General features: G+C 59.6%; 59 protein-coding genes and 3 pseudogenes (2 of these 62 only partly in view). 27 read left to right on the top strand and 35 right to left on the bottom strand.

Annotated features, from left to right (window positions below):
- A protein-coding gene (gene emhB / locus PseAD21_RS02120) for an efflux RND transporter permease subunit EmhB (RefSeq protein ID WP_102354291.1) crosses the window boundary here: on the bottom strand, positions 1 to 537 show its 5' portion. 2613 nt of this gene lie to the left of the window's left edge; 537 of the gene's 3150 nt are visible here — the first part of the coding sequence; it begins with the start codon at positions 535 to 537; its stop codon lies beyond the left edge, outside the window.
- Positions 538 to 540: 3 nt separating this feature from the next.
- Positions 541 to 1698, bottom strand: coding sequence for an efflux RND transporter periplasmic adaptor subunit EmhA (gene emhA, locus PseAD21_RS02115; RefSeq protein ID WP_102354290.1), 1158 nt, complete (start codon positions 1696 to 1698; stop codon positions 541 to 543).
- A 267-nt stretch (positions 1699 to 1965) separates the two neighbouring features.
- On the opposite strand from emhA, the gene emhR reads away from it, so the two are divergent.
- Both emhR and PseAD21_RS29940 read left to right on the top strand, forming a co-directional pair.
- Entirely contained in the window at positions 1966 to 2598 is a 633-nt protein-coding gene (emhR, locus tag PseAD21_RS02110) for an efflux system transcriptional repressor EmhR (RefSeq protein WP_102354289.1), read from the top strand.
- A gap of 160 nt (positions 2599 to 2758) precedes the next feature.
- Positions 2759 to 3167: pseudogene (locus PseAD21_RS29940) on the top strand (EamA family transporter); the annotation flags it as partial.
- On the opposite strand, the gene PseAD21_RS02100 reads toward PseAD21_RS29940, so the two are convergent.
- The 4 genes from PseAD21_RS02100 to PseAD21_RS02085 all read right to left on the bottom strand — a co-directional run bounded on the left by PseAD21_RS02100 (position 3137) and on the right by PseAD21_RS02085 (position 6317).
- Complete coding sequence (locus PseAD21_RS02100; RefSeq protein ID WP_102354288.1) at positions 3137 to 3586, bottom strand: hypothetical protein; 450 nt, start codon at positions 3584 to 3586, stop codon at positions 3137 to 3139. The pseudogene PseAD21_RS29940 and the gene PseAD21_RS02100 sit on opposite strands and share 31 nt — an antisense overlap.
- A 158-nt stretch (positions 3587 to 3744) precedes the next feature.
- Complete coding sequence (locus tag PseAD21_RS02095) at positions 3745 to 4794, bottom strand: alkene reductase (protein ID WP_102354287.1); 1050 nt, start codon at positions 4792 to 4794, stop codon at positions 3745 to 3747.
- A gap of 30 nt (positions 4795 to 4824) precedes the next feature.
- Positions 4825 to 5991, bottom strand: a complete 1167-nt coding sequence (locus tag PseAD21_RS02090; RefSeq protein WP_102354286.1) for an MFS transporter — start codon at positions 5989 to 5991, stop codon at positions 4825 to 4827.
- A 5-nt stretch (positions 5992 to 5996) separates the two neighbouring features.
- Entirely contained in the window at positions 5997 to 6317 is a 321-nt protein-coding gene (locus PseAD21_RS02085) for a helix-turn-helix transcriptional regulator (protein WP_102354285.1), read from the bottom strand.
- 169 nt (positions 6318 to 6486) lie between these two features.
- On the opposite strand from PseAD21_RS02085, the gene PseAD21_RS02080 reads away from it, so the two are divergent.
- On the top strand, positions 6487 to 7065 hold the full coding sequence (locus tag PseAD21_RS02080) for an ACP phosphodiesterase (RefSeq protein ID WP_102354284.1): 579 nt from the start codon (positions 6487 to 6489) through the stop codon (positions 7063 to 7065).
- Between the two features lie 45 nt (positions 7066 to 7110).
- On the opposite strand, the gene PseAD21_RS02075 is transcribed toward PseAD21_RS02080, so the two are convergent.
- Together PseAD21_RS02075 and olsB are read right to left on the bottom strand one after the other, a co-directional pair.
- A complete protein-coding gene (locus PseAD21_RS02075; protein WP_102354283.1) occupies positions 7111 to 7902 on the bottom strand; it encodes a 1-acyl-sn-glycerol-3-phosphate acyltransferase in 792 nt (263 codons plus the stop codon).
- On the bottom strand, positions 7902 to 8657 hold the full coding sequence (olsB, locus tag PseAD21_RS02070) for an L-ornithine N(alpha)-acyltransferase (RefSeq protein ID WP_102354282.1): 756 nt from the start codon (positions 8655 to 8657) through the stop codon (positions 7902 to 7904). The genes PseAD21_RS02075 and olsB overlap by 1 nt, the downstream gene beginning before the upstream one ends.
- 153 nt (positions 8658 to 8810) lie before the next feature.
- On the opposite strand from olsB, the gene PseAD21_RS02065 reads away from it, so the two are divergent.
- The 5 genes from PseAD21_RS02065 (at position 8811) to PseAD21_RS02045 (ending at position 13137) form a co-directional block, all read left to right on the top strand.
- Positions 8811 to 9689, top strand: coding sequence for an acyl-CoA dehydrogenase family protein (locus PseAD21_RS02065; protein ID WP_102354281.1), 879 nt, complete (start codon positions 8811 to 8813; stop codon positions 9687 to 9689).
- A gap of 148 nt (positions 9690 to 9837) precedes the next feature.
- Positions 9838 to 10917 (top strand): serine hydrolase, encoded by a 1080-nt coding sequence (locus tag PseAD21_RS02060; RefSeq protein WP_102354280.1) that lies wholly within the window; start codon positions 9838 to 9840, stop codon positions 10915 to 10917.
- On the top strand, positions 10914 to 11219 hold the full coding sequence (locus PseAD21_RS02055; protein ID WP_102354279.1) for an amidase: 306 nt from the start codon (positions 10914 to 10916) through the stop codon (positions 11217 to 11219). The genes PseAD21_RS02060 and PseAD21_RS02055 overlap by 4 nt, the downstream gene beginning before the upstream one ends.
- A 168-nt stretch (positions 11220 to 11387) precedes the next feature.
- On the top strand, positions 11388 to 11978 hold the full coding sequence (locus PseAD21_RS02050) for a YceI family protein (RefSeq protein WP_102354278.1): 591 nt from the start codon (positions 11388 to 11390) through the stop codon (positions 11976 to 11978).
- A gap of 1 nt (position 11979) precedes the next feature.
- Positions 11980 to 13137 (top strand): phosphatidylserine/phosphatidylglycerophosphate/cardiolipin synthase family protein, encoded by a 1158-nt coding sequence (locus PseAD21_RS02045; protein WP_102354277.1) that lies wholly within the window; start codon positions 11980 to 11982, stop codon positions 13135 to 13137.
- A 56-nt stretch (positions 13138 to 13193) separates the two neighbouring features.
- Here PseAD21_RS02045 and bglX read toward each other — a convergent pair whose 3' ends face one another.
- The gene (gene bglX / locus PseAD21_RS02040; RefSeq protein WP_102354276.1) at positions 13194 to 15485 is read right to left on the bottom strand and encodes a beta-glucosidase BglX; all 2292 of its coding nucleotides are present in this window, start codon (positions 15483 to 15485) and stop codon (positions 13194 to 13196) included.
- Between the two features lie 259 nt (positions 15486 to 15744).
- Between bglX and PseAD21_RS02035 the strand changes: the two genes are divergently transcribed.
- The 4 genes from PseAD21_RS02035 to PseAD21_RS02015 all read left to right on the top strand — a co-directional run bounded on the left by PseAD21_RS02035 (position 15745) and on the right by PseAD21_RS02015 (position 19267).
- A complete protein-coding gene (locus tag PseAD21_RS02035; protein WP_025110719.1) occupies positions 15745 to 16353 on the top strand; it encodes a LemA family protein in 609 nt (202 codons plus the stop codon).
- Positions 16354 to 16378: 25 nt separating this feature from the next.
- The gene (locus PseAD21_RS02030) at positions 16379 to 17131 is read left to right on the top strand and encodes a YgcG family protein (protein WP_102354275.1); all 753 of its coding nucleotides are present in this window, start codon (positions 16379 to 16381) and stop codon (positions 17129 to 17131) included.
- 33 nt (positions 17132 to 17164) lie between these two features.
- Positions 17165 to 17782 carry a TPM domain-containing protein gene (locus PseAD21_RS02025; RefSeq protein ID WP_102354274.1) on the top strand — a complete coding sequence of 206 codons (618 nt, stop codon included), beginning with the start codon at positions 17165 to 17167 and terminating at the stop codon, positions 17780 to 17782.
- Positions 17783 to 18049: 267 nt separating this feature from the next.
- Positions 18050 to 19267, top strand: a complete 1218-nt coding sequence (locus PseAD21_RS02015) for an SAM-dependent methyltransferase (RefSeq protein ID WP_102354273.1) — start codon at positions 18050 to 18052, stop codon at positions 19265 to 19267.
- Positions 19268 to 19332: 65 nt separating this feature from the next.
- On the opposite strand, the gene PseAD21_RS02010 is transcribed toward PseAD21_RS02015, so the two are convergent.
- Entirely contained in the window at positions 19333 to 20238 is a 906-nt protein-coding gene (locus tag PseAD21_RS02010; RefSeq protein ID WP_102354272.1) for a DMT family transporter, read from the bottom strand.
- Between the two features lie 280 nt (positions 20239 to 20518).
- Here PseAD21_RS02010 and PseAD21_RS02000 point away from each other — a divergent pair, with 280 nt between their 5' ends.
- The 3 genes from PseAD21_RS02000 to PseAD21_RS01985 all read left to right on the top strand — a co-directional run bounded on the left by PseAD21_RS02000 (position 20519) and on the right by PseAD21_RS01985 (position 21957).
- Positions 20519 to 21100 carry a DJ-1/PfpI family protein gene (locus PseAD21_RS02000; RefSeq protein ID WP_102354270.1) on the top strand — a complete coding sequence of 194 codons (582 nt, stop codon included), beginning with the start codon at positions 20519 to 20521 and terminating at the stop codon, positions 21098 to 21100.
- A gap of 13 nt (positions 21101 to 21113) precedes the next feature.
- Positions 21114 to 21419 carry a ribbon-helix-helix domain-containing protein gene (locus PseAD21_RS01995; RefSeq protein ID WP_102354269.1) on the top strand — a complete coding sequence of 102 codons (306 nt, stop codon included), beginning with the start codon at positions 21114 to 21116 and terminating at the stop codon, positions 21417 to 21419.
- Between the two features lie 193 nt (positions 21420 to 21612).
- A complete protein-coding gene (locus PseAD21_RS01985; protein ID WP_102354267.1) occupies positions 21613 to 21957 on the top strand; it encodes a YegP family protein in 345 nt (114 codons plus the stop codon).
- Positions 21958 to 22092: 135 nt separating this feature from the next.
- Here PseAD21_RS01985 and PseAD21_RS01975 read toward each other — a convergent pair whose 3' ends face one another.
- Together PseAD21_RS01975 and PseAD21_RS01970 are read right to left on the bottom strand one after the other, a co-directional pair.
- Entirely contained in the window at positions 22093 to 22977 is an 885-nt protein-coding gene (locus PseAD21_RS01975) for a dihydrodipicolinate synthase family protein (RefSeq protein ID WP_178082081.1), read from the bottom strand.
- A 22-nt stretch (positions 22978 to 22999) separates the two neighbouring features.
- Positions 23000 to 23782, bottom strand: coding sequence for an aldolase (locus PseAD21_RS01970; RefSeq protein ID WP_102354265.1), 783 nt, complete (start codon positions 23780 to 23782; stop codon positions 23000 to 23002).
- 106 nt (positions 23783 to 23888) lie between these two features.
- On the opposite strand from PseAD21_RS01970, the gene PseAD21_RS01965 reads away from it, so the two are divergent.
- Entirely contained in the window at positions 23889 to 24431 is a 543-nt protein-coding gene (locus PseAD21_RS01965) for a helix-turn-helix domain-containing protein (protein ID WP_102354264.1), read from the top strand.
- 49 nt (positions 24432 to 24480) lie between these two features.
- On the opposite strand, the gene PseAD21_RS01960 is transcribed toward PseAD21_RS01965, so the two are convergent.
- Positions 24481 to 25335: a LysR family transcriptional regulator gene (locus tag PseAD21_RS01960; RefSeq protein WP_102354263.1), complete on the bottom strand. Its 855-nt coding sequence runs from the start codon at positions 25333 to 25335 to the stop codon at positions 24481 to 24483.
- Positions 25336 to 25424: 89 nt separating this feature from the next.
- On the opposite strand from PseAD21_RS01960, the gene PseAD21_RS01955 reads away from it, so the two are divergent.
- Complete coding sequence (locus PseAD21_RS01955) at positions 25425 to 25862, top strand: multidrug/biocide efflux PACE transporter (RefSeq protein WP_102354262.1); 438 nt, start codon at positions 25425 to 25427, stop codon at positions 25860 to 25862.
- 87 nt (positions 25863 to 25949) lie between these two features.
- On the opposite strand, the gene PseAD21_RS01950 is transcribed toward PseAD21_RS01955, so the two are convergent.
- On the bottom strand, positions 25950 to 26705 hold the full coding sequence (locus PseAD21_RS01950) for an SDR family NAD(P)-dependent oxidoreductase (protein WP_102354261.1): 756 nt from the start codon (positions 26703 to 26705) through the stop codon (positions 25950 to 25952).
- Between the two features lie 120 nt (positions 26706 to 26825).
- On the opposite strand from PseAD21_RS01950, the gene PseAD21_RS01945 reads away from it, so the two are divergent.
- Positions 26826 to 27722, top strand: a complete 897-nt coding sequence (locus PseAD21_RS01945; RefSeq protein WP_102354312.1) for a LysR family transcriptional regulator — start codon at positions 26826 to 26828, stop codon at positions 27720 to 27722.
- A 123-nt stretch (positions 27723 to 27845) separates the two neighbouring features.
- On the opposite strand, the gene PseAD21_RS01940 is transcribed toward PseAD21_RS01945, so the two are convergent.
- Entirely contained in the window at positions 27846 to 29459 is a 1614-nt protein-coding gene (locus PseAD21_RS01940) for an inorganic phosphate transporter (protein ID WP_102354260.1), read from the bottom strand.
- Between the two features lie 252 nt (positions 29460 to 29711).
- Positions 29712 to 30734, bottom strand: a complete 1023-nt coding sequence (locus PseAD21_RS01930) for a transporter (protein ID WP_102354259.1) — start codon at positions 30732 to 30734, stop codon at positions 29712 to 29714.
- A gap of 276 nt (positions 30735 to 31010) precedes the next feature.
- Here PseAD21_RS01930 and PseAD21_RS01925 point away from each other — a divergent pair, with 276 nt between their 5' ends.
- Complete coding sequence (locus tag PseAD21_RS01925; protein ID WP_102354258.1) at positions 31011 to 32633, top strand: methyl-accepting chemotaxis protein; 1623 nt, start codon at positions 31011 to 31013, stop codon at positions 32631 to 32633.
- 109 nt (positions 32634 to 32742) lie between these two features.
- On the top strand, positions 32743 to 33192 hold the full coding sequence (locus PseAD21_RS01920; protein WP_102354257.1) for a hypothetical protein: 450 nt from the start codon (positions 32743 to 32745) through the stop codon (positions 33190 to 33192).
- 135 nt (positions 33193 to 33327) lie between these two features.
- On the opposite strand, the pseudogene PseAD21_RS01915 reads toward PseAD21_RS01920, so the two are convergent.
- The 3 genes and pseudogenes from PseAD21_RS01915 to PseAD21_RS01905 all read right to left on the bottom strand — a co-directional run.
- A pseudogene (locus PseAD21_RS01915) lies at positions 33328 to 33489 on the bottom strand (sensor histidine kinase); the annotation flags it as partial.
- Between the two features lie 160 nt (positions 33490 to 33649).
- On the bottom strand, positions 33650 to 33955 hold the full coding sequence (locus PseAD21_RS01910) for a PepSY domain-containing protein (RefSeq protein ID WP_007963131.1): 306 nt from the start codon (positions 33953 to 33955) through the stop codon (positions 33650 to 33652).
- 151 nt (positions 33956 to 34106) lie between these two features.
- Entirely contained in the window at positions 34107 to 35234 is a 1128-nt protein-coding gene (locus PseAD21_RS01905; RefSeq protein WP_102354256.1) for a glycerophosphodiester phosphodiesterase, read from the bottom strand.
- A gap of 222 nt (positions 35235 to 35456) precedes the next feature.
- Here PseAD21_RS01905 and PseAD21_RS01900 point away from each other — a divergent pair, with 222 nt between their 5' ends.
- On the top strand, positions 35457 to 35783 hold the full coding sequence (locus PseAD21_RS01900) for a DUF2025 family protein (RefSeq protein ID WP_102354255.1): 327 nt from the start codon (positions 35457 to 35459) through the stop codon (positions 35781 to 35783).
- A gap of 180 nt (positions 35784 to 35963) precedes the next feature.
- On the opposite strand, the gene PseAD21_RS01895 is transcribed toward PseAD21_RS01900, so the two are convergent.
- Positions 35964 to 36278: an antibiotic biosynthesis monooxygenase gene (locus PseAD21_RS01895; protein WP_102354254.1), complete on the bottom strand. Its 315-nt coding sequence runs from the start codon at positions 36276 to 36278 to the stop codon at positions 35964 to 35966.
- Positions 36275 to 36976, bottom strand: a complete 702-nt coding sequence (locus tag PseAD21_RS01890; RefSeq protein ID WP_102354253.1) for a CTP synthase — start codon at positions 36974 to 36976, stop codon at positions 36275 to 36277. Before PseAD21_RS01890 ends, PseAD21_RS01895 begins: the two co-directional genes overlap by 4 nt.
- Positions 36977 to 37116: 140 nt before the next feature.
- Here PseAD21_RS01890 and PseAD21_RS01885 point away from each other — a divergent pair, with 140 nt between their 5' ends.
- On the top strand, positions 37117 to 38058 hold the full coding sequence (locus PseAD21_RS01885) for a LysR family transcriptional regulator (RefSeq protein WP_102354311.1): 942 nt from the start codon (positions 37117 to 37119) through the stop codon (positions 38056 to 38058).
- On the opposite strand, the gene PseAD21_RS01880 is transcribed toward PseAD21_RS01885, so the two are convergent.
- The 3 genes from PseAD21_RS01880 to PseAD21_RS01865 form a co-directional block, all read right to left on the bottom strand.
- Complete coding sequence (locus tag PseAD21_RS01880) at positions 38059 to 38592, bottom strand: DUF1003 domain-containing protein (protein ID WP_025112881.1); 534 nt, start codon at positions 38590 to 38592, stop codon at positions 38059 to 38061.
- Between the two features lie 326 nt (positions 38593 to 38918).
- The gene (locus tag PseAD21_RS01870; protein WP_371859046.1) at positions 38919 to 40013 is read right to left on the bottom strand and encodes a diguanylate cyclase; all 1095 of its coding nucleotides are present in this window, start codon (positions 40011 to 40013) and stop codon (positions 38919 to 38921) included.
- A 134-nt stretch (positions 40014 to 40147) separates the two neighbouring features.
- Positions 40148 to 40756 (bottom strand): TetR/AcrR family transcriptional regulator, encoded by a 609-nt coding sequence (locus tag PseAD21_RS01865; protein ID WP_102354251.1) that lies wholly within the window; start codon positions 40754 to 40756, stop codon positions 40148 to 40150.
- A gap of 216 nt (positions 40757 to 40972) precedes the next feature.
- On the opposite strand from PseAD21_RS01865, the gene PseAD21_RS01860 reads away from it, so the two are divergent.
- The gene (locus PseAD21_RS01860) at positions 40973 to 42028 is read left to right on the top strand and encodes an MBL fold metallo-hydrolase (protein WP_102354250.1); all 1056 of its coding nucleotides are present in this window, start codon (positions 40973 to 40975) and stop codon (positions 42026 to 42028) included.
- An 11-nt stretch (positions 42029 to 42039) separates the two neighbouring features.
- Here the strand turns inward: PseAD21_RS01860 and PseAD21_RS29710 are convergent.
- From PseAD21_RS29710 to PseAD21_RS01845, 3 genes and pseudogenes are all read right to left on the bottom strand, one after another.
- Positions 42040 to 42159 (bottom strand): annotated as a pseudogene (locus PseAD21_RS29710) (transcriptional regulator); the annotation flags it as partial.
- Positions 42149 to 42448 (bottom strand): hypothetical protein, encoded by a 300-nt coding sequence (locus tag PseAD21_RS01850; RefSeq protein WP_102354249.1) that lies wholly within the window; start codon positions 42446 to 42448, stop codon positions 42149 to 42151. The gene PseAD21_RS01850 and the pseudogene PseAD21_RS29710, both read right to left, overlap by 11 nt.
- A 93-nt stretch (positions 42449 to 42541) precedes the next feature.
- Entirely contained in the window at positions 42542 to 43309 is a 768-nt protein-coding gene (locus PseAD21_RS01845; protein ID WP_102354248.1) for a helix-turn-helix domain-containing protein, read from the bottom strand.
- 112 nt (positions 43310 to 43421) lie between these two features.
- Here PseAD21_RS01845 and PseAD21_RS01840 point away from each other — a divergent pair, with 112 nt between their 5' ends.
- From PseAD21_RS01840 to PseAD21_RS01825, 4 genes are all read left to right on the top strand, one after another.
- Complete coding sequence (locus PseAD21_RS01840) at positions 43422 to 44237, top strand: sulfite exporter TauE/SafE family protein (protein WP_102354247.1); 816 nt, start codon at positions 43422 to 43424, stop codon at positions 44235 to 44237.
- Between the two features lie 89 nt (positions 44238 to 44326).
- Positions 44327 to 45472, top strand: a complete 1146-nt coding sequence (locus PseAD21_RS01835; protein ID WP_102354246.1) for a hypothetical protein — start codon at positions 44327 to 44329, stop codon at positions 45470 to 45472.
- Between the two features lie 82 nt (positions 45473 to 45554).
- Complete coding sequence (locus tag PseAD21_RS01830) at positions 45555 to 46274, top strand: hypothetical protein (protein ID WP_102354245.1); 720 nt, start codon at positions 45555 to 45557, stop codon at positions 46272 to 46274.
- 86 nt (positions 46275 to 46360) lie between these two features.
- Complete coding sequence (locus PseAD21_RS01825) at positions 46361 to 47551, top strand: hypothetical protein (protein ID WP_102354244.1); 1191 nt, start codon at positions 46361 to 46363, stop codon at positions 47549 to 47551.
- 3 nt (positions 47552 to 47554) lie between these two features.
- Here PseAD21_RS01825 and PseAD21_RS01820 read toward each other — a convergent pair whose 3' ends face one another.
- The 8 genes from PseAD21_RS01820 to PseAD21_RS01785 all read right to left on the bottom strand — a co-directional run.
- On the bottom strand, positions 47555 to 48538 hold the full coding sequence (locus PseAD21_RS01820) for a hypothetical protein (RefSeq protein WP_102354243.1): 984 nt from the start codon (positions 48536 to 48538) through the stop codon (positions 47555 to 47557).
- Positions 48539 to 48828: 290 nt separating this feature from the next.
- Entirely contained in the window at positions 48829 to 49059 is a 231-nt protein-coding gene (locus PseAD21_RS01815; RefSeq protein WP_102354242.1) for a hypothetical protein, read from the bottom strand.
- Between the two features lie 42 nt (positions 49060 to 49101).
- A complete protein-coding gene (locus PseAD21_RS01810; protein ID WP_102354241.1) occupies positions 49102 to 49335 on the bottom strand; it encodes a hypothetical protein in 234 nt (77 codons plus the stop codon).
- On the bottom strand, positions 49332 to 50525 hold the full coding sequence (locus PseAD21_RS01805) for an S-type pyocin domain-containing protein (protein WP_102354240.1): 1194 nt from the start codon (positions 50523 to 50525) through the stop codon (positions 49332 to 49334). The genes PseAD21_RS01810 and PseAD21_RS01805 overlap by 4 nt, the downstream gene beginning before the upstream one ends.
- Before the next feature lie 282 nt (positions 50526 to 50807).
- A complete protein-coding gene (locus PseAD21_RS01800) occupies positions 50808 to 51317 on the bottom strand; it encodes a Bro-N domain-containing protein (protein WP_102354239.1) in 510 nt (169 codons plus the stop codon).
- Positions 51318 to 51501: 184 nt separating this feature from the next.
- Positions 51502 to 52293, bottom strand: a complete 792-nt coding sequence (locus PseAD21_RS01795) for a DUF6339 family protein (RefSeq protein ID WP_102354238.1) — start codon at positions 52291 to 52293, stop codon at positions 51502 to 51504.
- Positions 52293 to 53198 carry a hypothetical protein gene (locus PseAD21_RS01790; protein WP_102354237.1) on the bottom strand — a complete coding sequence of 302 codons (906 nt, stop codon included), beginning with the start codon at positions 53196 to 53198 and terminating at the stop codon, positions 52293 to 52295. The genes PseAD21_RS01795 and PseAD21_RS01790 overlap by 1 nt, the downstream gene beginning before the upstream one ends.
- Positions 53195 to 54117, bottom strand: partial view of a hypothetical protein gene (locus PseAD21_RS01785; RefSeq protein WP_146011253.1) — the 3' portion only. It continues 931 nt past the right edge of the window; only the last 923 of its 1854 coding nucleotides appear in the window; its start codon lies off the right edge, out of view; it ends in the stop codon at positions 53195 to 53197. Before PseAD21_RS01785 ends, PseAD21_RS01790 begins: the two co-directional genes overlap by 4 nt.

Here is a 54117-nt window from a genome sequence, read left to right as displayed (position 1 = left end):
ACCGAAGACCTGGAAGTCACCGACACCGGCGGTCCGCGAGATCGGATCCTGCATGTTCGACACGATGTAGTTGGACAGGTCGTCCTTGGTCATGCTGCCGTCACGCGACACCACGCCGATCACCAGCAGGAAGTTCTTCACTGCCTTGGTCACGCGGATACCCTGTTGCTGCACTTCCTGCGGCAGCAGCGGGGTGGCCAGGTTCAGCTTGTTCTGAACCTGGACCTGCGCGGTGTCGGAGTTGGTGCCTTGCTCGAAGGTCGCGGTGATGGTCATGCTGCCGTCGGAGTTACTTTCCGACGATACATAACGCAGGTTGTCGATACCGTTGAGCTGTTGCTCGATCACCTGGACCACAGTGTCCTGAACCGTTTGTGCCGAAGCACCCGGGTAGGTCACGGAGATCGCGATGGCCGGAGGCGCAATGCTCGGATACTGGTTGATCGGCAATTTCAGGATCGATAGAGCCCCGACCAACATGATCACCAAGGCAATTACCCAGGCGAAAATCGGACGGTCGATAAAGAATTTCGACATGAGTTACTCCCCTTTGCCGCCAGCGGCTTTGTCAGCTGCCTGAGCGGGGGCCGGGTTCTTCTTGGCTACGTTGGTCGCTTCGGTCGGGTTGACCTGAACGCCTGGGCGAACGAACTGCAGGCCTTCGGTGATCAGACGATCGCCGGCTTTCAGGCCATCTTCGATCAGCCACTGGCTGCCGACGGTGCGGCTGGCCTTGAGCTGGCGCAGTTCAACTTTGTTGTCCGGGCCGACAACCAGTGCGGTCGGCGTACCTTTGAGGTCACGGGTCACGCCTTGTTGCGGCGCCAGAATGGCAGCGGCGTTGACCCCGGCCTGCAACTGGGCGCGTACGAACATGCCTGGCAGCAGGGTGTGATCCGGGTTCGGGAACACGGCGCGCAGGGTCACGGAACCGGTAGTCGGATCAACCGACACTTCGGAGAATTCCAGCTTACCGTCGAGCTTGTACTGGCTGCCGTCTTCCAGGGTCAGCTTGACCGCTGCCGAGTTGTCACCGGCTTTCTGCAGGCGACCGCTTTCCAGCTCGCGACGCAGTTCCAGCAGTTCAACCGAGGACTGGGTGACGTCGACGTAGATCGGGTCCAGCTGCTGGATCGTCGCCATCGCGTCTGCCTGGCCATTGCTGACCAGAGCGCCTTCGGTCACCGAAGAGCGGCCGATACGACCGGAGATCGGCGCATAGACCTTGGTGTAACGCACGTTGATCTGCGCGCTCTGCAAGGACGCTTCCGATTCCATGCGGTTGGACACGGCGGTGTCGTATTCCTGACGGCTGACGGCCTGCTCATCGACCAGTTGCTTGTAGCGATCGGAGATCGACTTGGTCGAACGCAGGTTGGCTTCGGCGCTTTTCAGGGTCGCTTCATAGACCGACGGATCGATCTGATACAGCTGCTGGCCGGCCTTGACGTCGCCGCCTTCCTTGAACAGACGCTTGAGAATGATGCCGTTGACCTGCGGTCGAACTTCAGCGATGCGGTACGCACTGGTGCGGCCCGGCAGTTCGGACGTCAGGGTGAACGCTTGTGGTTGCAGGGTGACGACGCCGACCTGAGGGGGCGGAGCGGCCGGGGCCGCTTCTTCCTTTTTACATCCGCTGAGCAGCGATGCCAGGGCGACGGCAGTGACCAGAGCGGTAACAGCTGGCTTGAATTGCATGAAGATCCTCGGGTCAGGCGCGCAAAATGCGCACAAGAAGTGTGGAAGGGTAAAAAAATCGGGTCGAGTGGATAAGTAGCTTGCTAAGGAATATACTTACGTTCATGGTTGTTTGTAAATACCTTGGCGTCGTACCCACCCTGTTACAGAAATCGTCGCAAGGTTTGAAATTGTAGGCCGGGGAGCCGATTCGTGAGAGATCGGCCCCTTCTTTATTCAGCGGATATTCAGCCATCCCTGAAACATCCTGTTTGAGGTTTTACTGCCATGGTCCGTCGTACCAAAGAGGAAGCTCAGGAAACGCGAAGCCAGATTCTCGAAGCGGCCGAGAAAGCGTTTTATGAAAGGGGCGTGGCCCGCACGACCCTGGCGGATATCGCGACGATGGCCGGCGTCACGCGCGGTGCCATCTATTGGCATTTCAGCAACAAGGCTGATCTGGTACAGGCCATGCTCGACTCCTTGCGTGAGCCGCTCGATGAGCTGGCCAGAGCCAGTGAAAGTGAGGACGAGCTGGATCCGCTGGGTTGCATGCGCGAATTGCTGATTCATTTGTTTCATCAAGTTGCGATGGACCCGAAGACCCGGCGTATCAACGAAATTCTGTTTCATAAGTGCGAGTTCACCGATGAAATGTGCGATCTGCGCCAGCAGCGCCGGGAAGTCAGTCTCGATTGCAACACGCGCATCGCCCTGACCCTGCGTAATGCGGTAAATCGCGGCCAGTTGCCGGAAAATCTCGACACTGCCCGGGCGGCCATCAGCATTCATGCGTATATCGATGGCCTTCTGTATGGATGGCTATTGGCGCCGGACAGCTTTGAATTGCATGCCGAAGCCGAGCGCTGGGTCGATACAGGACTGGATATGCTGCGCCTGAGCCCCAGCCTGCGCAAATGAAACAAAATGCGTAATTGGATCCGTTCGTGTCAAGGCTTGAAGCGGGAAATGTCCCTGCTTCAAGCCATTTCTGTAATGGGGTGCTTTTATATACGTACGTTTGCCAGGTTGATAGGTAGCGAGCTACGTATTTTGTAGGGGTTTTGTGTCGAGTGTGTGAATGAATGTTAACAACCTGGGCTGCAAGGGCACCGAGCCGCCGATAAAGGGGGCGCGCTGATCTGCCTGGCGGTTGTTGTTCGCCTGTTACGACACGTTGTCCAGGTACCTGTCCGGGCTCCATCCTATTGTGATGATGGTTTGGGCGCGCTACGTGGTGCACACCTTGTTGATGCTGGTAATTTTCATTCGCGCACTGGTTTTTCAGCGGTGGTTTGCACCAACCGGCCCGGTTTGCAGTTTCTGTGTGCCCTGTGCCTGATCATCACCACCGGGCAGCGTTACATCCACTTGGCTGAAGCCACGGCCGTGAATGTACTTGCACCTTATTAGTGACAGCGTTGTCCGTACCGTTACTACATGAACGGGTAACCCTTTATCAGGCCGACGGCGTCATAAAGGCGATCATCTTATAGTTGTAAGGATAAACCGGATTTTCATTTTCCAGGGCCGCGCCGCAGGTGATGGGTTCGGCGCCAATAGAGAAAGCATTGCTTTCCCAGAAGAGTTCGACTTTTGGAACTCGGTGTCCCGCCGTTTGTCTGTGGCAATAACTGAGCGTGGTGTCGAACTGCACTTTTTGTTTGTAGTTGGTGTAGCAGATGTAAGTGCTGAATACCTCTTTTTTGATATCGTAATCAATATCGCTGTCCTGCTTCAGATGAGGATCGCCTTCAAACATCACAAAGACGGTCTGGTAAGGGAGGATCTTGTCGATACGAGTTGCGGGTGGCTGCTTTGGAGAGGAATCGTCAAGCCAGAAAGTAGAATCCGTGGCATTGGTGATTTGCAGGAGGAATGTAAGTTTGTTTGGGTCTGCAATATTCATGTTTATATATCCTTATTTAATTTTGGTTGTTGGTTTGCAACTAATTAGTTGCTGGATGAAGCTTAGGTTTATATTGTTCTGGTGGCGAATCTTTAAATGTATGCAAATAAAAAAGCCCTGACTCTTTCGAGGCAGGGCTTTCTGTTAGTTGATGTAGTTTACAGCGTTGGATAATCGATATAGCCGACCGCACCTTTGCCGTAGAACAGCTCAGGACGCGGATCGTTCAGCGGCGCATCGGCCTTCAAGCGCGCCGGCAGGTCCGGGTTGGCAATGAACGGTACGCCGAATGCCACCGCGTCAGCCTTGCCTTCAGCCAGCCACGCATTGGCGCTGTCCTTGGTGAAGCGTTCGTTGGCGATGTACGCGCCACCGAAGGCTTCTTTCAGTTGTGGGCCGAGGCTATCGGCGCCTTCTTTCTCGCGGGAGCAGATGAACGCGATGCCGCGTTTGCCCAGCTCGCGAGCGACGTAGGTGAAGGTCTCGGCGAGGTTGTCGTCGCCCATGTCGTGGGAGTCGGCGCGCGGTGCCAGGTGTACGCCGACACGGCCGGCGCCCCAGACTTCGATTGCCGCGTCAGTCACTTCCAGCAGCAGACGCGCACGGTTCTCCAGGGAACCGCCGTAGTTGTCGGTGCGCTGGTTGGTGCTGCTTTGCAGGAACTGGTCGAGCAGGTAGCCGTTGGCACCGTGGATTTCCACGCCGTCGAAACCGGCCGCCTTGGCGTTCTCGGCGCCGGTGCGATAGGCGTCGACGATCTCGGCGATTTCAGCGGTTTCCAGGGCGCGCGGGGTCGGGTAATCGGCCAGTGGGCGAACCAGGCTGACGTGACCTTTGGGCTGGATGGCGCTCGGGGCGACCGGTGCTTCACCGTTGAGGTACGACGGGTGCGAGATCCGGCCGACGTGCCACAGTTGCAGGACGATCTTGCCGCCAGCGGCGTGTACGGCTTTGGTCACGTTGGTCCAGCCGCGCACCTGGTCGTTGGACCAGATACCCGGGGTGTCCGGGTAGCCGACGCCCAGCGGGGTCACCGAAGTGGCTTCGCTGAGAATCAGGCCGGCGGAGGCACGTTGCACGTAGTACTCGGCCATCAGCGCGTTCGGCACGCGGCCTTCATCGGCGCGGCAGCGGGTCAGCGGGGCCATGATGATGCGGTTGGACAGCTCGAGGTCGCCCAGTTTGATCGGATCGAAAATAGTTGCCATGTGTACAACCCTCGTCAGTGAAGTGGTTAATCAGTGGGTAGCAGGGGCCAGGCCGGCAGCGCCGTTCTGACGGAAAGTGATCAGGGTCACCAGCAGCGCGAGGACCGCCAGAGCTGCTGCGGCCAGGGGCACGGTGGTCAGGCCGTAACCGTGGGCGATGACGCTGCCGCCGACCCAGGCGCCGAGGGCGTTACCGACGTTGAACGCGCCGATGTTCAGGGTCGAGACCAGGTTTGGTGCCGCTTTGCCGAAGGTCACCACGTTGACTTGCAGCGCCGGTACGGCGGCGAAACACGCCGTGGCCCAAAGAAACAGGGTGATTTCGGTCGGGATCAGCGCAACGCTGGTCCAGGTCAACACGGTGGAGACCACGGCCATGGCGATGAACACGCCGATCAGCGTGGCGGCCATGCCTTTGTCAGCCAGTTTGCCGCCGATGATGTTGCCGACGGTCAAGCCCAGGCCGATCAACATCAGCGTCCAGGTCACGCCACGCGGCGACACACCGGTGACTTCGCCGAGCAGGGGGGCGACGTAGGTGAACAGGGTGAATACGGACGCGGCGAACAGCGCGGTCATGCTCAGCGACAGCCAGATGCCGGCGCCTTTGAGGGCGGCGAGTTCGGCGCGCATGTCGAGTTTTTCCTCGTCACGCTTGGCCGGCAGGAAGCGGATCAGGCCAATCAGCGCAACCACACCGATCACGGTCACGGCCCAGAAGGTCGAACGCCAGCCGGCTTCCTGACCCAGCGCCGTACCCAGCGGCACGCCGAGCACGTTGGCCAGGGTCAGGCCGGTGAACATCAGCGCCACCGCCGACGCCCGTTTGTTCGGCGCCACCAGCCCGGCGGCTACCACAGAACCGATACCGAAGAACGCACCGTGGCACAGCGCGGTGACGACACGGGCAAACATCAGCACGTTGTAGTCACTGGCGATGGCGCACAGCAGGTTACCGACGATGAAAATCCCCATCAGCGCTACCAGTGCAGCCTTGCGCGGCAGTCTGGCGGTAGCCAGTGCCATGAACGGCGCACCGATGGCCACGCCCAGGGCGTAACCGGTCACCAGCCAGCCGGCGCCCGGGATCGACACACCGAGGTCGGCCGCCACATCGGGCAGCAGGCCCATGATGACGAACTCGGTGGTGCCGATGGCGAAGGCGCTCAAGGCCAGGATGAGTAGCGAGAGGGGCATTTGAATCAATTCCTTGTGGGAGCGCTGAGCTCTTTGACGATGGCGTCGAGGAACGCCTGGATCACGTCCTCGTTGCGCTTGAAGAAGTGCCACTGGCCGGCTTTCTGGCTGCTGATCAGGCCCGCGCGTTGCAGGGTTGCCAGGTGAGCGGAGACGGTCGACTGCGAGAGGCCGCAGCGTTGATCGATCTGCCCGGCGCAGATGCCGTACTCGTGGTTGTGGATCTGCTCCGGAAACTCGGCTTTGGGGTCTTTCAGCCAGATGAGGATGTCTCGCCGTACTGGGTGTGCCAGGGCTTTTATTATTTCGTCGAGGTCGAGGTTCATGGCTTTGTGCTCGTGATGTGTAGCGCTATATCGCGATGAGGCGAACTTTAAATCGGTATTTCGCGATATACCAATATGAATTTGATCTGACGACCGCATAAATCGATATATCGGGTTATAACGATATGTGTGATGTAACGATGAAAGCGCGCAGTGCTAAGCTGCGCCCATGAACTATCTCGCACATTTACACCTCGGAGGCCAGCGCCCCGAGCAATTACTCGGCAGTCTGTATGGCGATTTCGTCAAAGGACGGCTGCAGGGGCAGTTTGCGCCGCAGATTGAAGCGGCGATTCAGTTGCACCGGCGGATTGATGTGTTCACTGATCGCCACCCATTGGTGGACACCGCACTCGGGCGCTTTTCGCAGACCCGTCGGCGCTACGCCGGGATCGTCCTCGATGTGTTTTTCGACCATTGCCTGGCGCGCGACTGGACGCTGTACGCCGATCAGCCGCTGGAGCAGTTCACCGCCGACGTGTACCGCGTGCTGTCGAGTGAACGGCAATTGCCCGAGCGCCTGGCGATGATCGCACCGCACATGGTTGCCAATGACTGGCTGGGTTCGTATCAGCAGTTTGAAGTGCTGGAGCAGGTATTGCGCGGGATCTCCCGGCGCCTGACCCGGCCGGAGGAACTGGCGGGGGCGATGCAGGAATTGCGGCGGTTGTATGAGCCGCTGAGTGAGGATTTCCGCTTGTTCTATCCGCAACTTCAAGAATTTGCACAAACCTCGGCAACACAGTAACCCCCTGTGGGAGCGAGCAAGCCCGCTCCCACCGGGGATCAGTGCTCAGGCAGCAATAGCGGGGCGCATTGGTGCTGTCTGTTTCTCCGGGATCGTGCCAAACAATGCCTTCTGCACCGCCTGCTGCGCTTCAAACGCCAGCGCCGCACGCTCGCGCCCCTGACAGGCAATCGGCTTGAGCAGATGCACTTCGACATCGCCGCAATCGTTGCTGAACAGGCGCATCAGGTGCGACAGCAAGTCATCGTCACCAATGAACGGCGCCAGCGCATCGATCTCACCGTTACGCAGATAACGGATTGCCACCGGTTGCAGCATCACCTCGGAATCAATCGCCGCCGACAGCAGGCGACCATGAAAGGTGCGCAGCGAGCGGCCGTCGGTGGTGGTGCCCTCCGGGAACATCAGCAGCGGATGCTGGGTTTGCAGGTGGCGGGTCATCTGTTTGCGGATCAACTGGCTGTCGCCCGAACCGCGACGGATGAACAGACTGCCAGCCTTGGCCGCCAGCCAACCGGCCACCGGCCAGGTGCGCACCTCAGCCTTGGACAGAAACGACAGCGGCGTGAGCATGCCCAGCAATGGAATGTCGGTCCACGACACATGGTTGCTGACCCACAGCATCGGCTGCTTCGGCAACTCGCCCTGCACGGTCACGCGAAAGGGCAGGGCATTGCTCAGGCGCGCCATGAAAAATCGCGACCAGCGCTGCCGACGTTGCATCGAGTGCGCCAGGCCCAGACGCTCGAACACGCCGAAGACGCTGGCCATGGTCAGGCCCAGCGTCACCACCACCAGCACCCGCGCGATTCGCGCGTACACCCGCAACCGGCTCATCACACGGCCGCCTTGAAGTGCTTGGCGTAGCGCGGGCAGAGTTCGTCGCGCTTGAGCAGGATGAACACGTCGGCGACCTGGAAGTCTTCGTCCCAGCACGGCTCGCCGCAGATCTTCGCGCCCAGGCGCATGTAGGCCTTGAGCAGCGGCGGCATTTCGGCGATCACGTTGGATGGAATGTCCAGCGATGGCAGCGGGTTTTTCGGTTCGGCGCGCAGGTGTTCGGTGCACAGATAGCGTTCGCGCAAGCGCTGCATGATCGCGTGGGCCTGCACGCCGCCGTCCTGCATCGGAATGCTCGCGCAACCCATCAAATAGCTGTAGCCACCCTGGTTGAGGACTTCGGCCAGTTCACCCCAGAGCACGGCAATGGTGCCGCCGTTGCGGTAGGCCGGGTCGACGCAGGTGCGGCCGATTTCTAGGATCGGCCCTTTCAGGTGCGCCAGGCCATGCAGGCTGAATTCTTCTTCGCTGTAGAACTTGCCCAGGCTGCTGGCAGCCGTGTGATCGAGCAAACGGGTGGTGGCGACCAGACGCCCGGTGTTCAAGTCACGCACGCCGATGTGGCTGCAGTGAACATCATAGTCATCCATGTCCAGACCCAGTTCCGCGCCTTTCAGCTTGGCGTTGAACTCGCCGCTGAACACGTTGAAACGCAAGGCCTGGGCTTGCTGCAGGGCCTCGGCGCCGATCAGGCGTTCGGCTTGCAGGCGGCGTTCATTGCCGGTGTCGCTGATGCGGGCGATCTGAGTCATTTGAATCTCCGTACGGGCCTTGAACCCGTCGTGGGTTGCAGCCGATCGACTTTCTTTATGCAGCCATGTTGTGCAAAGTCAGGCTATGTAGCCCCGGTGTCATCGCCATGAACGTTTGGTGATGCTTGTATGACAGCCCACAAGGAGCCTCTTATGCCCTGGCCCAGCCTGCTTGAAAGCCGTGAACGCCTGCCCGCCGTGGTTGATCTGGCGGAAGGTTTCGCCACCTTGCTGCATCAACTGGGCAGCGTGACGCCGTTCGAACTGGCGGTGGCGGGAGGGCGGCGGATGGCGACGCCGGGGCTGGCGTTTCTGGTGGGTTACCAGGCCGCGTTGCGCATGCTCTGGCCGAGCGCACCGCCGAGTCTCGGCGCGTTGTGTGCGACCGAACAGCGCAGCCTGCGCCCGGCGGACATGCAGACGCGCCTGACGGATTTGCGCCTCAACGGGCAAAAGGATTTCGTCACCGCGGGGGATGCGGCGGACTGGCTGCTCGTCGCCGCGCGCAGTGAAGAACCCGGCGAATCGCCGCGCCTGAGTCTGGCGGTGGTGTATCCCGGCGAGCCCGGCGTGCGCGTGGAAAGACTCCCGGCGCTGCCGTTGATGCCGGACATCAGTCATGGTCGATTGTCTCTGGATGGCGCGCTGTGCGAGTTGCTCGCGGGGGACGGTTGGGATGCTTATGTGAAGCCGTTTCGCACCCTGGAAGACATTTATGTATTGAGCGCGATGACCGCGTGGCTGTATGGCGTCGGTCAGGACTGTGGCTGGTCGCAGGCCCTGCAATTGCGCTTGCTGGCGCTGCTGGCCGGGTGTGCGGAAGCGAGCCGCCAGCCGCCGAGCAGTCCGCCTGGGCATGTGTTGCTGGGTGGGTTGTTTGCGCAGTTCGATGCGCTGAAAATCGAGGTCGATCAGGCGATGGCCAATGGCAGTCCCGATTGGGCAGCGATGTGGCAGCGTGATCAGGTGGTGATGCAGTTGGCTTCGGGGGCGCGGGCCAAGCGTTTGGCCAAGGCGTTGGCGGTGCACTGACCGGCCCCTTCGCGCGCAGGCTCACTCCTACAGTTGCAATGCGTTCCCCTGTAGGAGTGAGCCTGCTCGCGATGGCGGCCTCAACATCACCACACATCTGTCATCAACCCCGACTACCCTCAGCAGGTTCTCCCCAAGAGCCCTCACCATGTTCAAAGGCCTGCCTCTGTTTCTGCTGCTGATCAGCTTCACCGTTCACGCCGAGCCATGGCCTGCTGAACAATGGCCGACCGGCCCGAAGATCAGTGGCCCAGCCGCAGAGGCTTTGGAGAGTTATGCCTTCCCACCCCGCGACGACACCACCCGCAAAGGCATCCGCACCGACGCGCTGCTGATCATCCGCGACGGCCAGATCATCTACGAACGCTACGCCGGTCCGACCCGTGCCGAGACCCCGCACCTGACCTGGTCGATCAGCAAGAGCCTGATGGCCACGGTGCTTGGGGTGGCGTATGGCGAAGGTCTGTTCAAACTGGATGACCCGGTCTCGCGGTTCTATCCGGTGTTGGAAAAACACCCCGCGATCAAAGTGGCTGATCTGCTGCATTGGGCTTCCGGCCTGGACTGGCAGGAAGACTACGAATACGCCCCGCTGAAGTCCTCGGTGGTGGCGATGCTCTACACCCGTGGGCATCGCGACATGCCTGCGTTCACCGCCGATCACGACGCCTACGCGCCGCCAGGGCAGGCGTTCCGGTACTCCAGTGGTGACAGCAATCTGCTAGCGGCGGCGCTGAAGAACATGGTCGGCCCGCAGCGTTATCCCGACTACCCGTGGACGGCGCTGTTCGAGCCGCTGGGCATTCGCCACGCCGTGTGGGAAACCGATGCCGGCGGCACGTTTGTCGCCTCGTCGTATGCCTACCTCACCGCGCGGGATCTGGCGCGGGTCGGCCTGCTGATGGCCCGCGATGGGCGCTGGAATGATCGGCAGTTGTTGCCCAGGGATTGGCTGGCCTTCAACCGTGAGCCGTTTGCCGGTTACAAGGCGCATCAGGACGAAGCGGTGCCCGGTGGCCAGTGGTGGCTCAATCGCCCGGCGGATGGCGCCGCCTCGCCGTGGCCCGACGCGCCGCCCGACACCTTTGCGGCCCTCGGCCATTGGGGCCAGGCGCTGTATGTGATCCCCAGCGAGAAACTGGTGATCGTGCGTTACGCCGATGATCGCGACGGCAGCTACCGCCACAACGAACTGCTCAAGCGTGTGCTCAAGGCGGTGCAGCCATGAAACTGTTCAAGCGGATGTTGCTGCTGGTATTGATCGTGCTGCTCGGCTGGATCTGGCTCGAGCGGGACAACCTGTGGGCGTTCCCGGACATCATCAGTGCCTACACGGCGAAGGAATATTGTTCGTGTCGCTACGTGATGAGCAACGATGCCGAGTATTGCCGGGGTTATGTGAAGCAGTGGCTGCCCACCAGCGCCTTTACTGATGACAGCGCTAGTAAAACCATCACCGTCAGCGGCATGGGCCGCAGCAACCGCGCGCAGTGGCTGAGCGAACGCCAGGGTTGCCGCCTCAATCCCTGAGTTACGCCATCCCCCTGTGGGAGCGAGCCTGCTCGTGAAATCGGCGCTGGCCGCAATACATGCAGTGCGACGAGCATTGAGTTCGCGAGCAGGCTCGCTCCCACAGGACTTGCAATAACGGCGTGGGCGGTTAAGGTTCGTGCAGGTTTATCGCCCAACGAGTGTTCAATGTTCAACCGCCCCCTCTATACAGCCTTCGCCAGTCTGCTGCTGGCCGCTGCCGCGCTGCCGGCGCAGGCCAACTGGTATCTGGACGGCGAGTCGTCGCGGCTGTCGTTTGTCAGCACGAAAAATGCCCACATTTGCGAAGTGCAGCGCTTTCTGGTGCTGCACGGCAAGGTCGACCCCAGCGGCCGCGCCGAGATCGAAGTCGAGCTGGACTCGATCAACAGCGGCATCCCGCTGCGTGACGAGCGCATGCGCAAGGAGTTGTTCCAGATCGAGCAGTTCCCGGAAGCGACCATCAGCACCCAGGTCGACCTGCGCCCGATCAACGATCTGGCGCCTGGCGCGCAGCTGGAATTACGTCTGCCGCTGACCGTCAACTTGCACGGCAAACAGCATGAATACCCGGCGGAGTTGCTGGCCACGCGTCTCGATGATCGGCGTTTTCAAGTGGTGACCCTGGAACCGCTGGTGATCAATGCCGAAGATTTCGATCTGGCGCCGGGACTGGAAACCCTGCGCAACCTGGCCGGGTTGTCGACCATCAGTCTGTCGGTGCCGGTGGGTGCGGTGCTGATCTTCACGGCGCGCTGACATGCGCGGCGCGGTGTTCCCATGGCGTGACGGCAACCGTTTCGAACTGTTGATCGACGGCCCGCAATTTTTCCCGCGCATGCTGGTGGCGATTGCCCGCGCCGAAGAACAGGTCGAGCTGGAGTTGTATCTGGTGGAGGCGGGCGCCTGCGCCGAAGCCGTGGTGCAGGCGCTGGTGCAGGCCGCCGAGCGCGGAGTGCGGGTGCGCTGCCTGTTCGATGACTACGGCAGTCTCGCGTTTACCCTGCACCTGCGTCAGCGCCTGATAAAGGCCGGGGTCGAACTGCGTTTCTACAATCGCCTGAACTGGCGGCGCTGGGTCGGCAATTTCTATCGCGATCACCGCAAATTGTTGCTGATCGATCAGCGTCTGGCGGTGGTCGGCGGCACGGGTGTCACTGATGAGTTCTGGACCCCGGGGCAGGACACCAGCGAGTGGCATGAAGTGATGGTCGAAATCACCGGCCCGCTGGTGCTCGACTGGCAGATACTGTTCGACCGCCAATGGATCGCCAACCGCCATCGCCGGGCGTGGAAACCTTCCGCGCACGTCGGCCTGCCACGCTTGCCCAAGGTGCCGGACATGGGTGAGGGCATGGGTCGTGTGGCCTACGCCGATGCCCGCCAGCATCGCGACATTCTGCAATCACTGTTCCGCGCCTTGAACAGCGGGCAGAAACGCATCTGGATGGCCACCCCGTATTTCCTGCCCACCTGGAAAATCCGCCGCTCGCTGCGCAAGGCCGCCGCTCGTGGTGTCGACGTCCGGCTGTTGCTGACCGGGCCCCGCACCGATCACCCGTCGGTGCGTTACGCCGGGCATCGTTACTACCCGCGCCTGCTCAAGGCCGGGGTGCAGATCTTTGAATACCAGCCGTGCTTCCTGCACCTGAAAATGGTCCTGGTGGACGACTGGGTGAGTATCGGTTCGTGCAACTTCGATCACTGGAACCTGCGCTTCAATCTGGAGGCGAATCTGGAGGCACTGGACCCGTCGTTGACGGCAGCGGTGGTCAAGAGTTTCGAGAAGGACTTCGACCTGAGCCAGCAGGTCAGTCTGGAGGAGTGGCAGCGCCGGCCGTTGTGGCGGCGGGTGAAGCAGCGGGTTTGGGGGTGGGTGGATCGGGTGGTGGTGAATATCCTCGATAGACGCGGCTAGCCGCTCACGTTGATCGTTCCCACGCTCTGCGTGGGAACGATCAGGGAGGCGAGGAGTTACAGCAATTCAAAGCTCTGCTGCGTCACGTCCTGCGAGTCCAGGCCGATCTGCACGTTGAACTTGCCAGGCTCGGCCGCGTACTTGAGCTGGGCGTTGTAGAACTTCAGGTCATCCTCGGTGATGGTGAAGTGCACGACTTTCTGTTCACCGGCCTTGAGCATGACTTTCTGGAAGTTCTTCAGTTCTTTCACCGGGCGAATCATCGAGCCGGTGACGTCCTGAATGTACAACTGCACCACGGTTTCGCCGTCACGTTTGCCGGTGTTTTTCAGGGTGACACTGGCGTCGAGCTTGCCGGTGGTGTTCAGCGTGGTCGATGACAGCGCCATGTCGCTCAGGCTGAAGCTGGTGTAGCTCAGGCCGTAACCGAACGGGAACAGCGGCCCGGTGGTGTCATCGAAATACTGCGAGGTGTAGTTGCCCGGTTTGCCCGGCGTGAACGGCCGGCCAATGCTCAGGTGGTTGTAGTAGGTCGGGATCTGGCCCACGGAACGCGGGAAGGTCACCGGCAATTTGCCCGACGGGTTGTAGTCGCCGAACAGCACGTCAGCGATGGCGTTGCCGCCCTCGGTGCCGCTGAACCAGGTTTCCAGAATCGCGTCGGCCGACTGGTTCTCTTCGAGAATGGTCAGTGGTCGGCCATTCATCAGCACCAGCACCAGTGGCTTGCCGGTGGCTTTCAGGGCACGGATCAGCTCGCGCTGGTTTTCCGGAATGTTCAGGTCGGTACGGCTGGAAGATTCGTGGGACATGCCACGGGACTCGCCCACGGCTGCAACAACGATGTCAGCGTCCTTGGCCGCTTTCACCGCTTCGTCGATCAGCACGTTGGCCGGGCGCGGGTCATCGACCACTTCCGGCGCGTCGAAGTTGAGGAAGTTCAGGTAGTCCAGGACCTTCTTGTCGCTGGTGATGTTGGCGCCACGGGCGTAGATCAGGTTCGCCTTGTCGCCGATCACCGAGTTCATGCCGTCGAACAGCGTGACCGACTGCGCCGGCTTACCGGCCGCCGCCCAGCTGCCCATCATGTCGATCGGTGCCTTGGCCAGCGGGCCGACCAGCGCGACTTTCGCGTCTTTCTTCAGCGGCAGCGTGTCGTTCTGGTTTTTCAGCAGCACCAGGCTGCGACGCGCCACTTCACGGGCTTCGGCGCGGTGCAGGCGGCTGTCGGCGTAGGTGTCGGCCGGATCATCCTCGGCCTTGCCGATGCGCAGGTACGGGTCCTTGAACAGGCCCATGTCGTACTTGGCGGCGAGCACTTCGCGCACCGCATTGTCGATGTCCTTCTGTTCGATCTCGCCGGACTTGAGCAGCCCCGGCAGCTCTTTGCCGTACAGCGTGTCGTTCATGCTCATGTCGATGCCGGCCTTGATCGCCAGCTTCGCCGCTTCGCGACCGTCGGCGGCTACGCCGTGCTTGATCAGTTCGAAGATCGCACCGTGGTCGCTGACCGCCAGGCCCTTGAAGCCCCAGTCCTTGCGCAGCAGATCGTTCATCAGCCAGGTGTTGGCCGTGGCCGGAATGCCATTGATCGAGTTCAACGCCACCATCACCCCACCGGCGCCGGCGTCGATCGCCGCGCGGTACGGTGGCAGGTAATCCTGGTACATCTTCACCGGACTCATGTCGACGACGTTGTAGTCGCGACCGCCCTCGACCGCGCCGTACAGGGCGAAGTGCTTGACGCTCGCCATGATGCTGTCGGCCGCGCTCGGGGTGTCGCCCTGATAGGCCTTGACCATCACTTTGGCGATGCGCGAAGTCAGGTAGGTGTCTTCACCGAAACCTTCGGAGCTGCGGCCCCAGCGTGGGTCGCGGGAGATGTCGACCATCGGCGCGAAGGTGATGTCGAGGCTGTCGGCGGCGGCCTCTTTGGCGGCAATGCGCCCGGACTGGCCGATGGCGTCCATGTCCCAGCTCGACGCCAGGGCCAGCGGAATCGGGAAAATCGTACGGTGACCGTGGATCACGTCGTACGCAAAAAACATCGGGATCTTCAGGCGGCTGCGCATCGCCGCATCCTGCATCGGACGGTTTTCCGGGCGGGTGATCGAGTTGAATGTACCGCCGATGTTGCCCGCAGCGATCTCTTTGCGGATCAGTTCGCGAGGCATTTCCGGGCCGATGCTGATCAGGCGTAACTGGCCGATCTTTTCATCGAGGGTCATTTGCTTCATCAGATTGCTGATGAAGGCGTCCTTGTTTTCCAGGGGTACCGGGGTCGTGGCGGCCAATACTTGATGACTGGCCAGGCTGACGAACAGACCCAGCAAACACAGCTTCTTCATGAATATTTTTCTCAAGGGCCCAAACGGCAATGCAATGCCGGCCAGCCAAAAGTTAGGGAGCGACTATTGTTGTTCGGGTGCAGGCTCAAAAAGACCGAGCCGAAAAACGCCCGCCGACCGTCGGCAGCGTATGCGCAGGGCCTCTTTTTAGCCCATTGGCCCGTTGCAATCCAGTGGCGCGGCCGATTATGCCCCAACCGCCGATGCAGAAGGTTTCACGGTCGGTTTTTTATGAAATACGCCAGGGAGCATCACTTTGATGAATGTCAGTCCAACCTACCGCTCGCGTTTGCAGATCGCCACGCTGCTAGTGCTCGCCACGTTGTTGACCGCGTGTGGCATCAACAACATTCCGACCCTCGACGAGCAGGCCAAAGCAGCCTGGGGCCAGGTACAGAACCAGTACCAGCGCCGTGCCGACCTGATCCCCAATCTGGTGGAAACCGTCAGAGGCTACGCCAAGCATGAAGAGGCGACCCTGACGGCGGTGGTCGAGGCCCGGGCCAAGGCGACGTCGATCCAGGTCGATGCCAGCACCCTCGACAACCCGGAAAAACTCAAGCAGTTCCAGCAGGCTCAGGATCAGTTGAGCGGTGCGTTGAGCCGTCTGATGGTGGTGTCCGAGCGATATCCGGACCTGAAGGCCAATCAGAACTTCCTGGCCCTGCAATCGCAGCTCGAAGGCACGGAAAACCGGATTGCCGTGGCGCGGCGCGATTTCATTCTGGCGGTGCAGAAGTACAACACCGAGATCCGCACCTTTCCCGGTCGCCTCTGGCACAGCGTGATGTACAGCGATCTGCCGATTCGCGAAACCTTTGAAGCCACCACTCCCGGTGCGGAAAAGGCCCCGGAAGTGAAGTTCTGATCCGTTGTTGCGGATGAGGTTGCCCATGCGTGTGTTGAAGATAGGCCTGGTGCTGATGCTGTGGCTGTTGGCCCTCAGCGCCCGGGCCGAGTTGACGTTCCCGGCGCTCAGCGGGCGGGTGGTGGACGAGGCGCAGATGCTCGAGCCCTCGGTGCGCGCCCAGTTGAGCCAGCAGTTGCAGGCCCATGAGCAGGCGACCGGCGAGCAACTGGTGGTGGTCACGGTGCCTGATCTGCAAGGCACCACCATCGAAGACTACGGCGTGCAACTGGGCCGGCACTGGGGCATCGGCCAGAAAGACAAGAACAACGGCGCGCTGCTGATCGTCGCCCGGGACGAGCGCAAGCTGCGCATCGAAGTCGGTTACGGGCTGGAGGATCGGCTGACCGATGCACAGACCTCGGTGATCATCCATCAAGTGATCACCCCGGCGTTCAAGGCCGGCAATTTCAGCAAGGGCATCAGCGACGGTGTGGCGGCGATGCTGGTGGTCCTCGGCGGCAATCCGCTGGACGAGCCCTCGACGGTGTACGAGTCGAGCGGTGATCCGCAAAACGATTTTGTCTCGCGCCACCCACTGTTATTCGTTTTTCTGGTGGTGTTGTTCATCCTGACGGTGTTTGTCTGCCAGATGCTCGGTATCCTTCCCGCCGGCCGTGGCGGCTCCGGTGGCGGGGGCGGTTTCGGCGGAGGTGGTTTTGGCGGCGGCGGTGGAGGCGGGGGCTTCAGTGGCGGCGGGGGCAGTTTCGGCGGCGGCGGTTCGTCCGGCGGCTGGTGAACACACAACAATAATGATCAGGCACTTTTCGACATGGCATTACTGACCGAACACGAACAACGCAAAGTCGCCGAGGCGATTGCCCGGGTCGAGCGCGACACCGACGCCGAGCTGGTGACGGTGCTGGCGGCCCGCGCCGATGACTACGCGTACATCCCGTTGCTGTGGGCCAGCCTGCTGGCGCTGCTGGTGCCGGGCATCGTCCATTACCTGACCGGCTGGCTGACGATGCACAGCCTGTTGCTGGTGCAGTGGGGGTTGTTCATCGTCCTGTGCCTGCTGTTTCGCCTGCCGAAGGTCACCACTCACCTGATCCCGCGCCGTGTGCGCCACTGGCGTGCGTCGAACCTGGCGCGGCGCCAGTTTCTCGAGCAGAACCTGCATCACACGATGGGCAGCACCGGGATGCTGATTTTTGTCTGCGAGGCCGAGCGCTACGTGGAGATTCTGGTGGACGAGGGGATTTCCCGGCGGCTGGACAACAACAGCTGGGACTCGATTGTCGCCGCTTTCACCGAGCAGGTGCGGCAGGGGCGCACGCTGGAGGGGTTTGTCACCTGCATCGAAGCCTGTGGTGAACTGCTCAAGGTGCATGTGCCGGTGACGCAGGTGCGCAATGAGTTGCCAAATCGGTTGATTGTGTTGGGTTGAGTGTGGGGGCAGTTTCCCCGGTCCCGGTAAACAAGGCCTTGCGCATCACGCCGACCCAATGTGGGAGCGGGCTTGCTCGCGAATACGGTCTGACATTCAGCATTGATGTCGCCTGATACACCGCTTTCGCGAGCAAACCAGCTCCCACAGGGGGCAGACAGCTCGTTGGATTCTTGTGCCGTTGGGTAAATAAGAGCGTGTCCCCAACCCCCATCCCCCCTAAAATACCCGCCATTCCCGATTTCGCCCGTCCGAGGCCGCTTTTCCATGTCCGTTACCGCCCCTTCAATCAAGCCCGCGCCCGATCATCACGCCCAGTTCATCGAGCTGCTGCAAACCAGCCTCGAACAGAACGGCTTCATCAAACTGGTGCTGGCCAAGTACGCGGGCGAAGAGGCGGATCTGCAGCGGATCATCATCAAGGCGGTGACGGTCAAGGCCCAACCCAACCTGTCGTTCGTCTATCGCTACAAGACCCGCGACATCACCAAGAACCTGCCGCTGAGCGAAGGCGTGGCGGTGATTGCCGAGTTGCTGCCGGCCGCGTTCAAAAATGCGCATTTGCTGACCGTGACCGACGAAGCCCAGCTCGAATACAGCAAAAAGGGCAAGAGTTCGCTGTTCAAGAGCAAACCTCAGCAATTGCGTGAAGCGCCTTCCGCCGAGCATAACCGCGAGAAGAACCGCTTTCTCGACCTGAGCCGGCCATTCCTCAAGGACCTGGGCGTGACGAACGCGCAGCACGAGCTGATCCCGGCGATGTCGCGCAAATGGAAGCAGATCAACAAGTTCATCGAAGTCTTCAGCCACGCCCTGACCTCGTCACCGCTGGCGCTGGACAAACCGGTGCGCGTGGCGGATTTCGGTTCGGGCAAGGGTTACCTGACGTTTGCCATCCACGATTACCTGCGCAACACGCTCAAGGCCGAAGGCGAAGTCACTGGCGTCGAGCTGCGCGAGGAGATGGTCAACCTGTGCAACGCTGCGGCGGCGAAGCTCGATCATCAGGGTCTGGTGTTCAAGTGCGGTGATGTGCGCAGCGTGGCGCCGAGCGAACTGGAGGTGATGATCGCCCTGCATGCCTGCGACATCGCCACTGACTATGCGATCCACACCGGTATCCGCTCGGGCGCGTCGATCATCATGTGCTCGCCGTGCTGCCACAAGCAGATCCGCCTGCAGATCCAGAGCCCGGCGCTGCTCAAACCGATGTTGCAATACGGTCTGCACCTCGGTCAGCAGGCGGAGATGGTCACCGACAGCCTGCGTGCGCTGTTCCTCGAAGCCTGCGGTTACGAGACCAAGGTGTTCGAATTCATCTCGCTGGACCACACCAACAAGAACAAGATGATTCTGGCGGTGAAACGCGCCGAGCCGGTTGACCCGGCTCAGTTGTTGGTGAAGATTCAGGAGTTGAAGGCGTTCTACAACATCAGCGAACACTGCCTCGAAACCCTGCTGCGCGCCGACGGCTTTCTGGCCTGACCTTGACCTTGTGGCAGCGAGCCTGCTCGCGAAGGCGGACTGACAGTCAATGATGATGTTGGCTGTTACGGCCCCTTCGCGAGCAGGCTCGCTCCCACATGGGGTTTGATGGCGGTCTTGCGGCCGAGCATTACGGTGGCGATCACCCCGCAGGCAAACACCCAGGTGATCGGCTCGACATGTTCGCCAAAGAACAGCGCCGAAAACGCGATGGTGAAGAAGATCTGCAGCAACTGGATCTGACTGACCCGCGCGATCCCGCCCATGGCCAGCCCGGCGTACCAGGCGAAGAACCCGAGAAACTGCGAGAACAGCGCCACGTAACCGAAGGCCCACCAGGTCTTGGCCGACACTGCGCCCTGATGCTGCGGCGCCAGGTACAGCACCGGCCCGATCAGCAGCGGCGTCGACAGCACCAGCGCCCAGCAGATCACTTGCCAGCCGCCCATCTCTTTCGCCAGTCGGCCACCCTCGGCATAGCCCAGGCCTCCCACGGCAATCGCACCGAGCATCAACAAGTCCCCGGCCTGAATGCTGCCGGCGCCGGTGTACAACGCATAACCGAGCACCAGCGCACTGCCCAGCGCGGCGCAGGCCCAGAAGGCTTTCGACGGGCGTTCATGGGACAGCCACGCCGCATACAGCGCCACGCACAGCGGCTGCAGACCGTTGACCAATGCGCCGTGGGACGCCGGCAACGTCTGCATGGCCCACGCCGACAGCACCGGGAAGCCGAGAATCACCCCGGCGATCACCAGGCTCAGACCTTTGATCTGCTGCCAGGTCGGCCACTTTTCCCGGCGCCATAACAGCAGCAGCGCCGCCGGAATCGCCGCGAACAACGCCCGACCGAGGCCATTGAGCAGTGGGTGCAGTTCCTGCACCACGATCCGGGTGAAGGGCAGGGTGAGGCTGAAAATCACAACCCCGAGCAGGCCGAGGGCCATGCCGGTGTTTTCGCGCGAAGACATAAGAAGACCGGAATTGAGGGTTTCAGGGAACGACCTTCATAAAGCCATAAACCGTGGACTTCTGGCTGTTACAGCTAGGCACAGACTTATCCGTACAGTTCGGTGGCCCCTTCGCGAGCAAGCCCGCTCCCACAGGGGAATGCATTCCAAGGGTGGGAGCGGGCTTGCTCGCGAAGAACGATAACGCGGTCTTCGAGGTAGTAGCCGGTTGTTACCTGCCCGAACGGATAAGGTCTACCTTGAATACTCCTGCAAGCCCTTTCCCAGAGGAGTCCTCCCCATGGCCGCGAAAAAAATCCTGATGCTGGTCGGCGATTACGTCGAAGACTACGAAGTGATGGTGCCGTTCCAGGCCCTGCAAATGGTCGGTCACACCGTGCACGCCGTGTGCCCGGACAAGGCGGCCGGCAAGACCGTGCGCACAGCGATCCATGACTTCGAAGGCGACCAGACCTACAGCGAGAAGCCCGGTCACCTGTTCGCCCTCAACTTTGACTTTGCCAAGGTCATCGAGGCGGACTACGACGCGCTGCTGATCCCGGGCGGTCGTGCGCCGGAATACCTGCGCCTGAACGAAAAAGTCCTGGAACTGGTGCGCGCTTTCGACAAGGCCGGCAAACCGATTGCGGCGGTCTGCCATGGCGCGCAGCTGCTGGCGGCGGCAGGCGTTCTCGAAGGCCGCGAGTGCAGCGCCTATCCGGCCTGCGCCCCGGAAGTGCGCCTGGCGGGTGGTACGTACATCGACATTCCGGTGACGGACGGCCACGTTCAAGGCAATCTGGCCACGGCACCGGCATGGCCGGCGCATCCGAACTGGCTGGCCGGTTTCCTCGGTCTGCTTGGCACCAAAATCACCCTGTAACGAGGATTCGCCCATGTGCGAGCTCTACGTCAAGGCCGACCCGATTCTCTACGAATCACGCTCGCGCTCGCTGCGCATCTGCGGCGTGGTGACGACGCTGCGCCTGGAAAACCAGTTCTGGGACATCCTCAGCGAAATCGCCGAAGTCGATGGCATGACCACCAATCAACTGATCGCCAAGTTGTATGAAGAGGTGATGGATTATCGCGGGGAGGTGGTGAATTTTGCCTCGTTTTTGCGGGTGAGTTGTACGCGGTATCTGAGTCAGCGGCGGGCGAGTGCGCCGGAGTTGTCGGTGGTGCGGGCGGTGGTGAAATAGCCGATTGCGGGTTGACCCCTTCGCGAGCAAGCCCGCTCCCACATTGGGTACTGAGTGTTCACCAAGGTTGTGTTCACTGGAGATCCAATGTGGGAGCGAGCTTGCTCGCGAAGAGCCGGGACAGGCGACAGATGTTCTGGACTGGTCTTTACTCTGAAGCGCGAAACCTCCCAACCGCCAAGGAGAAACAAGCATGTCCGGATGGTACGAAGTGAGCAAAAGCAGCAACGGCCAGTTCAGGTTTGTGCTGAAGGCCGCCAACGCCGAAACCATTCTCACCAGCGAGCTCTACACCACCCGCGCGGCAGCCGACAACGGCATTGCCTCGGTGCAGACCAACAGCCCGCTGGATGACCGCTACGAGAAAAAGACCACCAAGGATGGCCATCCTTACTTCAACCTCAAGGCCGCCAACCACCAGATCATCGGCAGCAGCGAGTCGTACTCCACTGACGCCGCGTGTGCCAAAGGCATCGCCAGCGTCAAGACCAACGGGCCGAGCAAAGTGATCAAGGACAAGACGTTGCCGGTGCTCTGAAGAACACCGAAGATCAAAAATGTGGGAGCGGGCTTGCTCGCGAAGGCGGTGGATCAGTCACTGGAGATGTTGACTGACACGACGCTTTCGCGAGCAAGCCCGCTCCCACATTGGGTTTTGTGTATTGCCCGAGGATCAGCGCAGGGTCCTGAGGATTGCCTGTAGCTGACCTTGCCCAGACTCGCTCAACGGGAACACCGGCAACCGCGGATCGCCAACCTCCAGCCCTGTTTCGCGCAACCCGGCCTTGATCGTCGCCGGCAAGCCGCCCTTGAGGATGAAGTCCAGCAGTGGCAACTGGCGGTAGAACAGCTTGCGCGCGCGGTCCAGATCACCGGCCTGCGCGGCCGCGTACAGGTCCAGGTTCAACTGCGGTATCAGGTTCGGTGCAGCGGTGCACCAGCCCTTGGCCCCGGCGGCAAACGCCTCCAGTGCCAGCGGATTGCAGCCGTTGTAGAACGGCACCTGACCGTCGCCCAGCAGCTGCAGCTTGTGCATGCGCTGAATGTCGCCGGTGCTCTCCTTGACCATGGTCACGTTTTCCACGCCGTTGACGATGCGCAGAATCAGCTCCACCGACATGTCGGTGCCGCTGGTGGCCGGGTTGTTGTAGAGCATGATCGGCACGCCGATGCTGTCGCCGATGGCGCGATAGTGAGCAAGGATTTCCGCTTCGCTGAGCTTCCAGTAAGACGCCGGCAGCACCATCACCACGTCGGCGCCGTGGGCTTCGGCAAAGCGTGCGCGGCGCACGGCTTTGGCGGTGGTCAGGTCGGACACGCTGACGATGGTCGGCACGTGTCTGGCGACGTGTTTGATGCTGAATTCGGCGACCTGATCCCACTCGGCGTCGCTCAGGTAGGCACCTTCGCCGGTGCTGCCCAGCGGGGCGATGGCGTGGACGCCGCTGTCGATCAGGCGATCGATGGACTTGCCGAGGGCTGGCAGATCCAGGCCTTCGCCGTTGGCGCCGAACGGGGTGATGGTGTAGCCGATGATGCCGTGAATGTTGGACATGATGAGTCTCCGTGAAAAACTGAAATCAGTTCAGGCAATCGGCGTGTTGGCGCAGGTTCTGCCGAGCGTAGTAGTTGAAAGCGGCGGCGTGGCGTTTGGGTTTCGACACCCAGTCGTGGGCCTCGCGACCCAGCGCCGGAGTGATCGGCTTGATCGTGCCGGCAGCCATCGCCAGCAGTTGCAGTTTGGCGGCGCGCTCGATCAGTTGGGCGATGACACAGGCTTCTTCAATCGTGGTGCCGGTCGACAGCTGGCCGTGGTGCGACAACACAATCGCGCGCTTGTCGCCCAGTGCACCGGCGATCAGTTCGCCTTCCTCGTTACCCACCGGCACCCCCGGCCAGCCTTCGAGAAACGCGCAGTCGTCGTACAGTGGGCACAGGTCCATGTGGGAAATCTGCAGCGGCACTTCCAGCATTGACAGCGCGGCGATGTGCGTCGGGTGGGTGTGGATGATGCAGTTCACGTCCGGCCGGGCACGGTAGACCCAGCTGTGGAAACGGTTGGCCGGGTTGGCCATGCCGTGCCCTTCAAGCACTTCCAGGTCTTCGTTGACCAGCAGCAGATTGCTCGCGGTGATTTCATCGAAACCCAGGCCCAGTTGCTGAGTGTAATAGGTACCGGGTTGTGGACCGCGAGCGGTGATCTGTCCGGCCAGACCGGAGTCGTGACCGCTTTCGAACAGAATCCGGCAGGTCAGCGCCAGCTTTTGCCGGTCGGTCCACGTATTATCCGCCAGGCTTTTTTGCATCTGGGTCAGCGCTTGCCTGACCAGTTGTTCTTTAGGTAGTGCTAATGTCTTGGCCATGTCTGTGTCCTTTGGGTGAGTGCAAATGACACGAAAGAGGCTATATGACACAAAGTGTCATTGGCAAGCACAAATCGTCGCTTCCTTGATGGAATAACCGCTGCGCATGTCTATCCGATTGAAAATATTGAGAAAAAAACTTGGCGTAACCCTTGAGGCACTGGCCGAAAAATCCGGCATGACCAAGAGTTACCTGTCGAAAGTCGAGCGCGGGTTGAACACCCCGTCGATTGCGGCGGCGTTGAAACTGGCGAAAGCACTGAACGTGAAGGTCGAGGAATTGTTCTCCGAGGATAACGTCAACCTCGACAGCTACAGCCTGGTGCGCAGCCACGAACGCCAGTCACTGGCGGCCAACGATCAGAGCCCGGGGTATGCGGTACTGGCGCATCAGGTCAGCGAACGCAACCTGCTGCCGTTCATCATCTACCCACCGAGCGAATTCACCGACAAGACCTTCAAGGAGCATTTGGGCGAGGAGTTTCTGTTCGTCCACGAAGGGCAGGTGGAAGTGGATTTCATGAACGAAAAAGTGTTGCTGGAGCGCGGCGATGCGCTGCACTTCAATGCGCAAAAGCCGCACCGGATCAGGTCGGTGGGCGAGGTGCAGGCGCAGTTGCTGGTGGTCGTACACAGCGCCGAAGAATGAGTTGAATCAACCCATGCCATCGCCAGCCTGCTGGCGATCGGGGGCGCCGCTATTCCAGCATCTTGCTGAGCAACCAGCTCCCCGCCGGCCCCGGCGGGTAAATCCGCGACCACAACGCATCGACATACACCGGCCGCGGCCAGCCGCGCACCGTCAATTCCACCAGCGTGTCGTTGCCGAAGCGTCCCACCAGCCAGCGTGGCAACGCTGCCCAGCCGAATCCCATTTCCGCCATTTCCATCAGCATCAGGTAACTCGGCGCCGACCAGACCCGACCTTTCGCCCGGCTGTCGTAGGGATTGACGATGGTCGCCAGACGCAATTCCCGATGCTGCTCCAGCACTTGCTGGTCGACACGTGCGACGCCGGTCAGCACATGATCACGTTTGACGAACAGTGCGATATCGGTGCGCTCGGCAACCGTCGAGGTCACCAGATCCGGCGGGTAGCTGTCGCGCATTTCGGCGAACGCCAGGTGCGCGCGGCCACGCTGGACCAGTTCGATCAGGTCGTCGCACTCGGCGATCAGGCATTCCAGTTCCAGGTCCGGATAACGCTGCTCGAAGTCGACCAGTGCCGCTTCGAAGCGCGCCGATTGGTAGGTGTCGGAAATCGCCACGGTCAGCTTCGGTTCGACGCCCTGGGCCAGTTGCCGGGCCGTCATTTCCAGACGGCTGGTGGCCGCCAGAATCGCCTCGGCCCGTTGCAACATCACGTGGCCGGCCGGGGTCAGGGTCGGCTTGCGGCTGCTGCGGTCGAACAGCATCAGGTCGAGGTCGATCTCCAGGCTCGCCACGGCGGCGCTGATGGTCGATTGACTGCGCCCCAACTTGCGCGCCGCCGCCGAGAACGAACCCTGGGTGGCCGCTTGCACAAACGCCAGCAGCACTTCTTGCGAAGCCATGAACTATCGCCTTGATCGATGGTTATTGGTTATGAAGTATCGGTGTGAGGATGGATCATGGCAACCATCTTCACTCAAGGAGTCAGGCGATGACTGCTCACAAATCCATTGTTGAACGTATTTTTCAGGCCATTGGTTTCGAGTTTCTGGCGATTCTTATCTGCACGCCGTTGCTGGCGTGGATCATGAAAAAGCCGTTGCTCGACATGGGCGCGGTGACCGTGCTGATCGCCATGTTGGCGCTGGCGTGGAACGTGGTGTTCAACGGCTTCTTCGACCGCACGCTCAAGCGCCTGGACATCGGCCACAACGCCTGGACGCGGGTGGTCCATGCGCTGCTGTTTGAGGGCGGCTTGATCGTGATGGGCGTGCCGCTGATTGCCTGGTGGCTGTCGGTCAGCCTGTGGCAGGCGTTCTTGCTGGATATCGGCGTGCTGCTGTTCTTCCTGCCGTATACCTACGTGTATCACTGGGGTTATGACGTGGTGCGTGAGCGGTTTGTGCAGCGCAGCGTCTGTCAGGGTTAAAAGCAAAAGATCGCAGCGTGCCGCAGCGCCTACAGTTGGAATGCATTTTCCCTGTCGGCGCTGCGGCACGCTGCGATCTTTTTGGGTTTAGAGGAACATCCCGCCCGACGCCTCGACCCGCTGCCCGTTGATCCACTGCGCTCCCGGTGACAGCAACATCGACAGCGCGCCACCAATGTCATCCGGTTGCCCGGCACGGCCCAGTGCGGTGTTGCTGGCGACCATCGCGTTCAACGCCGCGTTGTCGCGCACCGCGCCGCCGCCAAAATCGGTTTCGATGGCGCCCGGCGCCAGGATGTTCACGCCGATCTGCCGCGCGCCCAGCTCCTTGGCCTGATAGCGGGTCAGCACTTCCATCGCCCCTTTCATCGCCGCGTAGGCGGCATAACCCGGCAGGCTGAAGCGGGTCAGGCCGCTGGAGATATTGATGATGCGTCCACCATCGCTGATCAGTGGCAGCAGTTGCTGGGTCAGGAAGAACGGTCCTTTGAGCTGGATGTTCATCAGCAGGTCGAACTGTTCCGGGGTGGTTTCGGCGAACGCCGCGTGCACACCAATCCCGGCGTTGTTGATCAGAAAGTCGAAGCGCGGACGCTCCAGTTGCTGCAGCGCTTGTTCAACCCGCGTGGCGAAATCGGCGAAGCTGTCGCTGCGGCTCACGTCCAGTTGCAGCATCACGGCTTTGGCGCCGCGTTGTTCCAGTTCAGCCACCAGCGCCTGGGCTTCATCGGCGCGGCTGTTGTAGGTGCCGATGATGTCCACGCCTTCGGCGGCGAGGTGCAGGGCGGCGTTCTTGCCCAGGCCACGGCTGGCGCCGGTGATCAATGCGATTTTGCGGCTCATGTGAAATCCTCGATTGCGATGAGTGGTGATGAGCAAAGTTTATTTATCCGCCACAGGGTGATAAACAGACTGAAACCGGAATCACTGATCGGTTCAGCCGAACAATCAATGGGTGTTCTCATGAACAAACTGGAACTGCTGCGCACCTTCGTCCGGGTCAGCGAACTGTCGAGTTTCACCCTGGCCGGCGAGAGCCTGGGTCTGCCGCGCTCGACGGTGTCCGAACATGTGCAGGCGCTGGAAACCCTGCTCGGCACGCGCCTGCTGCAACGCACCACGCGCAAGGTGCAGGCGACCCAGGACGGCCTGGTGTTGTATGAACGCAGCAAGGATCTGCTGTCGCACATGGATGAGATCGAGGGTTTGTTCCGGCAGGATCCGGCGTCGCTGACCGGGCGGATTCGTGTCGACATGCCGAACATTCTCTCGCGGCGCTTGATCATGCCGCTGCTGCCAGAGTTCATGGCGCGGCACCCGAATCTGGAACTGGAAATCAGCAGCACCGACCGCCGCGTCGATCTGCTCAGCGAAGGTTTTGACTGCGTGGTGCGCATTGGCGCGCAGCCGGATCAGTCGGTGGTGGCGCGGCATCTGGGCGACTTCCCGATGATCAACTGCGCAAGCCCCGCGTATCTTGAACGCTATGGCATGCCGCAGACGCTGGAGGATCTGGCGCAGCACCGGCTGGTGCATTATGTCGGCGTGCTGGGCGCGCGCTCGGAAGGGTTTGTGTATGAACAGGACGGACAGGTGCGGCGCCTGCCGATGGCTGGCAGCGTAACGGTCAACAGCACCGATGCTTACGAGTCGGCCTGCCTTGGCGGCTTCGGCCTGATTCAGGTGCCGCGCACCGGCATGCAGCCGCACCTGGACACCGGTGAACTGCTGACCGTCCTGCCGCAGTTCACGGCACCGGCGATGGGGATTTCAATCCTGTATGCGCGACAACGGCACTTGCCGCTGCGGGTGCGAGTGTTCATGGATTGGTTGGGCGAGGTGATTCGCTCAACGCTCTGACTCACGCCACCGATCAACTGTAGGAGTGAGCCTGCTCGCGATGGCGTCCTGTCAGTCGATGCAGATTTGACTGATGTACCGCTATCGCGAGCAGGCTCACTCCTACAAGGGAACCCGTGTTGTTCAGAAGATCTGGGTGAACAGCCAATAGAGGCTGCCCGACAGCAGAATCGCCGCCGGCAGCGTCAGCACCCACGCCATCAGCAGATTGCGGATGGTCTTCATCTGCAAGCCGCCGCCATTGGCGACCATGGTCCCGGCCACACCCGATGACAGCACGTGGGTGGTCGACACAGGCAAGCCGAACATGTCCGCCGCGCCGATGGTCAGCATCGCCACGGTTTCCGCCGAGGCGCCCTGGGCGTAGGTCAGGTGGGTCTTGCCGATCTTCTCGCCGACCGTCACCACAATCCGTTTCCAGCCGACCATGGTCCCCAGTCCCAGAGCGATGGCCACGGCGATCTTCACCCACAACGGAATGAACCGCGTGGCGTTGTCGATCTGTTGCTTGAACAGTTGCAGTTTGTCAGTGGTGTCGGCGTCGAAGTTGCCGACCTTGTTCTTGTCCATCAGGCGAATGCTTTCGCTGGCCAGGTACATGTCGTTACGCACGTTGCCCATGGCCTCGGCTGGGACTTTCGACAGCGAGCCGTAGCCTTTGACTTCCTCGCCAATGTGCCCGGTGAGGGCGGCGAGGGCGGGGATCAGTTGCGGGGTGGCTTGCTTGCTGCGCACGTAATCGGAGAGCACCGGACGCGGATCGGCCGGGGCCGGCAGCGGCGCACTTTTTACCAGCGCTTGCTGAGTGACTTCGGCCACGGCGGCAAACTGCAATGCCTGGTCGGCCGGCATAGTGCGGTTCAACGCGTACGCCATCGGCAGGGTGCCGACCAGAATCAGCATGATCAGGCCCATGCCTTTCTGCCCGTCGTTGGAGCCGTGGGCGAAGGACACACCGGTGCAGGTGGCGATCAGCAAACCACGGATCCACCACGGTGGCGGGGTGTTGCCTTCCGGTGCCTTGTACAGCGAGCGATTCTTCACGAACGCACGCAGGGCCAGCAGCAACAGCGCCGCGAAGCCGAAACCCACCAGCGGCGACAGCAGCAACGCGTAACCAATCTTGGTCGCCTGCGCCCAGTCCACACCGCTGGTGCCGTCGCGCCCGTGCATCAAGGCATTGGCCACGCCGACGCCGATGATCGAGCCGATCAGGGTGTGCGACGACGAGGCCGGCAGGCCCAGCCACCAGGTGCCAAGGTTCCACAGGATCGCCGCGATCAGCAGGGCGAAGATCATCGCGAAACCGGCGGACGAACCGACCTGCAGAATCAGTTCCACCGGCAGCAGCGCGATGATGCCGAACGCCACCGCGCCACTGGACAGCAGCACTCCGAGGAAGTTGAAGAACCCCGACCAGACCACCGCGACATTCGGCGGCAGCGAGTGGGTGTAGATCACCGTCGCGACCGCGTTGGCGGTGTCGTGGAAACCGTTGACGAACTCAAAGCCCAGCGCAATCAGCAGCGCCACGCCGAGCAGCAGGAACGGCGTCCAGGTGGTCACCACCGTGCCGAGTTCGTGCATGTCGTGCATCAGGCTGTAGGCGGTGAACAGCATGCCCATCGCGAGCACCGCGAAAAAGATCACGTAGGTGAACGGGCCGGTTTTCTTGTCGAGGGCTGGCCTGCCACTGGGGGCGGACGCCTGGCGGGCGGTCAGGGAGGGAGTAGCCATGAGCGGACAATCCTGAGCGAGGGAAGGAGTGTCGGTCATGATCGTTGCTAAATATTACAGAGAGACTGCGGCAGGTCAGTGTTTGCGGGATTAGCCTGACCATTAATCTGAAGGGCAATGATCAACCCCTGTAGGAGTGAGCCTGCTCGCGATGACGTTGGCACATGCAAAACAGCTGTGTCTGACACACCGCTATCGCGAGCAGGCTCACTCCTACAGGGGGAACTGTGGTGGGGCACAGTATTTTGGGGCTCAATAATCCCCGCGCTTGCGAAACGCCCAGCGCCCGGCAATCACGGTGAACGTCGCCACCAGTGCCACCAGAATCCAGAACCCCTCCGGATCGGTGGATAACGGCACGCCGCCGACGTTCATGCCGAAAAAACCGGCAATGATGTTGATCGGCAGCGCCAGCACCGTCACCACCGTCAGGGTGAACAGCGTGCGGTTGCTCTGTTCGTTGAGGTTGGCGGCGATCTCCTCCTGGAGCAACTTGATCCGCTCACCGAGGGCGGTGAGGTCGTTGATGATCAGCGCGAACTCCTCGGTGGATTTGCGCAACTCCTTGACGTCCTCCTTCTGCAGCCACGGCGGCGGACGGTTGAGCAGGCGCAGCAGCGAACCCGGCTCCAGCGCCAGCAGGCGCTGCAGGCGCACCAGCACCCGGCGGTTGGCACCGAGTTCGGCGCGGTTGGTCGACAGGCGCGAGGAGAGCAATTGGTCCTCGACCTGGTCGACGCTCATGCTGGTCTTGCGCACGATCTGCGTCAGCACCTCACCCTGATCGCGCAGCAGGTGCACGAGCAGTTCCGACGGTGAGCGAAAGCATTCGCCGGCCTTCACCGATGAGCGCAGCTTGTCCACCGAGTGCAGCGGTTGCAGGCGTGCGCTGACGATCAGTTTGCTGCGCACGCACACCCACAGCGTCGAGACGTCCGAGGAGACCATGCTGCTGAGGTTGAACACCACGTCGTTGACCACCGCCAGCAACGCAGAGTCGACGTGTTCGATACGCGTCGAACGCGAGCCTTCGTGCAGCGCTTCAAAAAATTCTTCGGGCAATTGCAGATGGCTTTTCATCCAGCGCTCGCACGCGGCGTGGGCCAGGTTCAGGTGCAGCCAGAGGAATTCATCACTGTCGCTGTCGTCTTGCAGGCAACGCAGGGCGGTCGCCGAGTCAACTTCGCGACCGCGTTCACCCGGGCGGAACCGGAAGCCGTAAAGCAAACCGAACAAATCAGGATCGCGATGACTGATATCGAGGCTGTGGTTCATGGAGGCTCGCTGCGAGGAGGGGACGCCGGTCGCGGAATGGCAGGTTCACTGAGCCGCATCATCGCAATCACATGTGACACTTGTGTGACGACAAAGTGACGCCAGATCAATGTCTTACCGGCGGTCGGATTTTCTTCAAGAAGCGCTCTGGTACGCCGATCACGCTTAGGTTACGTTGCGCGCGCTTGGCCATGAGCCAAGGCTCGCCGACACGGATGTCCGGCAAAATCCCACGCCTTATAGGGCGTGCCTCATCCCTGTCCTGAGTATCTTGCGATGCTGCAAAAATCCCTGAGAGCGCAAATTCTCGCCCTGCTGAGCGGCAGCCTGCTGGCGATGCTGTTGATCGCGCTGGCCTGCTTTCATTACCTGTCCAACGGCGTGCAGAACTACAGCCAGTTGATCGCCGGTCCCTTGCACACCTCGCAACTGATCGACGAGGCCAACCTGCAATTCAAGGTGCAGGTGCAGGAGTGGAAAAACGTCCTGCTGCGCGGCAAGCAGCCGGCAGACCTGGCCAAATTCTGGAGCCAGTTCGAAGATCGCCAGCGCGATGTACAGAACACCCTCGGTGAACTGGCCGGCCAGAAAGGCATCGAGCCGGCGCTGAAAAGCCGTATCGAACGCCTGCGTGAAGAGCACCGTCTGCTCGGCGCTGCGTACCAGAAAGGTCGCGATGCCTACGTGGCCGCCGGTGGCGACCCAGTGGCCGGCGACTCCGCCGTCAAAGGCGTGGACCGCGCCGCCAGCGATCAGATGAGCGAACTGGTAGCCGAGCTGCGCAAGCAGGGCACCGAGCAGTCGGCGCAGATCAGCGCCAGTGCTGACAGCATCGTGATGCTGGGGATTCTGGTGATGCTCGGCTCGGGTCTGCTGATCGGTCTGTTGAGCCTGTGGCTGGTCAACCGCAACCTGATCGAACCGATTCGCAAGCTGATCGATTACGTCACCCTACTGAGTCGCGGACGTCTCGTCGAACGTGTCGCCAACGAGCGTCAGGACGAGTTGGGCAACCTTGCGGCAGCCGCCAATACCCTGCGTGATTTCCTCGCCGAGACGTTCACCCACCTGCAGCGCAGCGCCAGTGATCTGGACAGCGCCAGCGGCGAGCTGAACGCCATCGCCACGACCATGGCCGGTGGTACCAACGAGCAGTTCAACCGCACCGATCAAGTAGCGACGGCGATGAACGAAATGTCCGCCACCGCCCAGGAAGTTGCCCGTCACGCGGCGGACGCGGCGCGGGCGGCCGACGATGCCGACCAGTCCGCCCAGCAGGGTGAAAAGGTCATGCAGGGCACGATCCAGACCATCACCCAGATGCGTGGCGAAATCGCCAACACCGCCGAGGTGATCCGTCGCCTGGAAGCCGACAGCGGGCGGATCGGCAAGGTGCTGGAAGTGATTCGCGGCATCGCCGAGCAGACCAACCTGCTGGCGCTCAACGCGGCGATCGAAGCGGCGCGCGCCGGTGAAGCCGGGCGCGGTTTTGCCGTGGTCGCCGATGAGGTGCGTAACCTCGCGCAGCGTACGGCGGAGTCGATCATCGAGATCAACCAGATCATTCAGAACGTGCAGACCGGTGCGGTGGACGCGGCGCACGCGATCGAAAGCGGTCAGGCGCGCAGCGACCAAAGCGTCGAGCAAGTGACCCAGGCCGGCGCCATGCTCGAGCGCATCACCCACGCGGTGGAAGCGATTCGCGACATGAACCGCCAGATCGCCACCGCCGCCGAAGAGCAGACCTCGGTGGCCGAAGACATCTCGCGCAACCTGACCGAGATCACCTCGATTGCCAGCACCAACCTCAACAGCGTGCAGCGCACTGAAAGCGCCAGCCAGAACCTGCATGGCCTGTCCGGGCAACTCAATGAAGTCACCGCGCGCCTGAGCGCCTGATCGAGCCTGGGTGTACCGATTCGGTTACCGAGTCGGTACACAGTCGATCTCAAATCAGGGCGAGCGCCGCCGATGGCCGGTTATCTATAACCGGCATTGGAGCCAGCCCATGGTCAGCATCACTTCTGTTTCGATCAATCAGACCGTCACCACCGCCACCAGCAAAACCAAGATCAGCGACGGTACCGAGGACTCCTCCAGTACCACCGCCACGGCCAGCACTGGCGTCAGCGCCGACACCAGCAAAGTCGCTGCCGGCGGTGGCGCTGCTCCAGCGGGCGACAGCAGTTCCGACAGCAGCGGTGAATCGGATTCGGTGAAAGAACTGCGCAAGCAGATCGCCGAGCTGCAAAAGCAATTGCAGGAACAGCAACAGGCTTTGCAAGCGGCGCAGGCCAAGCAGGAAGACGCCGATGCCAAGGCTGCCGACGTGGCGTCCGCCGAGTCGCAAATCTCCAGTACGTCGGCTTCGTTGCAGACGGCCACGGCGGCGTTGTTGCAGGCGTTGCAGCAGTCGGGTTCGAGCAGCTCGGGTTCGCTGGTCAGCACCTCGGCCTAAACATCACGTAATTCCCCTGTAGGAGTGAGCCTGCTCGCGATAGCGGTATGTCTGCCATATTCATGGTGACTGACACATTGCTATCGCGAGCAGGCTCACTCCTACAGGGATCTGTGGTGTGTCTCAGGTGGTGGACTCCAACTGATCGAGCACCGCGCAGGTGGTCCACGAATCCTCGGTGACCCGCGCCACGGCGGCAAAACGCAGGCCGGTCAGTTCGCGGATCACTTGAAGGATCGCCGGAACCGCGCTGATCCGACCGATTGTCGCGATGTCTGCTGCCGCTGTCTGCCCCATGCCCATCGCTCTCGTCTGCTGTCGTTGATCGATCTGCGGCCATGCTAGCGGGCTGCCGGGGGCTTGGCGCGCATTGATTACGTGGCTGAAGCGATTAGCCTGAGGCCAGACGCAAAAAAGCCGCACGATCGTTCGATCGTGCGGCTTTTTTGGCGTTGTATCAGGTGTCTTGCTTGTTGCTCAGCACCTTGCCGGTGGTGGCATCGAAGTCCACGTCGAACTCTTTGCCATCGGCGGTTTTCAGCTCGACTTCGTACTCGTAACCGTTGAAGTGGTTGTCCAGGTCGGTGTCGGTGATGGTCGCACCCGGGTGCAGTTTCAGCGCCTCGGCGTTCATCGACTCCAGCGACTTGATCTTGCCTTCCTTCACCAGTTGCGGGATCTGGTCGACGCGGACGTCAGCCTGGGCCAGGCCAGCGGTCAGCGTCAGGGCAGCGGCGGTAAACAGGGCAGTCAAAGTTTTCATGAGTTCGATCCTTGGTTTGCTTAAGTGCGTGTTCTGTTGAAGTGGGCTCAGGTTAACCACCACAACTTAATTCACCCTTAAAACCCCCCATCGCGTGCAGCACTCTTGTAGGAGTGAGCCTGCTCGCGATGCGGACCACCCGGTTTACCGATCAGAACCCGTTGTTCTTCAACACCTGATCAACACTGGCACTGGCCGGGCGCTTGTAGAACTTCAACAGTTCGCTGGCGCGGTTGGTGAAGATGCCATCGACCCCCGCCGCCATGACTTTCTCGAAGTCCACCGGCTCATCGACGGTATACACGTGCACCAGCATGCCCTGATCGTGGGTGTACTGGTTCATCCACGGTTGCACCAGGTCCGAATAGCTCTGGTCGCCGCCCTTGGTCAGCCTGGCCGAAGGGCCGGTGCCGATGGCGCCCTGAGCCTTGGCGAAATCAACCCACTGTTTGAACTCGGCTTCGGACTTCGGCTCCTGCTTGCCGTAGAACACGTTCTTGTCTTTTTCGCCGGACTCGGCAAAGGTCACTGCCGATTTCGGCTCGATGCTGCCTTCGCCGACCCACAGCAGCAGGATCTTCGGCACCTGTGGCATTTCCTTTTGCAGCAGTACGAGGCTGTTCTTCTCGAAGGTCTGCAGGATCACCTTGCCTTTGCCCTGACCGACGCCCAGCTCGCTTTTGGCCAGTTTCGAACCGGCCGGGCTCAGCCAGCCGCGATCCTGCAGTTTCTCTTTCAGGTCATGCTCGATCCCGGGGAACAGCTGCGGCTCCTTGGTTTCGATGTACAGGCCCGGCTTGTGTTTCGGGTTGGCCTGGGCGATGTCGATGATTTCGTCCAGGGTCAGAATTTTCAGCCCGGCGTAGGTCGGGCGCGCGCGATCCGGGTAAGCCTTGTTGTACCAGCTGCCGGCGTCGAGGGTTTTCAGTTCGGCCATGGTGAAGGCAGTGGCCGGGCTGTCCTTGCGCTCCGGGAATTTAGTCGCAACGTCGGTGGTGCGTTGCAGGTTGTTGTCGTGCAGGGCGAACAGCACGCCATCCTTGCTGCGCTGCAAGTCCATTTCCAGGTAATCAGCGCCGAGGTCGCGGGCCAGCCGGTAGGAGGCGGCGGTGGATTCCGGTGCATCAAAGGACGCGCCACGGTGGGCGATCACCGCCGGATGCGGGATGCCATGGGCGGCGGCCAGTGCATCGATGTTGGTCTGGGCAGCGGCGTGGGCCTGGCCGAGACCGAGCATCAGGCTCAGCATGAGGGCGCTTTTGGTGAAAGTGGCGGGCATGTTCGAGTTCCTTTCGCAGGGCTTTTTCAAAGACGTACCTTTTAACAACTGAATCGATTGCTTGCTATCGCCAGACCGACATAAACGTATTTAAAGCGATTTTTCCTGCACTTTTGTGGCGCTGTTTGCAGTACGCTTGCCCGAGGCAGACGCCCCGGCAGAGGGCGCGCCGATTGTTTTGCCCTGCGTGTAAACCATCGATGATTTTTTGTGAGGTTTACCATGCGCATCACTTCCCAACTCATCTGCCAGGCCGCCGACGACCTCAAGGGCTTTGTCGGCCTCAATCGCAAGACCGGCCAGTACATCGTGCGTTTCAGCGAAGATTCGTTCGGTATGGACGTGGCCGATGACGGCATCATTCCCACCAGCGAGTTTGTCTGGGCGGCGGTCTCTGATACGACCATGAGCTTGAAGCGCGAGCTGATTCAGTTGCTGCTGGATCAGAACATCGATGACCGGATCAACATCAGCGAGCCGTTGCGGGTTTATATGAGCAAGGTTGAGGTGCCGGAGATTGTGGCGGTGCGCAGTCTGGTGAAAGGCTGAGATTATGCGCTGACTGTGAAGACCTCTTCGCGAGTAAGCCCGCTCCCACAGGGTATGCGTTGTGCAGAAAATCACACTGGCTTGCCAGTGATGAGGCCGCAACACCCAACGCACTGCCCAAACGCCGTACCTGTGGGAGCGGGCTTGCTCGCGAAGAGGCCAGTCGGTACGCCGCAGTCATCACTGCCCAAACCGATACTCCCGCTCCACCCGACACACCCGCGTCTGAAACTTCGAATACCACTGCGCCCGTCCTCGCGCCTGAATCACCCGGTGCTCGGGATGCTCGCGCCAGGCCAGAATCGCCGCCTCGCTCTCCCAGTAGGAAATGGTGATCCCGACTCCGTCCTCGCCCCGGAGCGAATCCACGCCGAGGTACCCCGGCTGCTGCACCACCAGTTCCATCATCCGCTCGGCTGCTGCTGCGTAGCCGTTGTCACCCTCGGTGCGGGTCGAGGTGAAAATCACCGCGAAGCACGGCTCACTCGGCTTCATTGACGTTGCTCCGCACACGCTTCGACGAACGCCCGCACCAGCGGCGGCACCTGACCCTTGAGCGCCGCACGTTCCGGCTGAAACAGTGTCGCGACAAAAAACACATGGTCGGTCAATTCGATTGCGCGCAAGTCGCCCGCCGAATCGTGGCCGACAGCGTGTAGCCGATGGGTCAGCAACTCTCGTTCGAACTGCGGATTCACACCGAAGCGGCAGCGATAGCCTTCATGAATCTCCGACGTTTCGTACGCCTTGGCGATTAGCGAACCGGCGACCAGATGAATGCTGTCCACCGCTTCCACCAGGGAACAGGTCAGCGGAGTGAGCACTGCTCGCTGCGAATCGGGTGACGTCTCGCCATGTTCGGCATCGACCCAGCCCAGCACATTGCGCGAAAACTCCAGCACCGCATGCTGAAAACCACCGCAGGTGCCGAGGAAAGGGCGCTGTTGTTCGCGGGCAAAACGAATCGCCCGCAAGGCGCCTGCTTCGCTTTTGTAGGGGCTGGCCGGGACGCACCAGAAACCTTCAAAGTGATCCAGCGCAGTGTCGGCGTGGATCTGCTCGGTGGGCAGCCATTCGAATTGCACATTGTGGCCGGACTGCTCGGCGATCATGCCAAGGGCAACGGGGATCGCCTGGTGTGCGGTGACTTGCGGGTCGTAATCGCCGATCAGGGCGATGGAAATGGCGTCCATGGGATTTCCTTGATTTCAGTGAGTGATGAAGCTCTGTGGTGAGGGGATTTATCCCCGACGGGGCGCGAAGCGGCCCTCAAACAAGGCCTGCTGCGCAGTCCATCGGCGATGAATCCCCTCGCCACAGTGAATGTGTGCAGTTGTCGATCACCGGGGCTCACTATAGATTGGCGTTCACGCACTCAATATTGGCGTTTCCCCAAGTGATCAATGCAGCGACGCACTATCGACTCGACTACCCGGATCTGGCGCTGATTCTCGCTCTGGTGCGCGGAGGCTCTCTGGCTCGGGCTTCGCAGTTGCTCAGGGTAGACGTGTCGACGGTGTTTCGCGCGGTGCGGCGGCTGGAGTCAGCGCTGGGTCAGCAATTGTTCGAAAAGAGCCGCGCCGGTTACCTGCCGACCACACTCGCGCAGACCCTGGCCGAGCAGGCTGAGCGTGCCGAACAGGCACTGGAAGCGGCGCGCATCGGCGTCGAGCAGGGTGGGGAAGTGGTCAGCGGCACGGTGCGCCTGACCTGTACCGATTCGGTGCTGCAAGGCCTGCTGTTACCGGCGCTGGCGCAGTTCATGCCGAATTACCCGGCGCTGACCATTGAACTCAGCACCTCCAACGATTTCGCCAACCTCAGCCGGCGCGATGCCGACATCGCCCTGCGCCTGACGCGCACGCCGCCCGAGCATCTGGTCGGACGGCAACTGGCGAAGATTTCCTACCGGGTCTGTGCCAGTGCGCGTTATCTGCAAAACGTTGATGCATCGGATCTGGCGGCACTGACCTGGATCGCCCCGGATGAGTTTCTGCCGGATCACCCGACCGTCGCCTGGCGCCGTCAGCAGTTGCCCGGCGTGACCCCGAGTTATCGCTGCAACAGCATGCTTTCGGTGACTGAGCTGGTGCGCGGAGGACTCGGCGTGGCGGCGTTGCCGGACTTTCTGATCAGCGAAGGTTTGCAGGCCCTCAGCGAACCGCTGCACGGCTACGACACCGCGCTGTGGCTGCTGACCCGCCCGGACTGCCGGGCGTTGCGCTCGGTGGTCACGTTGTTCGACGAACTGGGGCGGGCGCTGCGTTTGCCGTGATCAGGGCTGTCGGGTCTGGCACATGTGCTCGTGCAATTCGCGCGTCAAACCCTCGATGCGTTCGGTCAGGCTCTTGGTCATTTCGGTGAGGCGGGTGTTCTGCTCCAGCAGTTCCAGCAATTGCGTGGTGTTCTTCGCCGCTTGCGCCTGACGCTCGCTGTTGGCCGTCGCCAGCGCTTCACGGTGTTGTGCGTCGGCATCGGCTTGCGCCTTGTCCCGCGCGGCCTGGCGGGTTTGTGCCAGCAGGATCAGTGGCGCGGCGTAGGCCGATTGCAGGCTGAAAGCGAGGTTCAGCAGAATGAACGGGTATACGTCGAAAGTGGTGATGCCCGTCACGTTGAGTAAAACCCACAACAGCACAATCAGGGTTTGCGCGCCAAGAAACGTTGGCGTGCCGAAGAAGCGCGCGAATGCCTCGGCGCGCAGGGCGAACTTGTCATCGCCGAACGTGGTGTTGAGGTGAGCGTGGGGACGATGGAAGCGCAAGTGATCGACGGGGGCTGTGGCGGGTGTTTCGGGTTTTTCTGTGGTCATGATGGACTCGGCGGGACTTGGGACTGAAGGTCACTATAGTCCTGCATTGCGGCTCATGGCCCTTTCGCGAGCAGGCTCGCTCCCACCTTGGAATGCATTTTCCTGTGGGAGCGGGCTTGCTCGCGAAGGCCGCGACGCGGTTTAACGGCCCGGCATATCCATTACCCAGGCGCCCGCTCATTGGCAAACCTGCTCACTGCCTGCACCGCTTCACTGGCGCCATCGCGGATCTGCAGAATCACGCTGTGGGCCCGCGATCAAGATCGAACTCGATCACGGCCACGGAGCGGTCGGTCCCTTCACGCGCCAACATGGTTACAGGTTTTTCAAAGACTGAATTGGCTGGCGTCGTTTGAACTCGGACGACCCAGCGCTACGCTGATCGTGTTGCGCCCCGTGTGTTTGGCGGTATAGAGCGCCTTGTCGGCGTCATCCAGCCAGGCGATCGCATCGCTGTATGACGGCTGAAAGCGCGCCAGGCCAATACTCAGGCTGACCCGCAGCTCCGGCACATCGGGATGGTGGTACTGCTGCAACGCCTGACGCAGGTGCTCCATCCGTGCTTCGGCCTTGTGCAATGGCTGATCGGGCAGGATCACGCAGAACTCGTCACCCCCATAGCGGCCTGCCGGTTCACCTTCGGCCAGTTGCTTGAGCGAGCGGGCCAGATGTCGTAGCACCGCGTCGCCAATGATGTGTCCGTAGTTGTCGTTGATGGACTTGAAGTGATCGATGTCGATCAGCGCCAGAATGTCCAGGGTGTGGTTCTGCCGACAGAGCTCGAACTTGCTGTGCAGTAGATCTTTCCACGCTCCATGGTTGAGCAGGCCGGTGAGGCTGTCGGTGCGGCTCAGGTCTCGCAGCGTCCGTTTGTGCTGGGCGAGTTTGATCGCCAGTTGATAAGAGACCAGGCCCAGCGCCAGTGGATACAGGGTGAGCATCGGCAGGCAGGCCCAGACCTGGATCTGCGTCATGGTCAGGCTGAATGTGAAGCCGAACACCGACCAGCCCAGCAGCACGCCGGCGAGTTGGGCGAGGGCGCCGAACAGGAACAGCCGTCGTCCACCGGCGGCGACGTTGTTCATGGTCATCATCGACAGGATGGTCACGGTGGTCAGCGGGTTGAACTGAAAACACGCGGTCCAGAAGCCACCGCACAACGAGTCGTACAACAGGTTGCGACGTTCGGCGTGGTAGGGAAAGGTCGAGTGCGTTGACACCTGATAAGCCAGATGTGGCCAGACAAAACCGTTGAACACCAGCAACGCCCAGAGCCAGGACGGCATATTCAACGGATACAGTGCTGCCGCGACGCTGAAAAAGCCGACGCCCAGACCAATGACCCTTGGCAGGTAGATACGTCTGGCGAATGACAAGCCTTTGCCGCGTTGGTTTTCCATGATGTCCTGCGCCAGATTCATCCTGAAATACTTTGCAGTATTTTTTTCAGGTCGACCGTCCGTCGGTCAATTGCGGACATTGTCATTTATTCCAGCAGCAATCATCAGTGTCCTTTCGAGCCATTTAATCGTGGCGGGCGCAGGAGAGAGACGGTTTAGAGCTGGTATCGCGCCAGAAACATCTCCAGTGCCGACTCGGCCACAGCTTTCTGGGTTGCCGCATCCAGTGGCGGCTGGCCCATGGAAATCTGCGGCCAGAAACCGAACGACTTCAACAGGCCCTGCACCTGCTGCGCGGCGAATTCCGCATCCACGGCTTTCAGCCGACCATCGGCCAGTGCGGCGCGAATCCACACTGTCAGACCTTCTTCCCGCTCGCCCATGCGCGCCACCATGTCTTGCGCGCGCTCCGGGGAATGGATCGTGGCGGCAATCGCTACCCGGGCCAGACCGAGAAAATTGTCATCGGCCATCATCTGCAGTTTAGCCAACAACATTTGCTGCAGTTGCTCGCGCAGCGGCTGATCCGCGCGATAAGCCACGGCCTGCTCGGCGGTGATGCGTGCCCAGAGTTGGTTGAGAATTTCGGCGAACAGTTCTTCCTTGCTGGGGAAATGGTTGTACACCGTGCGCTTTGACACCCCGGCGGTGGCCGCGATCTTGTCCATGCTGGTGATCTCGAAACCGTTGGCCCGGAATTCGGCAATCGCCGCCTGAATGATGGCTTCGCGTTTGCGGTCGGTAAGGCGCTTTGGAGCTGTCATAAGTACGCTTCGGCAGGAAAAAGGTGAAATTACACTTGGCAGTTTACTTGTCATCGCGTTTCATGCAACCTAGAAACTACACCGCCCAGTGTAATGTTGCGTTAATCCGCGCAACCTGAAAACCAGAAAGTTCGGCTGATGCGTGCGTGCCTTGGCCATTTATCGTCCCACCGTGAAAAACCGTGAATTGCGCGGTTTTTCTGGAGTCATTCAGTCATGGCCAATCCAGTGTTCTCTGCGGATCAAACTTCCACGCCTGAAGCCTCTCGCCAGGATCAAGGGCTATTCCGTAACCATGCGCCGGCGCAGCGCGAAGGCTTTCGCAAAATGCTGCGGATCATGTGGAACATGATCTTCCACAAACCGCGCAATACCCGACCGGCCGCCGCTATCCCGGTGCAACCGTTGACGCGTGAGGACCTTCTGGCTGCGCCCAACCACAGCGTCTATCGCCTCGGGCACTCGACTCTGTTGCTGAAGCTGCGCGACAAATTCTGGATCACCGATCCGGTCTTCGCCGAGCGCGCCTCGCCGGTGCAGTGGGCCGGCCCGAAGCGCTTCCACCAGCCACCGATCAGCATCGACCAGTTGCCGCCGATTGAAGCGGTGATCCTGTCGCATAACCACTACGACCACCTCGATTACGAGGCGGTGCTGAAACTGGCGGCCAAGACCAACTACTTCCTGACCCCACTGGGCGTCGGCGACACCTTGATCAAATGGGGCATCGATGCCAGCAAAGTCCGCCAGTACGACTGGTGGCAGGGCACCGAAATCGCCGGCATCCGCTTCGTCGCCACCCCGTCGCAGCACTTCTCCGGCCGTGGCCTGTTCGACGGCAACAGCACCCTGTGGGCCTCGTGGGTGATGATCGACGGCGACACACGGATCTTCTTCAGCGGTGACAGCGGCTACTTCGACGGTTTCAAACGCATCGGCGAACAGTACGGTCCGTTCGACCTGACCCTGATGGAAACCGGCGCCTACAACGTCGAGTGGCCACACGTACACATGCAACCGGAAGAAACCCTGCAAGCCCACATCGACCTCAAGGGCCGCTGGCTATTCCCGATCCACAACGGCACGTTCGACCTGGCGATGCACGCCTGGCATGAACCGTTTGACCGGATTCTGGCGCTGGCGTGGGAGCGCAGTGTTTCGATTACTACGCCGCAGATGGGGGAGGCGTTCAACCTGATGCAGCCGCAACGTGGTGAAGCGTGGTGGTTGGCGGTCGAAGGGGAGAGTGAAGGGGTGGTGCAGAACGCTTAACGAATTTCAGGTTAAGCGAACACCACTTCAATTCGGCCCTCCTTCCGTGATCGGGGGGCCGCTTTCACAACGATCTGCACGTCTCGTCCAAGATGGGAGAGGCACTCCATCATCTTGGCTTCACTGATGCCCCAGTGACTCCGACGCTGAGTTCATGGCACTCACCGATCGCCCCGGCGCAAACCCGGGAAAGAACACCAGCCCCTGCGCCTCAAACCGATAAGCCAGCGCCAACCGCGCCGCATCCGAAACGTCCTGTTGCGCTTCAAACCGCTGAATGTCTTGCACGGCAACCTCCGCCTCGCGCGACAGCTGCTCCACGCTCCAGCCCAGCATCGCTCGGGCCTGGACGCAATGCGTCGGGGTGAACTGGAAAAGGGCAATGCGTTCTAGGATGTGGTTCATCGCAAGAGAGGCCATGGTGTGCTCCGGGCTCAAGAGTGCTGATTGAAAATGCACTGTGTTTTTGTACAGTTGTTTTCGGCCGGGATCAAACGCATTTTTTGATTTGCCCTAGTTCGCCGCCTCCAACCAGACGGACGGTGCCTGCCCGAGAATGCGCCGGAACATCGTCGAGAACGCCGCCGGGCTCTCATAACCGAAGTCCAGGGCGATCCGCGTCACTGCGTCCCCGGCCCCCAGACGTGCCAGTGCCAGCACGACGCACGCCTGCTGTCGCCATTGACTGAAGCTCAACCCGGTCTGCTGCCGAAACAGTCTGTTGAAGGTGCGCAAGCTTATGTGCAACTGCTCGGCCCAGTATTGCGGCGATTGATGGGCGTTCGGTTGATGCAGAAAGTTCTGACACAAAGCCAGGAGCTTTCCGTCAGTTGGCAGCGGAATGTGCAAGGGCAGGGGCGCACTGCGCGCCAGTTCATGCAGCAATAGGTCAACCAGAGCGCCGTCGCGACCGTCGAGTTCATACACCAACGGCACTTCCACCGCTTCCATCAACAAGTGCCGCATCAACGGCGAAACGCTGATCACTTGGCAACGCTGCCCCAAGTCGACCACCCCCGGCTCGATGTACAAGCTGCGCGTGCTCACCCCCAGCATCAACACCTCATGCGCCACCCCCGGCGGAATCCACACCGCCCGCTGCGGCGGCACCACCCAGTTGCCGTCAAGGGTGCGGACCTGCATCACCCCGGTCGCGCCGTACAACAGTTGTGCCCGCCGGTGCGTATGAAACGGCAACAGGTGGCCGTGGGAATAATCCGTACCGATCGCCACCACCGGGCGCGGCGTGTCATCCAGCAGATTGATCGAAACATTGCGCATCAAGCGTTTCCCGGTGGTTGGCGTAAACGCAAACATTATTGGCTGATTTGCTGAAGCAGGCCAAGCCGCGTCGTTCTATCGTCGACCACTCTCCACCACCGGAAGACGCGCCATGTTCTACCTCCTGCTGACCCTCTTCGGCTGCCTGACCGGCATCACTGCCGTGCTCTTCGGCTTCGGCGGCGGCTTCGTCGTGGTACCGCTGCTGTATCGCATGCTCACCGCGAGCCACGGCGCCGACGACCCGATCAGCCAGTCGGCAATGCACATCGCCGTCGCCACCTCGACCTGCGTGATGATCGTCAACGCCCTGATCGCCACCGACAAACACCGCCGCGCCGGCAATCTCATTCGTCATTACCTGTGGCCGTTGGGAGGGTTCATCGGGTTGGGTGCAATCGTGGGGGCAATGGCGGCTGTGTGGGTCAGCGGCGAAGTGATTCGCTACGCATTCATCGGCTACCTCGGCGTGACCATCGTCGACTGCCTGCTCAGACGAGGATTTCTCACTCAGAACCTAGACGTCATTCCACGCCGACTTGGCGCTACGGAAACTTCCGCAGGTGGTGTAGGCATCGGCGCCATCGCGACGTTTCTTGGTGTAGGAGGCAGCGTCATGACCGTGCCGTTGTTGCGCCGTTGCGGTCTGAGCATGTCGCAAGCGACGTCCATGGCCAATCCGCTAAGCGTGCCGGTGGCAGTTGCGGGGACGCTGACGTACATGGCGCTTGCCGGGTTCAGTCAGGCAGAGTTGGGCGCGTGGTTTGTCGGGTATGTGGATTTGCTGGCGTTTGCGGTGCTGACGGTTGGCTCGCTCATCGGGATTCGATTGGCCGCGCCATGGATTGGGCGGATACCGGATCGGGTGCATGCGCGTGTGTACATCGGGCTGTTGCTGATGGTGATGATCAGCATGTGTTTGAGTTGAAGGCGACAGCGCTCGATTCCCCCGCGTAACCTCGACATAATCCGCAACGTTTTCTCGTGGGCAAAAGCCCAGTCACTCAAGGATGAAAGATGTATCGCGGACTGTTGCGAATCTCCGGCATGTTGATGCTCATCGGTTTAGTGCTCTCAACCCGGATATGGGCCGACGACAACAAGCATGTGTATACCGGCACCCTGGGCAAAGCCGCGATCGTTGTGGAAATCGACACTCGCTACAGCGAGGGTCGTTACTTCTACAAAAAATACCGAAAAGACTTGGCGCTGGACATCAGCAAAGAAGACGATGCGCTGGTGATGGCCGAAGGCGCGGCGATGGATGGCCATTCGCGCCCGACTCTGCGCTTGCAGCCAAAACTCGACGGCTGGAGCGGCGAATGGAGCAGCCCGGACGGGAAGATCCTGAAGGTCGAATTGCAGCCCGCCAAGCTCCCCGATGTTCCCGCCGGTGCCTTGCCGTATTTCACCGAACTGCATGACAAGAACCCGTACGAGTACCTACGGTTGCAGGGTCTGCAACTTGTAAAAGGCAAAACCGAAACATTAATGGGCTACACGGTGCAATGGTGGAGCGAGGCGAAGTCGGGGGCTTCGCTGTTTGAAGTGGTATCGGGTTATTCGCCGCAAGCGCGGGAGCGCATCAATCAATATTTGATGGCACGCTTGTGGGGCGAGGTGGACGCACACTTCAGCTGTGCGGGGAGTTACTCGCAATCCAGTCAGCCGCTATGGTTGTCGTCTTCGGTGATGAGTGCGCGCATTGCTACCGAATATTATTGTGGCGGTGCCTATCCGGATCAAAACAATGAATCGCTCAACTTTGATACGCAAACAGGGAAGTTGCTGACCCTTGAGGATGTTCTGTGGGTGGGGCAGGGCAGGCCCTTTCATTATCTGGAGGGATTGGAAGGCGCCTCTACTGTGTCCTCCGCTGACTATTACAACTACCGCTCCAAAGAATTCGCACCCTGGCTCGTCGCGCAGCTCTTAAAGCTTTATTCCAGGGAAATGACCGTCGTCGCGGAAGGCGAAAACGAATGCGGGTACGACGAGCAAGAACCCTGGGCATTCCCATCCTGGTACTTCAGCGAAAACGGCATCACCTTCACGCCGTCGTATCCACATGTCGCCGCCGTGTGCGGATACGTCGAGTGGGGCGTGCTGCCTTATGACCTGATCAAACAGCATCCCGGCGGCGTTCCATTGCAATTGCCTTGATTCGCGCGTCGAAGGGGGTTGGAATCAGTCAGCGTGTTCGCAAGAATATGTTTCTTTTCTGTAGAAATCACATGGGGCCTACATGCTGATCTTTAACTGCACCGAAGCCGCCAGCAAGTTCTTCAGCCGTGTCCACAAGGGCAAAAAGATCACGCCGGTGGACACTAATCCGCCGTCCTCAATCATTGAAGATGATGAGTCGAACGGCGCTGATGAGCAGTGGCTGGTGCACGCGATAACGGTACAACGCAAGCATGTGTTGCTGGTCATTCACGTCCAGACCCGCTATTGCCTGATTTTCGCTGATGCGAAAAAGGCTGACACAGAAGACTTTGTTGATCGATTTGTGGATCGTTGGGTCAAGGGGATAGTGATCAATGCCCATCATCATGACCTCGGGCAGTGGCTTAACCCGGAGTTGATGTTGGCGCGGCTGAAACAGACTTGTGAGCATCAACGGTTCTATCGGCGTAGTCATCGCAGCGCGCAAAAACACATTGATGAGATTGCATGGATTTTCCAAGACAAGGTCGCTCATACGGGATCTTTGCCACCGGATGAAATCACAGCGATGGTATTTGACGAGCAAATGAATGACACGCCGAGGAACAGCAAGGGCGCCAAGTCTTACTATTTTCCGAATGAGGAAATGGCGCTTCACTGGCTGCGTCATTACTGCTTTCTTGATGACGTCCAGCTTCATGCTGCCAAGGAGCGTCGCCAACAAATGGTTCGGGAAATTGCGGCCCTCGAGCGCAAAGCCTGGCTTGAAAAGTACGAGCAAGAAAACTCGAATAGTTAAGCTGCCCCCGCCATAATCCGCAGCGTATTTTTCAGCGCTGGCGCCTGTGTGCCGACGCGACCACCGACTCCTTCAAGGATTGATTCATGCTCAAGGGACTGATGCGCCTGGCGCCATATGCCGCGGCGCTGTTCACACTGATTTCCACCGCCCATGCCGAAGATGGCCGGCGCGTATTTACCGGCACATTGGGCAAGACGGCGATTGTTGTTGAACTCAACACCACACAGCAGGACGAAGTCACCGGCCGCTATTTCTACGAGAAATATCACCGTGACCTAGCCCTCAGCGGCTCGCTACAAGACAGCACGTTGAACCTCGTCGAAGGCAATAACCGCTACGGTGACGACAAGCCGCTGCCAACCTTGAAGCTGGAAGAAACCGGCAGCGGCTGGCAGGGCGAATGGCAAAGTCCGCAGGGCAAAAAGCTGCCGGTGAAACTCACCGAGGCCAGACTTCCCGCGCCCACCTCAGCAACTTTACCTTTCATTGCCGCACTGCCATACGGCGAGCCTTACGAGTATTTGCGCCTGCAGGGGCTGAAGCTCAAACCGGCGAAGAAAGAAAACTTCATGGGCTATGACCTGCAATGGTGGACGGAGCCTGAGACAAAGATTTCGCTGTTCAGCGTGGAGTCCGGATTGTCGAAAGATGATCAGCAACGGGTTAACCAGCAGTTGCTCGGGCGTCTCTGGAATGAAGTCATCAGCTATCACGGCTGCCAATTACAGGGTGGGGAGAACGTCGAGTTCATGCAGCAGGCAGAACCGAAAATGATCTCGCCAGCCGTGGTCAGCCTGAACATATCCACCAGTTACTACTGCGGCGGCGCGCATCCGGATTTCGGCGACTCCCCGCTCAACATTGATGTAAAAACCGGCCATCCGCTGTCCCTTGAAGATGTGCTGTGGGTCGGTGAGGGAAAACCACTGCTACATGCCGAGCGCGACAGCCTGGGCGACAAACCGCTGAGCGAGGCCGAAAGTGATGCGCGTTATCGGTATGTCAGCAAAGAGTTGGTGCCTTGGGTCATCAAGCAATTCACCGCCCTGTACCCCACGGAAATGAAGAAACCGGCGCAAGATGACGACTGTGATTTCACGGATGAAAGCATCTGGGGAACTTCACCGTGGTACTTCACTGATAAGGGCCTGTACCTGGGCGCCTACTTCGCTCGCGTACAACGCTCTTGCGACAGGCCAGACTGGTCGATCCTGCCGTACTCCGTCGTAAAACAACACCCGGGCGCGGTCGTACTGCAATTGCCCCAGGGCTAGCCGTCACTCCAGACCCGGCGCCTCCCGCACAATAAAGTGATCCAGGTTCTCGATGTTGGCACTGAACACCCCGAACGTCTGTTCGGGGTTCTTCTTGCTCGGTACCTGCTTCAACTCCGGCGTCACGCCATAGAAGAAACAGAACAACTCCTTGTCACTGTCGATCGCGTGCTTGATCTCTTCCAGAAACGCCTTGCGCTTGCGGTAGTTGTCGATCAACTTCTTGCTCAAGTACACGTTCACCGAATATGGCTTCTTCTTCGCCTCATCCGCCTGCTTGAACCAGACCTTCTGCTCGAAATCAATGCGAAAACTCTGGGTGTAATCCTTGAACTCCTTGATCTTGCCCCAGTAAATCAGCCCCTTGTTGTCCGTCAGATACTCGATCTTCTTGAAGAACGAGCCATAAGGCGCCGTATGCTCGCCGATCTTCAACGGCATACGCTTGAGCAACTCCTTGTCGGCGAAGTTCGAGACAAAACACTCCACCGGATGGGCGAAGACACTGGTCTTGTCGGGCGCCGTCTCACGCCCCGGCGACTCCTTGGAACTCACCTGCGCCACCCGCACCGGATCATCCCGCAGCACATCCGCCGCCCCCGCAGGCGCAGCAGGCTTGCGCACATACTCACGCCGCGTCAGCAACAACTCCGATGGGAAGTGTTCCTCTTTCCCCTCATCAACCTCGCCATCCGCCGTCTCAACACCTGATGCCGACGCCTTCAAACTCACATACGGACAACCCGCCACATGCTGCGTAGTCGGTAGATTCTTGAAGTGCGGCGTGCGCACGTAACTCACATTCTTGGCGTTGAACGTGCCCAACTCGTTGGAGGCCTCAAACGCCGAACGACAGGCATCGTTGGGGCACTGGAAGTGTTCCTTCGCAGAGTCAAACGCCACCGTCTCATCGAAGTTGAGATCGCGAACGTCATAGATCGACAACTTGTCGTCGAGGCTGAGGCAGTAGGCGAGATCGAATTTCATGGCAGGGCTCGGATCCTTGAGTGGGGAAGGGTATTAATAGCGGGAGGCGCGGCTGGTTGCACTGATTGTTTTCAGGATGATGCGGGATTTGTGGGAGCCAGGCTGCTGGCGATTGGTGGCATCAACTCAATTTAGAATCCAGACACCCACCCAGCAGCAACACATTGAATTGTGGTGAGGGGATTTATCCCCGATGGGCAGCGAAGCTGCCCCAAACCCGGCAAACGCGAATTTTTAGCGTTGTAGGTTACTTGTTTGGCGACTGCATTTACCGGAGTCAGAACCATCGGTTACACATTGCAGCTGAGCTGAAATTTATAAGCAGGGTTATAAATTTCCATCCCCAATAGTTTTTCCAAGGCTCCAAGCTGTCCGTGCGAGAGATCGTATCCCTCCCATCCTTCCTGCTCCGCCGTCCAACCCATGATGGTTTTTATCGTCTGGTCTGATCCGCTTGGGAGTTCTATTTCAAATGCCAGGAAACCGCTTCCTCTATCAAATGCCTCGATTAGATAGATCATAGATCTACTGTTTTCGTGCCTTCGCTGAGCGGCCCTGAACTTTTAATTTCCATAGCTGGCGAGTTGGTAATCGTATTGAGGATCGTAGAAATATTTTCCGGTTAACGTTTCCAATTGTGCTAGCTGCTGAAAATCAAGATCGTAACCGTAGAGTTCGTCTTCTGCGTCATTCCATTTCATGATGACTCGCAGCTGCTCGATATTCTCTGCCGAGATAGGTACTTCGAAAATCAGAGCTTCGGTGGATCGATCAAACGCATAAATTACGTGAGTCATGGTTCTATCCTTCTCTTTGGATCGGCCGGTTTGTTCTGCTCACCAGTGTCAGCATCGAATTCGCCCAGATGCCGACCGCGTTTGTCGTACATCTCTACAGCTCCATGTTGATAATCCCATTCCAGAATCAGCCCATCCTTGGTTTTCCAACGCATACGAGTACCTCGTCCTTTGACCCTGGTCTTCTGTTTTGCTGGTGTTGCGTCGGGAAACGCACTTAATCCTTTGGGTGCCGGATGATATTTGTGATCAGAAAGACTCACCACAATATAAACCGGCCTTACCCCCGAACTCTCCGGAAACACCAGAATGAAATCCTTGTACTCCGGCGGGTAAACCGGATTCACAAGGATGTCGTTCGCCGCTTTCGTTGGTGGGTAAACCCAGATATGCGGTGCCTGCGGAGCGGCTTCCAGAGCAGGAATGCCGAGGATGTCGGAGCCGTCTACGGCGGGTGTCCAGATCAGCTCGACGCCGTCACCCAGATCGGCGACGTACTGGCTGTCGCGGGTTTCCAGCTTCACGACATCGACCATCTCCCAGTCGCGATTCTTGCCGGTGTAGAAGGCATAACCTTTGAGCGCGCCGTTGGTTTGTTGCTCGATGCGCAGGCGAACACGGGTGCGGGCCTGTTTGAGGGCGCGCAATTGTTCCTCGGTGTAGAGAGCGCTGTCACCCAGGCTGGGCGTCCAGAGCAAAGCGACCATGCCGGTCATGAGTGCGACACCGGTAGCGGCGATGGCTGCTCCGAGACCTACCGTTGGCGTGGCGAGTGTCGGGCTGCGAAGAGCAAGGCGCCCAAGGCCGAGTGATACGGTATTGCCGCTGATGGTTTGCAGATTTTGCAGCCCGGCATCATCGGCCCCACGGGTACCGAGCAAGGCGAATTCGCCGTAATCCCTCAGGCTGTCGGTCGGCACCATCCCGGAGGGATTCGAGTAATCAATGATCGCGTCCGGCAGCTTGCAAGACTTCGCGAACACGCATCCGGCCCGGACCGCGTCGTCTTTTTTGACAGCGACCTGCCGGCTGCGCTCAAACGCATCCTGCCGGGCCAGCATGGCCTCGTAAGCGTTCTGCCTGGCTTCGCGCTCGGCCAGTTCGGTCGCGTTCATGAACCGGTAGGTGACGTGATGCCCGTCGCCCGAAGGTGGGTTCCTGACCCGGGGAATATCCTTTTTGCCAACCACTGATCATCCTTTCGTTCATTTATCGGTCGCACCGGAAAGAAGCGGGGCGACGTTAACGAAGGTGATGAGTTGAGGCTGTAGGACTAGTCTTGGATTAGGTTGGGAATTGTCGCTGTTTGATTTGGGTGTCAGTGCAGAGTCTTTGTAATGGCACGCCCACTTTGCAGCAACAAATCCTTTGTGGTGAGGGAGGTAATCCCCGATGGGCGGGGGAGCTGCCCCAAATATTCAGATCCACAAAAAATCCGCTGCTTGAACCACAAACAGCGGATCTTTAAACCATCAGCAACCACGCAACAATCGCGAAGCCTTACGCCACCAAGTTTCCTGCCGATTGAACGGATCATCCGCCAGCAAACAAGGCATGTCCCGCAACCGAATCCACGGCTCATCCTGCCAGTGCAACGTACTCAGCGACATTTGCGGCCAGCTCAGAACACTCAACGTCGGACGCTCAACCGAGCGCGCCGGACGAGCATCACGCAGGGCGGGCACAACCTGATGAGTCAGCCACTCGCGAAGCTGCCGATGCTCAGGACAGTAGTGATAAATCAGCAGCGCATACACGCCGGACTCACTCACCATCATGTGTTCCTCAGCTTCGCCATAGGTTTCCACGAACATCATCTGACGCTGATCAGCGTCGAGTTTGCGCAACTGGCGCTCATCAAGATGTTTGCCCATCAACCGGCCCAGCTCATGGACGCAGAACCACGCCTGGTTCTCAACCAGCAGGGCGTGCAGATGGGTTTTGTTGCGGGTGAAACGAGTAGGGAAAAGTGGTTCAGACATGGCACGCCTCCTGACCTGGAAGCACGGGATTCGAACGGCGGGTACAGCGAATCACCTTCATCATGAAGGTTGGACCAGTTTCGACCAACCAAGGCGTGTAGGTAAAAGGGATCAGCAGGCCGCTTTGAAGAAAGTATCAATCAGCGAATTCGTTGCGTTTCACTTGGCGCGAATACCGAAAATATCAAGTTCTATTCTTAGGCTCGACAGTTTTAATAAACATGTGTGTCGCAGTTTCGAACGTACTTAAGACTAAGTCGTTTAGCTCTTCGGGAGTTAGATATCCAAGATCAATAATCTGATTCTTTACTCGAAGAATTTTAGTGGCAGAACGCATTACACCTTCCATTGGGCCTCGACCGATCTTACCTGCAGTGCTTAGCCAGCCCTCGGCGATCGCGATGGCTAAAGGAGGATTTCCGCCTATTGATGCACGCTCGAAAATCTGAACCATTGCATCCTCTGTTAGTTGTTTGATTAACTCCCAGCGATGCTCATGACACTCGCCTCTGTCTAGAATCGTACCTCGCACCCAAAGCCGCTGAAACGAGTTGCGGACACCTCCTGCAAACCGTGCAGTTCGATCGCGGTTCTTATCCGTGAAACGCCATGCGACTATATCTGGGGCCAAAACCGTCGTAATGAACGCCCATACGTCATCACGCAATGCTTCACCTGTTTGTAAGTCCTTTAACTGGCCAAGATAAAGAGCTGCGTCTTGGTCGAACTGTGCTCGAGCCGCTTGGTTGTTGGAAGTGGGGAAACCCGCTCTCTGAGCAATTCTCCTAAGCTCGGCTGCTATTTCAATAGCCACTGTATCAGCTCTTGTCCCACCACTAGGGGCACTAGTTTTCAAAGCTGAGTACTCTTTCAGCTGATCGATACTGTCTTTGGGGGACGGGGTCTCACTCTTAAGTTTCTCAAGAATTGTGGCGACACCGTGAGCTTTCAAGCGGGGCAAAAGTGGTACACGCATCAATTACCTTCTCTGAAGTCTGCTGTCGCGAGTATTAAGGCCTTAAATTTTCCAGGTGCGAAGTTACGCATTTGTCGGATTTTCTCGAGATTTTGTCCAGGAAATGACATCTCCATCCATGCTCTCGCTTGATAACCTATCGAACCTTCCTCATACCGATCAAGTTCGGCTTCATTCTCAGCGTCTAGGGCTGTTTCAATAAGCTGTGTCATCACATCAGCCACCATTGTTTGGAGCGTAAGCGCATCACCTTCGACGAATCTTGTGCACACGCATTCGATATCAGAGTTGACATACAGTCTCACGTTGCCACTGAAGTCTGCGTCCAAGGTTGTCGGGCTCCAGTCTACAAGCCAAGGAGCGTATTGCTCCGGCCTGGCCTTAAAACTCTCGGAAAAGCTGGCAAGCTCAATAGGGAACCTAGAGTCGCCACCGTCTTCAATAAGAATATTTTTATGATACTGCCAGAGGCGTGCGCCGCGCAGCTTCGGAGATAATGGGCTACCGGAGTCAACTGGGGCTTCAAGAACGATCCTGAGGCTGAGCTGAAGCTGCCCTGAGAGGGTGCATCCCGGAATAATTGCCTCGAGCGTAGCCGCTTGTTCCTCGATATCTATTATCGCGGTCGCCAAGCGATCTACTCGCCTAGGTAAGCTACCGGTACCAGTGCCTGCTGAAAGCACTACCGCCAAGTTTAGATCGGCAGCATCTATTTCCAATAAATTCGCTGCTTCATTGAAATCTAGATCGATATGAACATTGACTTGAATGTCTTGTTCATAGTCCCAGTTTTCCAAGATATCGGATGCCGGGGATAAAGGCTCACCCGGAGGCCCGATCATCCATCCGCTGAAGTTGACCAGCTCATCGGGAAGGGTGAGGAACGGAAGGGCTATTCGGCTCATTCTCTACCCTCATCCATAAAGCGAAGTCGGACACCTACGGCTGCTTCTGGCGGGCTCAGAACCGAGATGCTGATTGTGCCGCTCTCAGCACCTACCTTTATGATTGGCCCAAGAGTGAAATCCCCGATGACATTAAACGACATCCCAATCACTTGGGTTTCAAATCCAGTTGGTAAATCTTCGCCATCAGCGACGGCACCGTCCGCTACCAGATGAGACTCAGCAGATACTTCAAGCATGGGATTTGCCCCATCGTTCTGCAGGTCTGCTTCAAAAACGGCGCAACGTCGATTCTGATCGTCGATTTCGAGACGTATAAACCGCGCTGGTGAAATTGCGAGTTCCTGCTTTACGTGCGGTGGGCGGGGGCTAGGCCTAGGTCTGCCCGGACCTTTTCCCGAAACTGAATCAAGTAAACGTCCCAGACGGCTCGCAGTTCCAGCAAGCGAAGGACCACGCTCCTTGGTACCGCTTGCGACTGACATGATTGGAGTTGCGAAATTGATGGCGGTTTGCTCGATCCGCTTCAGAGCGCCCCGGACGAATGTCTTCGCATTGCGATCAGGAAGATTGTCAGGAATCCAATCGTCATGAGCCGGTGGCTCGGACATTGCAAATGCAGATTCCACTTCATCCTCATCCGAACATATAAATACTCCAGCCCACTCAAAGCGTGAATCAGCAAACGGGGTACCCTTTATATATTTCACAACCAGCTGTACTGGTCGCATCAAGGCGATATGGCAAGCCTGTTCAGGTATGCCGGAGTTGTAATCCAGCGCCGAACCCAAGCGATCCGCGCGAAGCCCCTTCTTGATGATCAGCTTGCCCAAATCTTTTTTAGGACGCTCACTTCTAACAATCTGCACATCAGCATCATTATCTCTATAAGCTTTCATGGCCGACGCAAATAGATCAA

Origin of the sequence: Pseudomonas sp. AD21, assembly GCF_002878485.1 — a bacterium.
Lineage (GTDB): Bacteria > Pseudomonadota > Gammaproteobacteria > Pseudomonadales > Pseudomonadaceae > Aquipseudomonas.
This window is presented reverse-complemented; position numbering and strand designations above follow the sequence as displayed.

Coding starts and splice junctions, on each gene's coding strand:
- olsB (WP_102354282.1), bottom strand. CDS start 8,657: ATGACTCAGATCGCCCGCATCAGCGACACCGGCAATGAACGCCGCCTG.
- PseAD21_RS02050 (WP_102354278.1), top strand. CDS start 11,388: ATGTTCAACCGCCCCCTCTATACAGCCTTCGCCAGTCTGCTGCTGGCC.
- PseAD21_RS02090 (WP_102354286.1), bottom strand. CDS start 5,991: ATGCCCCTCTCGCTACTCATCCTGGCCTTGAGCGCCTTCGCCATCGGC.
- PseAD21_RS02085 (WP_102354285.1), bottom strand. CDS start 6,317: ATGAACCTCGACCTCGACGAAATAATAAAAGCCCTGGCACACCCAGTA.
- PseAD21_RS01820 (WP_102354243.1), bottom strand. CDS start 48,538: ATGAAATTCGATCTCGCCTACTGCCTCAGCCTCGACGACAAGTTGTCG.
- PseAD21_RS02080 (WP_102354284.1), top strand. CDS start 6,487: ATGAACTATCTCGCACATTTACACCTCGGAGGCCAGCGCCCCGAGCAA.
- PseAD21_RS02030 (WP_102354275.1), top strand. CDS start 16,379: ATGCGTGTGTTGAAGATAGGCCTGGTGCTGATGCTGTGGCTGTTGGCC.
- PseAD21_RS01910 (WP_007963131.1), bottom strand. CDS start 33,955: ATGAAAACTTTGACTGCCCTGTTTACCGCCGCTGCCCTGACGCTGACC.
- PseAD21_RS01985 (WP_102354267.1), top strand. CDS start 21,613: ATGTCCGGATGGTACGAAGTGAGCAAAAGCAGCAACGGCCAGTTCAGG.
- PseAD21_RS01955 (WP_102354262.1), top strand. CDS start 25,425: ATGACTGCTCACAAATCCATTGTTGAACGTATTTTTCAGGCCATTGGT.
- PseAD21_RS01900 (WP_102354255.1), top strand. CDS start 35,457: ATGCGCATCACTTCCCAACTCATCTGCCAGGCCGCCGACGACCTCAAG.
- PseAD21_RS01870 (WP_371859046.1), bottom strand. CDS start 40,013: ATGAATCTGGCGCAGGACATCATGGAAAACCAACGCGGCAAAGGCTTG.
- PseAD21_RS01905 (WP_102354256.1), bottom strand. CDS start 35,234: ATGCCCGCCACTTTCACCAAAAGCGCCCTCATGCTGAGCCTGATGCTC.
- PseAD21_RS02000 (WP_102354270.1), top strand. CDS start 20,519: ATGGCCGCGAAAAAAATCCTGATGCTGGTCGGCGATTACGTCGAAGAC.
- PseAD21_RS01850 (WP_102354249.1), bottom strand. CDS start 42,448: ATGGCCTCTCTTGCGATGAACCACATCCTAGAACGCATTGCCCTTTTC.
- PseAD21_RS02100 (WP_102354288.1), bottom strand. CDS start 3,586: ATGAATATTGCAGACCCAAACAAACTTACATTCCTCCTGCAAATCACC.
- PseAD21_RS02055 (WP_102354279.1), top strand. CDS start 10,914: ATGAAACTGTTCAAGCGGATGTTGCTGCTGGTATTGATCGTGCTGCTC.
- PseAD21_RS01920 (WP_102354257.1), top strand. CDS start 32,743: ATGGTCAGCATCACTTCTGTTTCGATCAATCAGACCGTCACCACCGCC.
- PseAD21_RS01895 (WP_102354254.1), bottom strand. CDS start 36,278: ATGAAGCCGAGTGAGCCGTGCTTCGCGGTGATTTTCACCTCGACCCGC.
- PseAD21_RS01940 (WP_102354260.1), bottom strand. CDS start 29,459: ATGGCTACTCCCTCCCTGACCGCCCGCCAGGCGTCCGCCCCCAGTGGC.
- PseAD21_RS02035 (WP_025110719.1), top strand. CDS start 15,745: ATGAATGTCAGTCCAACCTACCGCTCGCGTTTGCAGATCGCCACGCTG.
- PseAD21_RS02065 (WP_102354281.1), top strand. CDS start 8,811: ATGCCCTGGCCCAGCCTGCTTGAAAGCCGTGAACGCCTGCCCGCCGTG.
- PseAD21_RS01995 (WP_102354269.1), top strand. CDS start 21,114: ATGTGCGAGCTCTACGTCAAGGCCGACCCGATTCTCTACGAATCACGC.
- PseAD21_RS01925 (WP_102354258.1), top strand. CDS start 31,011: ATGCTGCAAAAATCCCTGAGAGCGCAAATTCTCGCCCTGCTGAGCGGC.
- PseAD21_RS02025 (WP_102354274.1), top strand. CDS start 17,165: ATGGCATTACTGACCGAACACGAACAACGCAAAGTCGCCGAGGCGATT.
- PseAD21_RS01815 (WP_102354242.1), bottom strand. CDS start 49,059: ATGATCTATCTAATCGAGGCATTTGATAGAGGAAGCGGTTTCCTGGCA.
- PseAD21_RS02045 (WP_102354277.1), top strand. CDS start 11,980: ATGCGCGGCGCGGTGTTCCCATGGCGTGACGGCAACCGTTTCGAACTG.
- emhR (WP_102354289.1), top strand. CDS start 1,966: ATGGTCCGTCGTACCAAAGAGGAAGCTCAGGAAACGCGAAGCCAGATT.
- PseAD21_RS01860 (WP_102354250.1), top strand. CDS start 40,973: ATGGCCAATCCAGTGTTCTCTGCGGATCAAACTTCCACGCCTGAAGCC.
- PseAD21_RS01795 (WP_102354238.1), bottom strand. CDS start 52,293: ATGCGTGTACCACTTTTGCCCCGCTTGAAAGCTCACGGTGTCGCCACA.
- PseAD21_RS01945 (WP_102354312.1), top strand. CDS start 26,826: ATGAACAAACTGGAACTGCTGCGCACCTTCGTCCGGGTCAGCGAACTG.
- PseAD21_RS01825 (WP_102354244.1), top strand. CDS start 46,361: ATGCTCAAGGGACTGATGCGCCTGGCGCCATATGCCGCGGCGCTGTTC.
- PseAD21_RS01810 (WP_102354241.1), bottom strand. CDS start 49,335: ATGACTCACGTAATTTATGCGTTTGATCGATCCACCGAAGCTCTGATT.
- PseAD21_RS02075 (WP_102354283.1), bottom strand. CDS start 7,902: ATGAGCCGGTTGCGGGTGTACGCGCGAATCGCGCGGGTGCTGGTGGTG.
- PseAD21_RS01845 (WP_102354248.1), bottom strand. CDS start 43,309: ATGCGCAATGTTTCGATCAATCTGCTGGATGACACGCCGCGCCCGGTG.
- PseAD21_RS01965 (WP_102354264.1), top strand. CDS start 23,889: ATGTCTATCCGATTGAAAATATTGAGAAAAAAACTTGGCGTAACCCTT.
- PseAD21_RS02060 (WP_102354280.1), top strand. CDS start 9,838: ATGTTCAAAGGCCTGCCTCTGTTTCTGCTGCTGATCAGCTTCACCGTT.
- PseAD21_RS01865 (WP_102354251.1), bottom strand. CDS start 40,756: ATGACAGCTCCAAAGCGCCTTACCGACCGCAAACGCGAAGCCATCATT.
- PseAD21_RS01890 (WP_102354253.1), bottom strand. CDS start 36,976: ATGGACGCCATTTCCATCGCCCTGATCGGCGATTACGACCCGCAAGTC.
- PseAD21_RS01830 (WP_102354245.1), top strand. CDS start 45,555: ATGCTGATCTTTAACTGCACCGAAGCCGCCAGCAAGTTCTTCAGCCGT.
- PseAD21_RS01840 (WP_102354247.1), top strand. CDS start 43,422: ATGTTCTACCTCCTGCTGACCCTCTTCGGCTGCCTGACCGGCATCACT.
- PseAD21_RS01880 (WP_025112881.1), bottom strand. CDS start 38,592: ATGACCACAGAAAAACCCGAAACACCCGCCACAGCCCCCGTCGATCAC.
- PseAD21_RS01790 (WP_102354237.1), bottom strand. CDS start 53,198: ATGAGCCGAATAGCCCTTCCGTTCCTCACCCTTCCCGATGAGCTGGTC.
- PseAD21_RS01800 (WP_102354239.1), bottom strand. CDS start 51,317: ATGTCTGAACCACTTTTCCCTACTCGTTTCACCCGCAACAAAACCCAT.
- PseAD21_RS01950 (WP_102354261.1), bottom strand. CDS start 26,705: ATGAGCCGCAAAATCGCATTGATCACCGGCGCCAGCCGTGGCCTGGGC.
- PseAD21_RS02015 (WP_102354273.1), top strand. CDS start 18,050: ATGTCCGTTACCGCCCCTTCAATCAAGCCCGCGCCCGATCATCACGCC.
- PseAD21_RS01960 (WP_102354263.1), bottom strand. CDS start 25,335: ATGGCTTCGCAAGAAGTGCTGCTGGCGTTTGTGCAAGCGGCCACCCAG.
- PseAD21_RS02010 (WP_102354272.1), bottom strand. CDS start 20,238: ATGTCTTCGCGCGAAAACACCGGCATGGCCCTCGGCCTGCTCGGGGTT.
- PseAD21_RS01835 (WP_102354246.1), top strand. CDS start 44,327: ATGTATCGCGGACTGTTGCGAATCTCCGGCATGTTGATGCTCATCGGT.
- PseAD21_RS01970 (WP_102354265.1), bottom strand. CDS start 23,782: ATGGCCAAGACATTAGCACTACCTAAAGAACAACTGGTCAGGCAAGCG.
- PseAD21_RS01930 (WP_102354259.1), bottom strand. CDS start 30,734: ATGAACCACAGCCTCGATATCAGTCATCGCGATCCTGATTTGTTCGGT.
- emhA (WP_102354290.1), bottom strand. CDS start 1,698: ATGCAATTCAAGCCAGCTGTTACCGCTCTGGTCACTGCCGTCGCCCTG.
- bglX (WP_102354276.1), bottom strand. CDS start 15,485: ATGAAGAAGCTGTGTTTGCTGGGTCTGTTCGTCAGCCTGGCCAGTCAT.
- PseAD21_RS02095 (WP_102354287.1), bottom strand. CDS start 4,794: ATGGCAACTATTTTCGATCCGATCAAACTGGGCGACCTCGAGCTGTCC.